Origin of the sequence: Streptomyces sp. NRRL F-5122, from assembly GCF_001507435.1 — a bacterium.
Lineage (GTDB): Bacteria > Actinomycetota > Actinomycetes > Streptomycetales > Streptomycetaceae > Streptomyces > Streptomyces lannensis.
The window spans coordinates 340,134-397,083 of sequence record NZ_LMWH01000228.1 but is presented as its reverse complement, the minus strand read 5'-3'; the positions used below and the strand labels follow the sequence as shown (position 1 = coordinate 397,083).

At 71.8% G+C, this 56,950-nt stretch carries 49 protein-coding genes (2 of these 49 only partly in view); 20 read left to right on the top strand and 29 right to left on the bottom strand.

Translation table 11 applies throughout. The features are described 5' to 3' along the window. The 11 genes from ADL25_RS22710 to ADL25_RS22665 form a co-directional block, all read right to left on the bottom strand. Positions 1-243: the beginning of a sulfate adenylyltransferase subunit 1 gene (locus ADL25_RS22710; protein WP_059129593.1), read on the bottom strand. 1,086 nt of this gene lie to the left of the window's left edge; 243 of the gene's 1,329 nt are visible here — the first part of the coding sequence; its start codon is at positions 241-243; its stop codon lies off the left edge, out of view. 2 nt (positions 244-245) lie between these two features. Then, a complete protein-coding gene (cysD, locus tag ADL25_RS22705; protein WP_059129592.1) occupies positions 246-1,181 on the bottom strand; it encodes a sulfate adenylyltransferase subunit CysD in 936 nt (311 codons plus the stop codon). Continuing rightward, on the bottom strand, positions 1,178-1,738 hold the full coding sequence (gene cysC / locus ADL25_RS22700) for an adenylyl-sulfate kinase (RefSeq protein WP_059129591.1): 561 nt from the start codon (positions 1,736-1,738) through the stop codon (positions 1,178-1,180). The genes cysD and cysC overlap by 4 nt, the downstream gene beginning before the upstream one ends. 2 nt (positions 1,739-1,740) lie before the next feature. After that, positions 1,741-2,451, bottom strand: a complete 711-nt coding sequence (locus tag ADL25_RS22695; RefSeq protein ID WP_059129590.1) for a phosphoadenylyl-sulfate reductase — start codon at positions 2,449-2,451, stop codon at positions 1,741-1,743. After that, positions 2,448-2,627 (bottom strand): hypothetical protein, encoded by a 180-nt coding sequence (locus tag ADL25_RS22690; RefSeq protein WP_059129589.1) that lies wholly within the window; start codon positions 2,625-2,627, stop codon positions 2,448-2,450. The genes ADL25_RS22695 and ADL25_RS22690 overlap by 4 nt, the downstream gene beginning before the upstream one ends. After that, a complete protein-coding gene (locus ADL25_RS22685) occupies positions 2,624-4,315 on the bottom strand; it encodes a nitrite/sulfite reductase (protein ID WP_059129588.1) in 1,692 nt (563 codons plus the stop codon). The genes ADL25_RS22690 and ADL25_RS22685 overlap by 4 nt, the downstream gene beginning before the upstream one ends. 125 nt (positions 4,316-4,440) lie before the next feature. Next, positions 4,441-4,524 carry a putative leader peptide gene (locus ADL25_RS51915; RefSeq protein ID WP_309486338.1) on the bottom strand — a complete coding sequence of 28 codons (84 nt, stop codon included), beginning with the start codon at positions 4,522-4,524 and terminating at the stop codon, positions 4,441-4,443. 126 nt (positions 4,525-4,650) lie between these two features. Then, a complete protein-coding gene (locus ADL25_RS22680; protein ID WP_059129587.1) occupies positions 4,651-5,223 on the bottom strand; it encodes a GNAT family N-acetyltransferase in 573 nt (190 codons plus the stop codon). 68 nt (positions 5,224-5,291) lie between these two features. Next, positions 5,292-6,680 (bottom strand): hypothetical protein, encoded by a 1,389-nt coding sequence (locus tag ADL25_RS22675; protein ID WP_059129586.1) that lies wholly within the window; start codon positions 6,678-6,680, stop codon positions 5,292-5,294. Positions 6,681-6,830: 150 nt separating this feature from the next. Beyond that, the gene (locus ADL25_RS22670; RefSeq protein WP_079050521.1) at positions 6,831-8,192 is read right to left on the bottom strand and encodes a GAF domain-containing protein; all 1,362 of its coding nucleotides are present in this window, start codon (positions 8,190-8,192) and stop codon (positions 6,831-6,833) included. A 394-nt stretch (positions 8,193-8,586) separates the two neighbouring features. Continuing rightward, a complete protein-coding gene (locus ADL25_RS22665; RefSeq protein ID WP_059129585.1) occupies positions 8,587-10,221 on the bottom strand; it encodes an acyl-CoA dehydrogenase family protein in 1,635 nt (544 codons plus the stop codon). A gap of 122 nt (positions 10,222-10,343) precedes the next feature. Here ADL25_RS22665 and ADL25_RS22660 point away from each other — a divergent pair, with 122 nt between their 5' ends. Further along, positions 10,344-11,522: a YihY/virulence factor BrkB family protein gene (locus ADL25_RS22660; RefSeq protein ID WP_079050520.1), complete on the top strand. Its 1,179-nt coding sequence runs from the start codon at positions 10,344-10,346 to the stop codon at positions 11,520-11,522. Positions 11,523-11,672: 150 nt separating this feature from the next. Here ADL25_RS22660 and ADL25_RS49070 read toward each other — a convergent pair whose 3' ends face one another. Next, a complete protein-coding gene (locus ADL25_RS49070) occupies positions 11,673-11,852 on the bottom strand; it encodes a hypothetical protein (protein ID WP_147318041.1) in 180 nt (59 codons plus the stop codon). Positions 11,853-12,039: 187 nt separating this feature from the next. Here ADL25_RS49070 and ADL25_RS22655 point away from each other — a divergent pair, with 187 nt between their 5' ends. The 3 genes from ADL25_RS22655 to ADL25_RS22645 all read left to right on the top strand — a co-directional run bounded on the left by ADL25_RS22655 (position 12,040) and on the right by ADL25_RS22645 (position 15,540). After that, positions 12,040-12,999, top strand: coding sequence for an amidohydrolase family protein (locus ADL25_RS22655; protein WP_234380997.1), 960 nt, complete (start codon positions 12,040-12,042; stop codon positions 12,997-12,999). A gap of 65 nt (positions 13,000-13,064) precedes the next feature. Continuing rightward, positions 13,065-13,721 carry a ThuA domain-containing protein gene (locus ADL25_RS22650; protein WP_059129582.1) on the top strand — a complete coding sequence of 219 codons (657 nt, stop codon included), beginning with the start codon at positions 13,065-13,067 and terminating at the stop codon, positions 13,719-13,721. Positions 13,722-13,914: 193 nt separating this feature from the next. After that, positions 13,915-15,540, top strand: coding sequence for a carboxylesterase/lipase family protein (locus tag ADL25_RS22645; RefSeq protein WP_199839193.1), 1,626 nt, complete (start codon positions 13,915-13,917; stop codon positions 15,538-15,540). A 31-nt stretch (positions 15,541-15,571) separates the two neighbouring features. On the opposite strand, the gene mmuM is transcribed toward ADL25_RS22645, so the two are convergent. After that, positions 15,572-16,510 carry a homocysteine S-methyltransferase gene (gene mmuM, locus ADL25_RS22640; RefSeq protein WP_059129581.1) on the bottom strand — a complete coding sequence of 313 codons (939 nt, stop codon included), beginning with the start codon at positions 16,508-16,510 and terminating at the stop codon, positions 15,572-15,574. A gap of 381 nt (positions 16,511-16,891) precedes the next feature. Here mmuM and ADL25_RS22635 point away from each other — a divergent pair, with 381 nt between their 5' ends. Then, entirely contained in the window at positions 16,892-17,701 is an 810-nt protein-coding gene (locus ADL25_RS22635; protein ID WP_059129580.1) for an isocitrate lyase/PEP mutase family protein, read from the top strand. A 30-nt stretch (positions 17,702-17,731) separates the two neighbouring features. Here ADL25_RS22635 and ADL25_RS22630 read toward each other — a convergent pair whose 3' ends face one another. From ADL25_RS22630 to ADL25_RS22620, 3 genes are read right to left on the bottom strand one after another with little or no spacing between them, the layout of a single operon-like run. Further along, the gene (locus ADL25_RS22630) at positions 17,732-18,319 is read right to left on the bottom strand and encodes a TetR/AcrR family transcriptional regulator (RefSeq protein WP_059129579.1); all 588 of its coding nucleotides are present in this window, start codon (positions 18,317-18,319) and stop codon (positions 17,732-17,734) included. A 41-nt stretch (positions 18,320-18,360) separates the two neighbouring features. Beyond that, positions 18,361-18,576, bottom strand: coding sequence for a DUF397 domain-containing protein (locus ADL25_RS22625; protein ID WP_059129578.1), 216 nt, complete (start codon positions 18,574-18,576; stop codon positions 18,361-18,363). Then, complete coding sequence (locus ADL25_RS22620) at positions 18,573-19,409, bottom strand: helix-turn-helix domain-containing protein (RefSeq protein WP_107116672.1); 837 nt, start codon at positions 19,407-19,409, stop codon at positions 18,573-18,575. Before ADL25_RS22620 ends, ADL25_RS22625 begins: the two co-directional genes overlap by 4 nt. Positions 19,410-19,563: 154 nt before the next feature. On the opposite strand from ADL25_RS22620, the gene ADL25_RS22615 reads away from it, so the two are divergent. Both ADL25_RS22615 and ADL25_RS22610 read left to right on the top strand, forming a co-directional pair. Beyond that, positions 19,564-20,022 (top strand): ATP-binding protein, encoded by a 459-nt coding sequence (locus tag ADL25_RS22615; protein WP_059129576.1) that lies wholly within the window; start codon positions 19,564-19,566, stop codon positions 20,020-20,022. A 159-nt stretch (positions 20,023-20,181) separates the two neighbouring features. Beyond that, entirely contained in the window at positions 20,182-21,405 is a 1,224-nt protein-coding gene (locus ADL25_RS22610) for an MFS transporter (RefSeq protein ID WP_059129575.1), read from the top strand. 18 nt (positions 21,406-21,423) lie between these two features. Here the strand turns inward: ADL25_RS22610 and ADL25_RS22605 are convergent, their stop codons facing one another. From ADL25_RS22605 to ADL25_RS22580, 6 genes are all read right to left on the bottom strand, one after another. Next, positions 21,424-22,218, bottom strand: coding sequence for an ABC transporter permease (locus tag ADL25_RS22605; RefSeq protein WP_059129667.1), 795 nt, complete (start codon positions 22,216-22,218; stop codon positions 21,424-21,426). Positions 22,219-22,225: 7 nt separating this feature from the next. Beyond that, positions 22,226-23,029: an ABC-2 family transporter protein gene (locus tag ADL25_RS22600; protein ID WP_059129574.1), complete on the bottom strand. Its 804-nt coding sequence runs from the start codon at positions 23,027-23,029 to the stop codon at positions 22,226-22,228. A 1-nt stretch (position 23,030) separates the two neighbouring features. Continuing rightward, positions 23,031-24,062 (bottom strand): ABC transporter ATP-binding protein, encoded by a 1,032-nt coding sequence (locus ADL25_RS22595; protein WP_107116671.1) that lies wholly within the window; start codon positions 24,060-24,062, stop codon positions 23,031-23,033. 178 nt (positions 24,063-24,240) lie between these two features. After that, positions 24,241-27,102 (bottom strand): glycoside hydrolase family 2 TIM barrel-domain containing protein, encoded by a 2,862-nt coding sequence (locus ADL25_RS22590; protein ID WP_059129573.1) that lies wholly within the window; start codon positions 27,100-27,102, stop codon positions 24,241-24,243. A 213-nt stretch (positions 27,103-27,315) separates the two neighbouring features. Next, on the bottom strand, positions 27,316-28,575 hold the full coding sequence (locus tag ADL25_RS22585; protein ID WP_059129572.1) for an ROK family transcriptional regulator: 1,260 nt from the start codon (positions 28,573-28,575) through the stop codon (positions 27,316-27,318). A 158-nt stretch (positions 28,576-28,733) separates the two neighbouring features. After that, entirely contained in the window at positions 28,734-29,981 is a 1,248-nt protein-coding gene (locus ADL25_RS22580) for a D-arabinono-1,4-lactone oxidase (protein ID WP_059129571.1), read from the bottom strand. A 363-nt stretch (positions 29,982-30,344) separates the two neighbouring features. Between ADL25_RS22580 and ADL25_RS22575 the strand changes: the two genes are divergently transcribed. The 6 genes from ADL25_RS22575 to ADL25_RS22550 all read left to right on the top strand — a co-directional run bounded on the left by ADL25_RS22575 (position 30,345) and on the right by ADL25_RS22550 (position 38,362). Continuing rightward, positions 30,345-31,676, top strand: a complete 1,332-nt coding sequence (locus tag ADL25_RS22575) for a radical SAM protein (RefSeq protein ID WP_059129570.1) — start codon at positions 30,345-30,347, stop codon at positions 31,674-31,676. A 217-nt stretch (positions 31,677-31,893) separates the two neighbouring features. Next, complete coding sequence (locus tag ADL25_RS22570) at positions 31,894-33,387, top strand: cellulose-binding domain-containing protein (protein WP_059129569.1); 1,494 nt, start codon at positions 31,894-31,896, stop codon at positions 33,385-33,387. A gap of 323 nt (positions 33,388-33,710) precedes the next feature. Beyond that, positions 33,711-34,820 carry a ribosome small subunit-dependent GTPase A gene (gene rsgA / locus ADL25_RS22565; RefSeq protein WP_059129568.1) on the top strand — a complete coding sequence of 370 codons (1,110 nt, stop codon included), beginning with the start codon at positions 33,711-33,713 and terminating at the stop codon, positions 34,818-34,820. A gap of 42 nt (positions 34,821-34,862) precedes the next feature. After that, complete coding sequence (locus tag ADL25_RS22560) at positions 34,863-36,347, top strand: DNA-3-methyladenine glycosylase 2 family protein (RefSeq protein ID WP_107116670.1); 1,485 nt, start codon at positions 34,863-34,865, stop codon at positions 36,345-36,347. Further along, on the top strand, positions 36,344-36,847 hold the full coding sequence (locus tag ADL25_RS22555) for a methylated-DNA--[protein]-cysteine S-methyltransferase (protein ID WP_059129566.1): 504 nt from the start codon (positions 36,344-36,346) through the stop codon (positions 36,845-36,847). Before ADL25_RS22560 ends, ADL25_RS22555 begins: the two co-directional genes overlap by 4 nt. 282 nt (positions 36,848-37,129) lie before the next feature. After that, positions 37,130-38,362 (top strand): SGNH/GDSL hydrolase family protein, encoded by a 1,233-nt coding sequence (locus ADL25_RS22550; protein WP_059129565.1) that lies wholly within the window; start codon positions 37,130-37,132, stop codon positions 38,360-38,362. Positions 38,363-38,369: 7 nt separating this feature from the next. Here the strand turns inward: ADL25_RS22550 and ADL25_RS22545 are convergent, their stop codons facing one another. Both ADL25_RS22545 and ADL25_RS22540 read right to left on the bottom strand, forming a co-directional pair. After that, positions 38,370-40,676 (bottom strand): glycosyl hydrolase family 95 catalytic domain-containing protein, encoded by a 2,307-nt coding sequence (locus ADL25_RS22545; protein WP_234380996.1) that lies wholly within the window; start codon positions 40,674-40,676, stop codon positions 38,370-38,372. 121 nt (positions 40,677-40,797) lie between these two features. After that, positions 40,798-41,778 (bottom strand): helix-turn-helix transcriptional regulator, encoded by a 981-nt coding sequence (locus ADL25_RS22540; protein ID WP_059129563.1) that lies wholly within the window; start codon positions 41,776-41,778, stop codon positions 40,798-40,800. Positions 41,779-42,191: 413 nt separating this feature from the next. Here ADL25_RS22540 and ADL25_RS22535 point away from each other — a divergent pair, with 413 nt between their 5' ends. After that, positions 42,192-43,766 (top strand): PP2C family serine/threonine-protein phosphatase, encoded by a 1,575-nt coding sequence (locus tag ADL25_RS22535; RefSeq protein WP_059129562.1) that lies wholly within the window; start codon positions 42,192-42,194, stop codon positions 43,764-43,766. Between the two features lie 55 nt (positions 43,767-43,821). Beyond that, on the top strand, positions 43,822-45,564 hold the full coding sequence (locus tag ADL25_RS22530) for a pyruvate dehydrogenase (protein WP_059129561.1): 1,743 nt from the start codon (positions 43,822-43,824) through the stop codon (positions 45,562-45,564). Between the two features lie 102 nt (positions 45,565-45,666). On the opposite strand, the gene ADL25_RS22525 is transcribed toward ADL25_RS22530, so the two are convergent. Further along, a complete protein-coding gene (locus ADL25_RS22525) occupies positions 45,667-46,452 on the bottom strand; it encodes a hypothetical protein (protein WP_063805699.1) in 786 nt (261 codons plus the stop codon). A 515-nt stretch (positions 46,453-46,967) separates the two neighbouring features. On the opposite strand from ADL25_RS22525, the gene ADL25_RS22520 reads away from it, so the two are divergent. Further along, positions 46,968-47,450, top strand: a complete 483-nt coding sequence (locus tag ADL25_RS22520) for an ATP-binding protein (RefSeq protein WP_079050519.1) — start codon at positions 46,968-46,970, stop codon at positions 47,448-47,450. Between the two features lie 62 nt (positions 47,451-47,512). On the opposite strand, the gene ADL25_RS22515 is transcribed toward ADL25_RS22520, so the two are convergent. Both ADL25_RS22515 and ADL25_RS22510 read right to left on the bottom strand, forming a co-directional pair. Further along, on the bottom strand, positions 47,513-48,550 hold the full coding sequence (locus tag ADL25_RS22515; RefSeq protein ID WP_059129560.1) for a DUF2637 domain-containing protein: 1,038 nt from the start codon (positions 48,548-48,550) through the stop codon (positions 47,513-47,515). A 312-nt stretch (positions 48,551-48,862) separates the two neighbouring features. Then, positions 48,863-49,705, bottom strand: a complete 843-nt coding sequence (locus ADL25_RS22510) for a (2Fe-2S)-binding protein (RefSeq protein WP_059129559.1) — start codon at positions 49,703-49,705, stop codon at positions 48,863-48,865. Positions 49,706-49,947: 242 nt separating this feature from the next. Here ADL25_RS22510 and ADL25_RS22505 point away from each other — a divergent pair, with 242 nt between their 5' ends. After that, complete coding sequence (locus ADL25_RS22505) at positions 49,948-50,763, top strand: GntR family transcriptional regulator (protein ID WP_079050526.1); 816 nt, start codon at positions 49,948-49,950, stop codon at positions 50,761-50,763. 83 nt (positions 50,764-50,846) lie between these two features. Here ADL25_RS22505 and ADL25_RS22500 read toward each other — a convergent pair whose 3' ends face one another. Next, complete coding sequence (locus ADL25_RS22500) at positions 50,847-51,635, bottom strand: hypothetical protein (RefSeq protein ID WP_059129557.1); 789 nt, start codon at positions 51,633-51,635, stop codon at positions 50,847-50,849. Between the two features lie 152 nt (positions 51,636-51,787). Beyond that, complete coding sequence (locus tag ADL25_RS22495) at positions 51,788-53,509, bottom strand: PucR family transcriptional regulator (protein WP_059129556.1); 1,722 nt, start codon at positions 53,507-53,509, stop codon at positions 51,788-51,790. Between the two features lie 330 nt (positions 53,510-53,839). On the opposite strand from ADL25_RS22495, the gene ADL25_RS22490 reads away from it, so the two are divergent. The 3 genes in view from ADL25_RS22490 to ADL25_RS22480 are tightly spaced (at most 2 nt apart) and all read left to right on the top strand, a layout consistent with a single transcriptional unit that may run on beyond the window. Continuing rightward, positions 53,840-54,739 carry an FAD binding domain-containing protein gene (locus ADL25_RS22490; protein WP_059129555.1) on the top strand — a complete coding sequence of 300 codons (900 nt, stop codon included), beginning with the start codon at positions 53,840-53,842 and terminating at the stop codon, positions 54,737-54,739. After that, positions 54,739-55,311, top strand: a complete 573-nt coding sequence (locus tag ADL25_RS22485; RefSeq protein WP_059129554.1) for a (2Fe-2S)-binding protein — start codon at positions 54,739-54,741, stop codon at positions 55,309-55,311. Before ADL25_RS22490 ends, ADL25_RS22485 begins: the two co-directional genes overlap by 1 nt. Before the next feature lie 2 nt (positions 55,312-55,313). Continuing rightward, positions 55,314-56,950, top strand: partial view of a xanthine dehydrogenase family protein molybdopterin-binding subunit gene (locus ADL25_RS22480; RefSeq protein WP_059129553.1) — the 5' portion only. The gene runs 742 nt beyond the window's last position; 1,637 of the gene's 2,379 nt are visible here — the first part of the coding sequence; the start codon lies at positions 55,314-55,316; its stop codon lies beyond the right edge, outside the window.

The following is a 56,950-nucleotide window of genomic DNA, read 5'->3' as shown; positions in this document are numbered from 1 at the left end:
CACGTCGATCGTGATCCCCTGCTCGCGCTCGGCCCGCAGGCCGTCGGTCAGCAGCGCGAGGTCCGGGGTGTCCTGGCCGCGGTTGCGCGAGGCGTGCTCCACGGCCTCCAGCTGGTCGGCGAGGACCGACTTGGAGTCGTGCAGCAGCCGGCCCACGAGCGTGGACTTGCCGTCGTCGACGGACCCGGCGGTGGCGAACCGCAGCAGGGTGGTGGCCGAGAGCTCCTCGGTCGTCGTGCTCATGGTTAGAAGTACCCCTCGCGCTTGCGGTCTTCCATCGCGGCCTCGGAGAGCTTGTCGTCGGCGCGGGTGGCGCCGCGCTCGGTCAGCCGGGACGCGGCGATCTCGGCGATGACGGCGTCCAGCGTGGTGGCGTCGGAGTCGACGGCACCCGTGCAGGACATGTCACCCACGGTCCGGTACCGGACAAGGCGCTTCTCGACGGTCTCGCCGTCCTTGGGGCCGCCCCACTCGCCCGCCGTCAGCCACATGCCCGCCCGCCGGAACACCTCGCGCTCGTGGGCGAAGTAGATCTGCGGCAGTTCGATGCCCTCGCGCGCGATGTACTGCCAGACGTCGAGCTCGGTCCAGTTGGACAGCGGGAACACACGGACGTGCTCGCCCGGCGCGTGCCGCCCGTTGTACAGGTTCCACAGCTCCGGCCGCTGGCGGCGCGGGTCCCACTGGGAGAACTCGTCGCGCAGCGAGAACACCCGCTCCTTGGCGCGGGCCTTCTCCTCGTCGCGCCGTCCGCCGCCGAAGACCGCGTCGAACCGTTCCTTCTGGATCTTCTCGGTCAGCGGCAGTGTCTGGAGCGGGTTGCGGGTGCCGTCCGGGCGCTCCTTGAGGAGACCGCGATCGATGTACTCCTGCACGGAGGCGATGTGCAGCCGCAGACCGTGCCGGGCCACCGTACGGTCGCGGTACTCCAGGACCTCGGGGAAGTTGTGCCCGGTGTCCACGTGCAGCAGCGTGAAGGGGACCGCTGCGGGGGCGAACGCCTTCACCGCCAGATGCAGCATGACGATGGAGTCCTTGCCACCGGAGAACAGGATCACCGGCCGCTCGAACTCCCCCGCCACCTCGCGGAAGATGTGCACCGCCTCCGACTCCAGCGCATCCAGGTGGCTCAGGGCGTACGGGCTGTCCGTGCCCTCCTCCGCCTTGGCGACCGTGGTCATGCCAGTCCCCTCTCGCTGAGCAGCGTGTACAACGCCGCCGCCGACTCCTGCACGGTCTGGTCCTGGGACTCGATCCGCAGATCGGGCGTCTCCGGCTCCTCGTACGGGTCGTCGACGCCCGTCAGCCCCCGGAGTTCGCCGGCGGCCTGCTTCGCGTACAGACCCTTCACATCGCGTACGGCGCACACCTCGACCGGAGTCGCCACGTGCACCTCGATGTACGGCGCCCCGCTCTCCTGGTGCCGCTTGCGTACGGCCTCACGGCTGTCCGCGTAGGGCGCGATCACCGGAACCAGGGTCTTGACGCCGTTGCGGGCGAGCAGATCGGCGAGGAAGCCGATGCGCTGCACGTTCGTGTGCCGGTCCGCACGGCTGAAGCCCAGGCCCGCCGAGATGAACTCGCGGATCTCGTCGCCGTCGAGGACCTCGACCCGGTGGCCCTCGGCACGCAGCCGGCCGGCCAGCTCGTGGGCGATGGTGGTCTTGCCGGCGCTCGGCAGACCCGTGAGCCAGACGGTGGCCCCGGTCGTCACGTATGTCTCCTGAATGTCCGTCATGGTCAGCCGTGCAGCCCGCACTCGGTCTTGGAGCGGCCCGCCCAGCGCCCGGCCCGCGCGTCCTCCCCCGCGAGGACCCGGCGGGTGCAGGGGGCGCAGCCCACCGAGGCGTAGCCGTCCATCAGCAGCGGGTTGGTCAGGACCCCGTGCTCGGCGACATAGGCGTCCACGTCGTCCTGGGTCCAGCGGGCGATCGGCGAGATCTTGACCTTCTGCCGCTTCGCGTCCCAGCCGACGACCGGCGTGTTCGCCCGGGTCGGGGACTCGTCGCGGCGCAGCCCGGTCGCCCAGGCGTCGTAGCTCGTCAGCCCCTCCTCCAGCGGCTGCACCTTGCGCAGCCTGCAGCACAGGTCGGGGTCGCGGTCGTGCAGTTTCGGGCCGTACTCGGCGTCCTGCTCGGCGACCGTCCGACGCGGCGTGAGGGTGATGACGTTGACGTCCATCACCGCCTCGACCGCGTCACGGGTGCCGATGGTCTCCGGGAAGTGGTAGCCGGTGTCGAGGAACACGACGTCGACACCGGGCCTGGCGCGCGACGCGAGGTGGGCGACCACCGCGTCCTCCATCGAGGAGGTCACGCAGAAGCGGGGGCCGAAGGTGTCGGCCGCCCACCCGAGGATCTCCAGCGCCGAGGCGTCCTCCAGATCGCGGCCCGCCTGCTCGGCGAGCGCCTCGAGTTCGTCGGTGCTCCGCTCTTCCCGCGTTGTCGTCATGTCCCGTCCCCTCCCCGATCGGTCTGCACGAGGCCCCGGGCCAGGAGCCCCAGAAACTTCAGCTGGAAGGCGCGATTGCACGCCCCGCACTCCCACGCACCGTGGCCCTGCTCACTGGGCCGCAGATCCTCGTCCCCGCAGTAGGGGCAGTAGAAGGGAGCCGCTCGTTCGCTCACGACAGAGCCTCCTCCGAGGCACGGGCCGCCCAGGTCGCGAACCGCTCGCCCTCCTCGCGCTCCGCCTGGAACCGCTTCAGGACGCGCTCGACATAGTCCGGAAGCTCGTCCGAGGTGACCTTCAGGCCGCGTACCTTGCGGCCGAACCCGGCCTCCAGGCCGAGTGCGCCGCCCAAGTGCACCTGGAAGCCCTCGACCTGCTCGCCCTTGTCGTTCAGGACCAGCTGGCCCTTGAGGCCGATGTCCGCCACCTGGATGCGCGCGCAGGCGTTCGGGCAGCCGTTGATGTTGATGGTGATCGGCTCGTCGAAGTCCGGGATGCGGCGCTCCAGTTCGTCGATCAGCGCGGAGCCGCGCGCCTTGGTCTCGACGATGGCCAGCTTGCAGTACTCGATGCCGGTGCACGCCATGGTGCCGCGCCGGAAGGGAGAGGGATGCACGGTGAGGTCGAGCGCCTCCAGACCCTCGACGAGCGAGTCGATCCGGTTCTCCTCGACGTCCAGCACGATCATCTTCTGCTCGACCGTGGTGCGGACTCGGCCGGAACCGTGCGCCTCGGCGAGTTCCGCGATCTTCGTCAGGGTGGCGCCGTCGACGCGGCCGACCCGCGGGGCGAAGCCGACGTAGAAGCGGCCGTCCTTCTGCCGGTGCACTCCGACGTGGTCGCGCCAGCGCTCCACGGGCTGGGCGGGCGCCGGTCCGTCGATCAGCTTGCGCCGGAGGTACTCCTCCTCCAGCACCTCGCGGAACTTCTCCGCGCCCCAGTCGGCCACGAGGAACTTCAGCCGGGCGCGGGTGCGCAGCCGCCGGTAGCCGTAGTCACGGAAGATCGAGATGACGCCCTCGTAGACGTCCGGGACCTCGTCCAGCGGGACCCAGGCGCCGAGGCGCTGCCCGATCTTCGGGTTGGTGGACAGACCGCCGCCGACCCACAGGTCGAAGCCGGGGCCGTGCTCGGGGTGGACGACACCGACGAAGGCGACGTCGTTGATCTCGTGCGCCACGTCGAGCAGTGGCGATCCCGAGATCGCGGTCTTGAACTTGCGCGGCAGGTTCGAGAACGCCGGGTTGCCGATGACCCTGCGGTGGATCTCGTCGACGGCCGGGGTGCCGTCGATGATCTCGTCCTCGGCGATGCCGGCGACGGGCGAACCGAGGATGACGCGGGGGGTGTCGCCGCAGGCCTCGGTCGTCGACAGCCCGACGGCTTCCAGACGGTTCCAGATCTCGGGCACGTCCTCGATCCGGATCCAGTGGTACTGGACGTTCTGCCGGTCGGTGATGTCGGCCGTGCCGCGCGCGAACTCCTGCGAGATCTCGCCGACGGTGCGCAGCTGGCGCGTGGTCAGGCGGCCGCCGTCGATGCGCACGCGCAGCATGAAGTAGGTGTCGTCCAGCTCCTCCGGCTCGAGGATCGCGGTCTTGCCGCCGTCGATCCCCGGCTTGCGCTGGGTGTACAGGCCCCACCAGCGCATTCGGCCGCGCAGGTCGTTGGGGTCGATGGAGTCGAAGCCCCGCTTGGAGTAGATCGTCTCAATACGTGTCCGTACGTTGAGACCGTCGTCGTCCTTCTTGAACTGCTCGTTGCCGTTGAGCGGGGTGAAGTGACCCACGGCCCACTGGCCCTCGCCACGGTGACGACTCACCTTGCGACGGGGCGTGGCGGGATTCTGCGGGGTGGCAGCCATGGTGGGTACGTCCTTCGGGACAGACGGAGGAGCGGCTCTGACCTGCGCATGCGGGTACGCGAGAAGCGCGCGCGTCGTTGCGCGAGGAGGGAGGGGAAAGAAGATCCGGTACTGGCTGGAGGCTGTCAGCTCGCCGGACAGATGGCGCTGGACATGCGGCCGAGATCGACGTGCCGTCGACTCACCAAGGCGATTCCAGTTCCAGACATGACGGAAGCGTGTCACGGCGCTCTGGACGCAGTCCAGCTTTGTCTGTCATGCGGACACCCTTGTCTCGAAATGCGAGACAAGGGTGCGTTCGGTCACATCGTCGCGATGTGGTGTGTCGACGCAGGTCAGGCGGGGTAGGCCCGAGGCCAGGGTCCCGGCGTGGGTGTCTCCGGCTCTTCCTCGACCTTGGTGTCGAAGAGCGTGAAGCCCCGGCGCAGGTAGTTGTCCATCGCGTGCTCGCCGTCCTTGCTGCAGGTGTGCAGCCACACCCGCTTCGTCGGCGACAGCGCCGGCCACCGGTCCGCCAGGTCCCAGGCGCGGGCGGCGCCGTGGGACAGCAGGTGCCCGCCGATCCGCCGGCCACGGAAGGCCGGGAGGAGGCCGAAGTAGACGATCTCCACGACACCCTCGTCCTGCGCCTCCAGCTCCACGTACCCGGCGGGCGTCCCCCGGTCGTGGGCGACCCAGGTCTCCACACCCCGACGGGTCAGGTGGTCCCGCCACTGCGCGTACGTCCAGCCGAGCCGGTCGATCCAGCGGATGTCCCCACCGACCGACGCGTACAGAAAGCGGCTGAACTCCGGTGACGGCACCTCCGCGCGGACGATGCGGACATCGCCCTCGGGAGCCGTCGCGGGCCGCATGTCCGCCGGGGACGTCTGCTCCAGGGACCAGGTGGTCACGGTGAGGGTGCTCATGCGGCCAGGGAATCATGGCGGCGAGCGGTACGACAAAAGGGTTCCGGTCCGCGGTCGGCGCCCGCGTCCTACTTCAGCGCGTCGTCCACGGAGGCCAGCGGCACCGCGTACAGCACCCGGCCCCCGGCCGGCCCGGGCACCGGTCCGTCACCGCCGCTCGTGGCGCCTGCCGTCAGGGTCCACACCTCGCCGGTCTCCGGCCAGTACGACAGGGACGCGGTATGGCGGCCCCAGCAGGCGCGGCTCTCGTCGGCCGAGCACGTGGCGGCCCCGGCGCCGGAGACGTCCTGCCGCCAGAGCGTGCCGTGCCGGCCGCCGACGGAGGGCGCGCGGTCGATGTACCAGTCGGCCCGCGCCGCACCGCCGTGCCGGTGCGAGAGCACGCCCTGCACACCGGACGCGTCCGTGCGGTACGCCTCGCTCGCCCGGACGTCGTGAAGCCCGTCCGCGGCGAGCAGGCCGGTGTGCCCGGGCGCGGTGCTGAACGGGTAGCGCCACACACGCGCGGGGGAGTCGGTGCTCCCGCGGCGGAACCGCTCGGCCGCCACCAGGCTGTCCGGGGTCGACGTGCGATCGAGCGAGAGGGCGGAGAAGCAGGGGACCCCGCGGTCGTCGGCCCTCGAGCAGGGGCCGCCGGTCAGACGGTAGGAGCCGATGCTGGGCAGCACGTACCGGTAGCCGTGCGCGGCGTAGCCGCCGTGGACCCGGCCGATCGCGGGGCCGTCGACATCGGCCTTCAGGATGCGGTGCAGGTCGAAGACCAGCAGGGAGCCGCGGTCGGTGACATAGAGTTTGTCCTGGTACCAGACCATGCCGGACAGTCCGGTGCGGACGGCGGAGAAGTCCTTGCCGTCGGAGCGCGGGGTGACGAGCAGTACCCACCGGTAGGCGAGTCGGGCCGGGTCGTTCGCGTCGATGAAGGCGATCCGGGCCAGGCCCCGGTCCCCGGCGCGCTCGATCGAGCCACCGCCGTCGTGCGTCCAGCCCGACAGGATGACGCGGTCGGCGCCCCAGCGGCCGTCGTCCTGGGCGTCCCCCGAGGTGGTGACGGACCGGGGCACCCAGTCGCCGGCCGTGGCGTCGTCGTCGGCCCAGCAGTACGCGCGTGTGGCGGCCGGTTTCACGGGCAGTGCGGAGGTCTCGGCGGCATCGCACGCGTTCCGCTCGCGCATGGTGCGGTCGGCGGAGGCGAGGACGTCGTGCACGCCGACGCCGCCCCCCGTCGCACGGCTCAGCCTGTCGAGCGTGGTGCGGCCGGTGAGTTCCTCGTGCAGGCTCAGCTTCGCCGTCTCCGTCGCGGCGGTGACGGGGGTCAGGCCGCCCGGGCTGTCCCCGCCCGCGGCCTGGGAGGTGCTGATCAGCGTGGCCGCGGCGGTCAGCGCCAGAGCGGCTCCGGCCAGGGTGGCCCGCAGGGCGCGACCTCGGCGTTTGCGGCGATGCCTGCCACGCTGTGTCATACAAACCTCCCGGCGTAGGCCAACTGCGCCTCGTGGTCCGGACATTGACATGAGGAGCGGGTGGGGTGGCCTGTGCAGGGGATGCTACGGCAGAGGGCCGCGCGGGCGGTCCAAGACCCGGGAAATGCAGGGTAATCCCCACCGACGGGGCTAAACGCCGGGGCGGGGCACGAGCGGGAGTGCGAGCCGGGAGGCTCGCGGCGGATCGGGGGGCGGCTCGCCGCCGGGGGCGCCGCCTCCCCGCGCACGTACCACCGCGGGCGCCACCGAGTGCGGCAGCAGGTCCAAGGGGTCGGCCGGGGGCAGCAACTCCACCTCCGCCGCATCGCAGAAACGATACGGCCGGTGTTCCAGGAACGCTCCCAGATATCTCCTCACCCGGGACATCTCCGCGCGGACCGTGACCGTCCGGGCCGGGTCCCCGAACATGTCGGCGGCCAGTTCCGCAGCCGTGCGGCCGGTGCGGTGCAGGGCCAACAGGTAGAGCAACTCCGCATGCCGGGCGCTGAGTTCGTGGGTCCAGGAGCTCGCGTCGCCCGACACCGTCACCGACCAGCGGCGCGGATGCGAGACGTCCACGACGACCCGTGTGGTACGTGCCGGTGCGGGCACGTCCGCGATCCGGATCAGCCAGCCGCCCGGCAGCGGCTCCACCGTGCAGGGCCCGAGTGCGGGCAGCAGCGTCCGGCCGGGCGGGAGCGATGCGGGAAGGGCGATGCGTCCGGTGTACGGCATCCCGGTCACCGCCGCCGTCCAGCCGTCCGTGTCGACGGCGAGCGCCTGGCCGCCGAGCTTGGCCAGCACCGGAGCGGCCACCGCGCGCAGCCGCTCCAGGGAGTTCAGATGCAGCTCCCGCAGCCGTGCCTCCGCAAGCTTGGCCACCGCGTCCACCCAGGCGAGCGTCGCCGGATGCATGGTCTCCAGCGGGCCGCTGATGTCCACGACCCCGATCAGCCGGCCGTCGCGCGGGTCCGTGATCGGTGCGCCCGTGCACGTCCAGGGGGCCAGGGCCCGCACGAAGTGCTCGGAGGCGAAGACCTGTACGGGACGCCGGGTCACCGCCGCGGTGCCCACGCCGTTGGTGCCGACGGCTCCCTCCCCCCAGTCCGCGCCGGGCTCGAAGCCCGTACCGTCCGCCTTGCGCAGCACCGGCGAGGAGCCCTCCCGCCACAGGACCCGCCCGTCCTCGTCCGCGACGACCATGATGTGCTGCGCGACGTCCGCGACCGACAACAGGCCCTCGCGCAGCACCGGCAGCACGTGCCGCAGGGGCGAGTCCTGACGGCGCCGCTCGATCTCGTCGCGTCCCAGCGGATCGGCCCGGACGTCGTGCTCCGGGTCGACGCCGCTGCGCAGCATTCGGCCCCACGAGGCCTCGATCACCGGGCGCGGCGGGACCGGTGCGCGCTGTCCCGAGAGCGTCGCGTTGCGTACGTCGTTGAGCACGCGGGCCGCCTGCGCGGCATCCCGAGCGGCGAGCCGTGCGACGTCGTTGCCGTCCGAGTGCGCCACTGGAACCGCCCCCAAGGCGTGGTCGTCCGATCTGGCTCGGTGCCGTCAGCCCTTTCCGGACACGCAAACTCCGGACCGGTGTTGACGGTTGTTCTCATTTTGCCGTCTGCCCGTCACGGAGGGGCGCACTCCGGCAACAGTGAGCAGCAAGTTGCAACCTCTTGCAACCCTGGCGGACGGCCCACGGGTCATTGAAACTTGTGCAACGCCGCTCCGGCGGCGTCCGTGCTCCTTGAGGGGGGCCAGAACAAGCGGGGGTGGTGCCGTGTCGGCGCAGCACCACCCCCGCGATGCGCGACCGGGGGGACGCGCGAGACGTCACGGGCTGGGGGGAGCCCGTGACGTACGGACCCGGAGCAGCCGCGACAGTCTTGCGGGACATGACCGGAAGACGTCAGGCGACGGGCCTCGCCCGCTGCACCACGGTGGCCAGATCCAGTCCGTGCGGCAGAGTGCCGAAGGCCGAGCCCCAGTCGCCGCCGAGCCGCGAGGCGCAGAAGGCGTCGGCCACCTCCGGCGGCGCGAAGCGCACGAGGAGCGATCCCTGGAGCACCAGCGCGATCCGCTCGACCACGCGGCGTGCCCGCACCTCGACGTTCTCCCGTTCGGCCAGTTCGCTGAGCAGGTTCTTGGTCGCGGCGTCCAGTCGGTGGTCCGCGCCGCGCGCCCGGCCCACCTCCTGGAGGTAGGCGTCGAGTGCCTGAGGCTCGCGCTGGAGCGCGCGTAGCACGTCGAGCGCCTGGACGTTGCCCGCCCCCTCCCAGACGGAGTTCAGCGGAGACTCGCGCAGCAGCCGGGGCATGCCCGACTCCTCGACGTACCCGTTGCCGCCGAGGCACTCCGACGCCTCCACCACCAACGGCGTGCACCGCTTGGTCACCCAGTACTTCGCCGCCGGCACCGCGAGCCTGAGGAAGGCGCGCTCCTGCTCGCTCCCCTCGTCGTACGCCGCCGCGAGCCGCAGTGCGAGCGTCGTCGCTGCCTCCGACTCCAGGGCCAGGTCGGCGAGCACATTGCGCATCAGGGGCTTGTCGACGAGCTTGCCGCCGAAGGCCTCCCGGTAGGTGCAGTGGTGGATCGCCTGGGCCACCGCCTGCCGCATCAGCGCGGCGGAGCCGAGCACGCAGTCGAGGCGGGTGGCCGCCACCATCTCGATGATGGTGCGCACCCCGCGGCCCTCGTCACCGACCCGGCGCGCCCAGGTGCCGTCGAACTCGACCTCGCTGGAGGCGTTGGACCGGTTGCCCAGCTTGTCCTTGAGCCGCTGGATCCGGAAGACGTTGCGGCTGCCGTCGTCCAGCACACGCGGGAGCAGGAAGCAGGTGAGCCCGCCCGGCGCCTGCGCCAGCACCAGGAACGCGTCCGACATGGGCGCCGAGCAGAACCATTTGTGACCGGTCAGCTCGTAGGTCCCGTCCTCGGCGAGCGGCCGTGCCGTGGTCGTGTTGGCGCGTACGTCGCTGCCGCCCTGCTTCTCGGTCATCCCCATGCCGAAGATGACGCCCGCCTTCTCCGCGGCGGGACGCAGAGCCCGGTCGTAGACCGTGGAGGTCAGTCGCGGCTCCCACTCGGCGGCCAGCGCCGGGTCCGTGCGCAGGGCGGGGACGGCGGCGTGCGTCATCGACAGCGGACAGCCGTTGCCCGCCTCGGCCTGTGTCCAGAGCACGAACGCGGCGGCCCTGCGCACATGACCGCCCGGCCGCGACCACGCCGCGGTCAGGCCCGCGGCGACGCCCTTGCCGAGCAGCCGGTGCCAGGAGGGATGGAACTCGACCTCGTCGATCCGGTTCCCATAGCGGTCGTGGGTCCGCAGCCGCGGTGGATACTCGTTGGCCTGCGCCCCCCACTCCTGCACCTGGGCGGAGCCGGCGCTCCGGCCGAGCCCCGAGAGCTCGTCGCGGGCCTCGTCGAGGAGTGCGGGGTCGAGATGCCGCTCCACGGCCGCCGCAAGGGCACGGTCGGCGGTGAAGACGTCGTATCCGACCAGCGGCGGAGCCTGGTTGGTCACGGTGTGCGTGGTCGCTGCCATGAGCCGAACCTACCCTTCGGTACGCTCCCGGTCACCCGTCGCGCCGGGGAGTGCGTCACATGCTGCGGGGCCCGCCCCACCAGGAGATGAGTGGGGACACCGGCGACGGATACCGTTGAGGCGTGCAGTCAGCAGCAAGAGAGAACCCCGAGCGACCTCCAGGACGTCTCCACCGGGCGCGTGTCCTCTACCGGAACGTCTCCAAGCGCAGGACGGCCTGGCTGTTGCTGAAGGACACGGTCAACTCCTGCATGGAGTACCGAATCCTCGGGCTCGCGGCCGAGGCGGCGTTCTTCACGCTGCTGTCCGTGCCGCCGCTGCTGCTGAGCCTCATCGGACTGCTGGGCTACGTCGACGCCTGGACCGGCGCCGACACCATCCAGAGTCTGGAGAACAACCTGCTGGAGGCCTCGCGCACGGTCCTGTCCGACAAGGGCGTCACGCAGATCGCCCAGCCGATCCTGCACGACGTGATGAAGGGCGGCCGTCCCGACGTCATCTCCATCGGCTTCCTGTTCGCCCTGTGGTCGGGATCCCGTGCCGTGAACGTCTTCATCGACACGATCACGGTGATGTACGGGCTCGACGGCACCCGGGGCATCGTCAAGACCCGGCTGCTCGCCTTCGTGCTCTTCATCGTCGCCCTGCTGATCGGCTCGGTCGCCCTGCCCCTGATGGTGGCGGGGCCCGACGCGGTGGTGAACGTCGTTCCCTGGTCGACGACGGTGGTGCAGGTCCTGTACTGGCCGGTGGTCATCGTCCTGTCGGTCGTGTTCCTGACGACGCTGTACCACGTGTCCGTGCCGGTCCGGTCCCCCTGGGTGGAGGACGTGCCCGGGGCCCTGGTGGCCCTGGCGATGTGGGTCCTCGGATCCTTTCTGCTGCGTATCTACCTGACCAACACCATCGAGGGACCGACGATCTACGGTTCGCTGGCCGCACCCGTGGCCGTGCTGCTGTGGATCGGCGTGTCCGCCTTCGCGGTGCTGGTGGGTGCGGCCGTCAACGCGGCGATCGACCGGGTGTGGCCCGCCGCGGCCACGGCGGCCGCCCGAGCGGCGAACGAACGGCTGCGTCAGGAGCAGGCCGCGGAATACGTGGCCCGGGCGACTGCCCGCGCCGAGGATCCGGAGGACCCCGATGACCCCGACATGCCGTCGGAGTTCCCGGAGCGGTGGTCGCGCTTCCTGCCGCCGGAAGACGTCACGTCCCGCCTGCGGACGCAGGCCCGCGGTCCGCACCCGTCGCCGCACGGCGGCCCGCACCCGTCGCCGCACAAGGGGAAGGACCAGGGCGAGTGAGAGACGGCCGCGCCGTCCCCGCCCCGGGCACCGCCTCTCGGTGACCGCCCGCCGGGACCTGTGCGCCCTCACCGGCCGGAGCCCGCACCCGACGGCCGGCGCGCCGCGCGCGGCCGCCTCCTCCGCCGGTCCGACGGGAGGCGGGGATCCTCAGCCCGGGCCGAGCCGCGACGCCTCACCATGACCGTCGTCGGGCTCCGCGCCCGGTGGGCGAAGCGCCTCCTCGGCCACCTTGCGCCGCGGCGGTTTGTCCCCCGCGACCAGCCCGGCGGCACGCGCCAGCTCGGCCCTCAGCTGGTCGAACGCCACCGCCCCTGACAGTTCTCGCAACCTGCGACTCCTGCTCATACAACCTCAACGCGCCGACGCGCCCGGCCGTCACCTGGATGCGGCCGAATGGAGTACGTCCTTGCGGCACCACCGGCCCCTTCGCAACTGCGCGCGGGCCGCGGCCCCCACGTCATGGCGCTCGGGCCGCCGACTGGCCCGCGCCGCGCCGGGGACGTTCCCTGGAAGAGTGACACCGTTGCGCATCGACGTGCACGCCCATCTGTGGACCACGGAGTACCTCGACCGCCTCGAACGGCTGGGGAGGAGCGACACGGGCTTGAGGCGCGGAATCGGTGCCGAGGCGACCGAGGCCGATCTGGACCACCGTTTCGCGTTGATGGACCGGGCGGGAGTCGACCTGCAGGTGCTCTCCGTGGCGCCGCTGTCCCCGCATCTGGCGGCGGAGTCCGATGCCGCGGCGTCGGCCGGGGCGGCGAACAACGCCTACGCGGAGCTGGTGGCCCGTTTCCCGGGACGCTTCCGTGCCTTTGCCGCGCTGCCCCTGCCGCATGTCGACGCGGCGCTGCGCGAGCTCGCCCGTGCCTTCGACGAACTCGGTGCCGTCGGTGTGGGAGTCACCACGACCGTACTGGGCCGCACGCTCGCCGATCCGCTCTTCCACCCCGTCTACGAGGAGCTGGACCGGCGCGGCGCCGTCCTGTACATCCACCCGGCCGGCGAGGGCGGCGCCAGCCCGCTGATCACCGGGTACGGGATGACATGGATGGTCGGGGCCCCGGTCGAGGACACGGTGGCCGTCATGCATCTGATCCTCGCGGGCATTCCCGCGCGCTTTCCGCGGATGCGGGTCCTGGCCCCGCACCTGGGCGGTGCGCTGCCCCTGCTGCTGTGCCGCCTCGACGATCATGTGACTTTCGAGTCCCCCGGGACCGCCGAGCCGCCCTCGGTGGCCGCCCGCCGACTCTGGTACGACACGGTCAGCTACGCGCACACGCCGGCACTGGTCGCCGCGGTGGCGTCCTTCGGGGCGGACCGCCTGGTACTCGGCACGGACTTCCCGTACGAGGACGGGGAGGTCTTCCTGAGGGCCGTCGACCACATCGCCGGCTCGGGGCTCACCGAGGAGGCGGCCAGGGCGATCCTCGACACCAACGCGGCGGACCTGCTCGACCTGTCGGGGTCCTGACCCGCCCTCCCGCCGGGTCCGGTGCACACTCCGGCCGGTCATCGCCGGAGGGCTACGCTCGGCCGGTGACCTTCCGCGTTCTGGTGTACACCCGCACCGCCGACTACCGGCACGACTCCATCCCCGACGCCGTCACGGCCGTACGCGGCCTCGGAGAGGCCCATGGGTTCGAGGTCGACGCCACCGAGGACCCCGACGTCCTCGAGTCGCCCCTGGACGCCTACGCGGTGGTCGTCTTCCTTTCCACCAGCGGCGAGGTGCTGACCCCCCGGGGCCGTACCCGGCTCGAGGCCCGGCTGCGCGCCGGCGGTGGTTTCGTCGGCGTGCACGCGGCGGCCTGCACCGAGTACGACTGGTCCTACTACGGCGGGATGCTGGGCGCCCGGTTCGCGCGGCACCCCGCGTACCAGCCGGGGAAGGCCGTCGTCGAGGACCGTGGCCATCCGGCGACCCGGCACCTGCCCGCCGTCTGGGAGTTCACGGACGAGTGGTACGACTTCCGGGCGAGTCCCCGTGGTTCGGTGCGTGTGCTCGCCTCCGCGGACGAATCCTCCTACGCGGGCGGCGGTATGGGCGACGACCATCCGCTGGTGTGGTGCCACGAACACGGTGGCGGACGCGTGTTCTACACGGCGCTCGGGCACGCGTCCGAGGCGTACGCGGACCCGGACTTCCGGGCCCATCTCCTCGGCGGCATCCGCTGGGCGGCCCGGGCGGAGTAGGGGGTCCCACCGCACGTGCCGCCGGCCCGGTCTGCGACACCTCCCGGCGTCCGCGCGAGCCCGTCACGGACGCCGCAGCTCACGGGCGTGAGGCCGGGACACGCGGGCGCCCGGCCGTTGGGCGGTCCGCCGGCCGGGGAAAGTGATGTGATGCGGTGAACCGGGCAGTCCCGGCATGGGAGGAGAGAGCCGTATGGAGCGTGCGGACGAAGTGGCCGCGAACCCGCGAAGCCCGTCGGATCCCGTGGTCCGCACTCCCTACGGAGCGGTGCGGGGCCGGTACGAGCAAGGGATCGCCGTCTTCCGTGGAATCCCCTTCGCCGCCCCGCCCTTCGGCCCCAACCGCTTCCGCCCGCCCGTCCCGCCCGAGCCCTGGGACGGCGTCCGGGACGCGGGTGTGTTCGGGCCGACGCCACCGAAGCCGCCGTACTCGGAGGCCTTCGCGCGCTATCTGTCCGACCCGGTGGTCGCCGGCGACGACTGCCTCAACCTCAACGTGTGGACCCCGGAGCCCGGGCCGGGCGCCCGGCTCCCGGTGATGGTCTGGATCCACGGCGGCGCACTGACCCGCGGCTCCTCCGCCGTCCCCGTCTATGACGGCAGCGCCTTCGCCCGCGACGGAGTCGTCCTGGTCTCCTTCAACTACCGGCTGGGCGTGGAGGGTTACGGCCTCTTCCCGGACGCGCCGCCCAATCCCGGGCTGCACGACCAGCTGGCCGCGCTGGAGTGGGTGCACGAGGCGGTCGCCGCGTTCGGCGGCGACCCGGACCGGGTGACCGTCTTCGGCGAGTCCGCGGGCGCCATCAGCATCGGCGCCCTGCTGGCGGCTCCGCGCGCCCGGGGGCTGTTCCGGCGGGCGGTGCTGCAGAGCGGGCCGCCGGAGTCCACGGACCGCGACAGAGTGCGCCGCCTGGTACGGCGCATGGCCACAAGACTGAAGGTGCCGGCCACGGCGGCCGCCTTCGCCGAGGTGGACCGCACCCTGCTGGCCGACGTCCAGGCGGAGGTGGGCCGCCGGGCCAGCCCGATCCTCGGGGGGGCCGCCTTCGGGATCGTCGTCGACGGTGATCTGGTGCCCCGTGACCCGCTGGAGGCGCTGCTCGACGGTGTCGCCGGGGACATTCCGCTGCTCGTTGGCTGGACCAGCGAGGAGCACCGGCTGTGGCTCGCGCCGACCGGGCTGGTCGAGCGCATCGACCGGCTGGGTGCGGTCGCCATGGCCGGTGCGATGGCCCGCTGCCACTGCGGCCCCGACGTCCCCCGCGGCTACCGCAACGCCCGGCCGGACGACCCCGTCTCCGACCTGGTGGGCCAGATGGTGACGGACTATCTGCTCCGCCGCCCGCTGCACCGTCTGGCCGAGTCCCGGGTGGGCGACGGCCACGCCGCCGTCCACGTCTACGAGTTCGCCTGGCGGTCGAATCTCCCGGGGCTCGGCGCCTGTCACGCCCTCGAACTGGGCTTCGTCTTCAACAGCGCGGGAGTGCCCGAGGCGGAGAAACTGGCCGGCCCCGACGCCCCCCGTGAACTCGCCCACGAGATGCACAGGGCGTGGGTGCGCTTCGCGACGGACGGCGAGCCGGGCTGGGCCGCCTGGGACGCCACCCACCCGGTGCGGATCTTCGGTGGTGACGGTGACCCCCTCGTACGCGGCCACCGCGACGCCGAGATGGACCTGTGGGGGGCCGCTGCCACCGCGCCGCAGACCGCTCCCGTCCCCGGCGCGGGGAACGGGCCGCGGCTGCGGGGTGCGGTACCGCTGGCCGCGGTACGGCGGCTGCGCAGACCCGGGGGTGTGCGCCGCAGCGACATGGAGTGAACAGCGGCACGACCCGCGCCGGCCGCTGCGCTCAGCCGGCCGCCGGGTCCGCTCCCAGTGTCCGCGCGACGGAGGCGATCGCCGCGGGACCCACCCGGCAGCATCCCCCGATCAGCCGGGCCCCGGCGGCGCGCCAGGCCGTCACCCGGCTCGTGGTGAACGTGGTGCGGCCGTCCCAGGCGCGGGCCCGCGCGTCCCAGGTCTCGCCGCTGTTCGGGTAGACCACCACCGGCTTGCCCGTCACGCGCGCGGCCGTCTCGATCGCGGCCTCCACGTCCTCGGGCGCGCAGCAGTTGACGCCCACCGCGATCACCTCGTCCGCGTCGGCGGCGGGTGCGAAGGCGTCCTCCAGCGGCTGTCCGGCGCGCGTACGGTCGCCGGAGACGGTGTACGAAAGCCAGGCGGGCACACCGAGCCCGCGCACCGCCCGCATCAGGGCCGCCGCCTCGTCCGCGTCGGGGACGGTCTCCAGGGCCAGCACATCGGGGCCGGCCGCCGCCAGCGCCTCCAGGCGAGGACGGTGGAAGGCCTCCAGCTCGGCGACGCTGAGGCCGTAGCGGCCCCGGTACTCGGAGCCGTCGGCGAGCATCGCCCCGTACGGGCCGACCGACGCCGCCACCCACAGCGGTCGCCCGGCGCCCCCCGCTTGCGCCCGCTCCGCCGCCTCACGGGCCAGATCCACGCTCAGTGCGAGCAGCCCCGCGGCCCGCTCGCGGTCGATGCCGCGCGCAGCGAATCCCTCGAACGTCGCCTGGTAGCTGGACGTGATCGCCACGTCCGCCCCCGCCTCGAAGTACGTGAGGTGCGCCGTTGTGACGGCTTCCGGCAGCTCCGCGAGCAGCCGCGCCGACCACAGCGCGTCGCTCAGATCGTGTCCCGCCGACTCGAGCTGGTTGGACATGCCACCGTCCAGGACGAGCGTTCCGGAGGCCAGGGCTTCGGCGAGAGGAGGGCGGATGCTGCTGGTCATGTGCCGACGCTAGCCGAAGGGCCGAGGCCGGCGCCCACCGTCGCACGGCCACCCGACCCGGCCCTGCCCGGCCGGACGTCCCCGGCCGGTCGGCCCGAAGGCCGCGACGCGCCTGCGTGACGGGAAGTGGGACACCACGCGTACCCCCGTCAACGGCGCGACGGTGTACATGGGTCTGGTGCGCGACGCGCTGGTGCCGCAAGATCTGATACCGGAGGGTCTTTCACGTCAGGGCGGCCCTCACCGTGCGGACTGCGGCCTCCGCCCAAAGTCCCTGGGGCGTCCCGACCGGAACCGGGGCGCCCCAGGCCCACGCCGCCCGCGGCGGCCGCCGTGACACTTCGGCGGGCACCGAAGCGGCGACCCGTTACGTTCTGCCGTATGACCCACTCCGCACCGCAAGGGCCTGCCGAGGCCGTCACCGACTTCGCGGATCTGCACCGCGCGGGAGAGCCCCTGCTGCTGTCCAACGCCTGGGACCACGCCAGTGCGGCGGCCCTCGCCGCGGCGGGGTTCGGGGCGATCGGCACCACGAGCCTCGGGGTGGCCGCTGCCGCCGGGTTTCCCGACGGGTCCGCGGCGACCCGCGAGGCGACCCTGGACCTCGCCCGTCGCCTGGGCGGCGGACGCTATCTCCTCTCCGTCGACGCGGAGGCGGGCTTCAGCGACGATCCGCAGCAGGTGGCGCAGCTGGCCCATGCGTTGCGCGCGGCCGGAGCGGTCGGCGTGAACCTGGAGGACGGACTCGGCCCCGTCGAACTGCACCGCGCGAAGATCGCCGCCGTCAAGTCCGCCGTGCCGGACCTCTTCGTGAACGCCCGCACGGACACCTACTGGCTGGGCGACGGGGACCCCGGGGACACCCTGCGCCGCCTCGACGCGTACCGACAGGCGGGTGCGGACGGCGTGTTCGTGCCGGGCCTCACCGATCCGGAGCGCATCGCCGGCCTCGTCCGCCGCTTGGACGTCCCGCTCAACATCCTGTACTCGCCCGCCGGACCGAGCCTCGAGCGGCTGGCCGGACTGGGCGTGAGCCGCGTCAGCCTGGGCTCCCTGCTCTACCGCCGGGCCCTCGGCGCGGCACTGACGGCCGCCGAGGCCGTCCGCTCGGGGCACCTGCCCGGCGGGTTCGCTCCGTCGTACGACGACGTGCAGGCCCTGGTCCGTGCACGCCCGGACGCGGGGGCCTGAAGGAGCGACGGCCCGTCGTCGCGGCACGGGTCAGCCGTCCTGCCGTTCCTTCTCGCGGGGCCAGTGCTCCAGCGCCCTGTGCAGGGCGTCTACGGCCTTGGCCCAGGACACCTCCACATCGCGGGGCGCGCCGAAGCCGCCGGCGGCCTCGAGCATGCAGAAGCCGTGGAACGTGCTGCGCAACAGGCGTACGGCGTCGGTGAGGTCGGGCTCGTCGAGTCCGTAGGCGCGCAGCATGCCGTAGGTGATTTCGGCGGTGCGGAGCATGGCGGGGGAGTCAGGGACCAGCGACCGGTCGATACGGATCTGCGTGGCCGCGTACCGGCCGGGGTGCCGGCGCGCATAGGCGCGGTAGGCGTCGGCGAAGGCCGTCAGCGCGTCCCTGCCCGCTCTCCCCGCGACCGCGACGGCGATGTGGTCGATCATCTCTCCACCGGCGAACAGGGCGAGCCTGGTGCGCAGATCCTGCATGTTCCTGATGTGCGAGTACAGGCTCGCGTCCTTGACCCCGAAACGCCGCGCCAGCGCGGACATGGTGACGTTGTCGTAGCCGACCTCGTCCGCCAGTTCGGCTGCCGCCGAGACCAGACGCTCCGCGCTCAGACCGGCACGGGCCATGGACCACCCTCCCCGTGAACCTGGAGCTCCTCGGAAAGAGGCTAGTACACGTAGCGCACGTCGGCGGCGGTGCGGCCCCGCGCGGCGAACCCGAGGAACTCCGACCAGGCGGCGGCGGAGAGGGTGAGCCGGGGGCCGCGGGTGTTCTTGGAGTCACGGACGCGGACGGTGGTGGGGCAGAGGGACACCTCGACGCAGTCGCCGTCACCGCTGCTGCTGTAGCTGCTCTTGAACCACGCCGGCTCGGTGGTGCTCATAGCGCTCCTCGCATCCGTTCCAGCAGACTCCGAGAGTCGCCTGGGGAAAGGGCCTGTGAGCGCAGTTTCGCATAGCGCATGTGGAGGACACTGATCGATTTCGGGTCCGTGAGGAACTGGCCGCTCCGTTGTCCTTCGCAGTAGCCGAACCATTCGTTCTCCGGGGTCTCCAGCAACTGGATGGGACCGGCCAGCCCGGCATGGGCGCCGAGCGTCATGGGCAGCAACTGCAGTTCCACATTGCGGGATTTCGTCAATTCCAGGAGATGATCGAGCAGTTCACGCGTTGCCGCCCTCCCGCCGGTCTCCCGTCGGACGACGTATTCCTCGACGATGAAACTGAACGCGGTGTTCGGACGTTCGGCGAGCAGACACTGACGTGCCTCGCGGGCGGCGAGTTGAGCCTCGATCTGCACATTGCTGAGCACCGGTACCTGCTCGTCGAAAAGGGTGCGCGCATACGCCTCCGTCTGCAACAACCCCGGCACCAACCGGTTCTCGAACGTGTAGAGGCCGATGGCCTGTTCCTCCAGTTCCGCCCACTGCCGGAACCAGGACGCCAGTCCCCTCTCCCGCCCCACGTGCTTGTACGCCCCCTTGAGCGCACCGAACGCGTCCAGGACGTGTTCGGCCCGTTCGACGAACACGCGGGGCGGGAAGCGCCGCCCCTGCTCGATCGACGCGACGGTCGACGGCTGGTACCGCACCAGCGGCGCGTACTCCTCCTGGGTGAGTCCCGCACGTTTGCGGAAGGCCTTGTGGACCTCCCCGAAGCCTTTCAGACTGTCGGACGGCTCCGGCTCGTTCGTGGTGCCGATGGTCCTGTCGGTCATGCCGGGAACCCCCGAGTGCCCTGGTGCCAACCCCGCCAAGTCCCCCATGGTCACGCACCGTTACCCACACTGTCCACGTCCTGAACCCGTACGGTGCGTCCCGTACGAGTGCCGTACCTGGTTAGACGCCCCTGACCTCGGGGAGCGTTGAGCCATGCACGCCGAACCGCGGCTCCAGGAGCCGGTCACAGTACGTACGTTCACCCAGCTTTTCAGCTGCACGCCACGAGGCGCCCGGCTCGCCCGCAGACTGGTCGCCCACCGCATGGATGTGTGGGGGTTCCCGTACGACGGGGATGCGGGGGAGAACGTGGAACTGGTCGTCGCCGAGCTCGCGGCCAACGCCGTGCGGCATGGACGGGTGCCTGGGCGCGACTTCCGTGTGCGGCTGGTTCTGCGTGACGGAGTCGTGCGCGTCGAGGTGGCCGACGGGCGCACGGAGCGGCTGCCGGTGCTGCCGGAGCGGGGAGGCGGGGAAGCGGGACACGGGCTGCTGCTCGTCTCCGCGGTCGCCGAGCGGTGGGGCGTCGAGCCCCGGCCGGGCTGCGCGTACAAGGTGGTCTGGGCCGAGGTGCGGGTGTGGCAGCCCCGCGTCCCCGCCACCCGGGCGTGACGCCGGGAGGTGCGGGCGGTCGTGGCGAGGAAGCAGATCATGGCGAGAACAGTCCGCAGACACGGGACCCCGACCGTGGTACGTCTTGATCGTCCATCCGGCCCGGGGTCCCGGGCCGCACGGTGACACGGGGATGCGGGGGAACAGCCGGTGGGCAGGATGCGACCGCGAAGGGCGGACCGGGACTTCCGGATCTTCTGGGCCGCGCAGACCCTCTCGGTCCTCGGGGACTCCTTCGCCCTGATCGCCCTGCCGCTGCTCGTGCTGGAGGCGACCGGGTCCGTGGCGCGGATGGGCCTGCTGACGGCGGTCGGCGGTGCGGCGTCCGTGGTGGCCGGGGTCTTCGCCGGAGTGGTGGTCGACCGGGTGGACCGCAGAAAGCTGCTGATCGCCTGCGATGTGGTCCGTATGCTGCTGTACGCGGTCGTCCCTCTCGTGTGGCTCGCCGGGCCGAGGGTCTGGCTGCTGTACGCGGTGCTGCCGCTGTGCGAGGCCGTCGGCATGGTGTTCTCGGTCGCCTATGTCACCGTCGTGCGCGGTCTGGTCGACACCGAGGCGATCACCGCCGCCAACGGCCGGCTGAACGCCACCGCTGCGGCGGCGGGCGTGGCCGGCCCGCTGGGCGCGGGCGTCGTGGCCGCGTGGGCGGGACCTGCGGCGGCCGTCGCGGTGAACGCGGCGAGCTTCGGGGTGTCGGCACTCTGCCTGGCCTTCGTACGGTTCGGGCAGGCCGTCCCGCCCGAACAGGCGCCGGGCCCCCAGGGGTTGTGGCGGGACCTGCTGGCCGGCGCGTCCTTCCTGCGGCGTCACCCCGTACTGCGGGCGCTGACCGTGCTGCTGGCCCTCTTCAGTTTTCTGGAGCTGGGCCTGAACGATCTGCTCATCTACCACCTCAAGCACGATCTCGGCCAGGGCGACGGCGCGGTGGGCACGGTGCTGGCGGTGGGCGCGCTCGGTTCGATCACCGGGGCGCTGCTGGTGGCCCGGATCCGGCGCAGGCTCGGTTTCGGCCCCACCTGGATCGGCGCGGTCGCCGTCTGCGGCTGTGCGCTGGCCGGCATCGGCTGGGCCCGTGACGTACCTGCCGTCGCCGTCCTGACGGCGGTCTTCCTCGGCGGTGTCGGCGTCGCGGGGACCTGCTCCATGTCCCTGCGGCAGCAGGTGACCCCCGAGCATCTGCTCGGCCGGGTCACCTCCGCGTTCTGGACGATCCACTACTCGGCGGCGCCGATCGGCGCCGCGGTGGTCACCTGGGCGGCCCAGCACCACGGCACGGCGGCGGTGGGCGCCGTGGCCGGGGCCTGCTGCGTGGGCGTCGCGGCACTGGCCCTTCCCACACCGGTACGGTCGCGCCGGCCGGAGAGGGCCACCGAGGCCGCCTGAGCCCGGCCCGCGGAGCCGTCAGCCGTTCACCCCCGTGTAGTGGCGAAGGCTCCACCGCCACAGCAGCCGCGCCCCCAGGTACGCGAGCACTCCCACCAGCGGCGATCCCGCCGCCAGCCAGTAAGGGGCGCCGGTGCCGTGGCCGGTCAGCACGGCCGCCGGGAAGTACGCGACGAACGCCAGCGGAAGCCCGTACGTCAGCAGACCCCCCACCGCCTTGGGCAGCACGTTCAGCGGGTAGCTGCCGAAGGTGCCGAGCAGTTCCTCCAGCCAGTTGCCCCAGTAGTCCGCCGCCGGGAACCGCAGCGAGGCACTGGCGACCGCCGTGAACAGCGCGGCCTCCAGCAACATGCCGCCGAGGATCGCGGCGATCAGGTACGTGACCCTGCCCGCCGTCCAGTCGAGGTGGCTGCGGCCGAGGGCGCCCGCCAGCAGGCCCGCCGCGACCGCCAGGTCACCGATCGCGTTGGTGGGGAAGGAGTCGAGCTGGACCTGGCGGTGGACCGGGAGGGGGCGGAGCAGATACGCGTCGATCTTCCCCTCCTGGATGTGCCGGCCGAGGCCGTGCACCCGGCCGAGGAGGAGCACGAACAGACCGTGCGCCATCATCCTGGTGGCGGGGATGAGGAGCACGTCCGAGCTGTCCCAGCCGCCCATCCCGCTGAACCGGGTCAGCAGCACCGTCGCGAACACGATCACCGAGACCTGCCAGACCGCGCCGATCGCGATCATCATCAGGAACTCGGCGCGGTACTCCAACTGGGCACGGAAGTTGAGCCGTGTGATCCGCCAGACGACACGCAGGGCGTTCATCGACATCTCAGCCCCCCTGCGAGATCACGCGCCGGGCGGCCCGCCGCCACAGCAACCGGGTGAACAGGGCCAGAGCCACCACCCAGGCGGCCTGCACGGCCAGTTGGACGCCCGCCTCGGACAGCGGGATCCTTCCCACGTACAGGGACAGCGGGACGCTCAACGTCGCCTGGAACGGCAGGAAACCGCTCATCGTGACGAACCAGTGGGGGAAGAACCACAGGGGCGCGTACACCCCGGACAGCAGGTTCTGGGCGAAGACGAGGATCAGCAGCGCGGCGCCGTTGCGCAGGGTCCAGAAGCACAACTGGTCGATGACGAGCATGACGTAGTGCAGGACCCACTGGCCGAGCAGCAGACTGAGCGCGAACACCCCGGCCACCGCGGCCGATCCGGGCGGCTCCACCACACCGGCCGGGAGGCAGACGGCGTACCCGGCCAGCGCCCAGGCCAGACCGTAGAGCCGTTCGCCGAGTGAACGCAGGGCGTAGTAGCGCTGGGGCGGCAGCGGCCGCAGATACCAGTAGACGATCGTGCCGTAGTGCATGTGCTGCATGACGGTGTCCCGGCCCGTGTACTGGTCCAGTTCGCGCAGCCGGGAGGCGAGCACGGCAAGCACCGCGTAGGTGACCGTCTGGTCGCGGCCGAGTCCGCCGGTCGTGCCGGTCGCCGCGTACAGGCCGCGCCACAGCGACGCGACCAGCACGACCTGTACGGTCAGCCGCAGCAGGGCCGCGGTGACACGGGGTGGGCTGTGCAGTTCGCCGAGCGGGGTGACGCGGGCGGCGCGCCAGGCGTGCAGGACTGCCATCTCAGACCTCGTCCGCCCCGGGCCCGGCCTGGACGTACGCCGCGCGCATCACGTCCTCCAGGTCGGCCTCGTCGATCGCGAGATCCGTCAGTTCGTACCGCTCCACGATCTGCTTCAGGGCCTGGTGGACCGTCGGGGCCCCGGGACCCTCGGGGCCGAAGACGGCCTGGGGCCCCTCTCGCCGCAGCAGCGCGATGCCCGGCAGGGGTGCGACCTCGGTGTGCGGATCGGCCGGCGTCACCCGCACCTGCCACGTCGAGCCGAACGTGCGGCGGATCTCGTCCAGGGTGCCGTCCAGGACCAGCCGTCCGTGATTGATCAGGACCACCCGCTCGGCGAGCCGCTCGACCTCGGTCATGTCGTGCGTCGTCAGCAGCACTGTCCGGCCGCGCTCCTCCACCTGGTGCCGCAGGAACTCGCGCACCTGTTCCTTGACCACCACGTCCATGCCGATCGTCGGCTCGTCGAGGAAGACCACCTGTGGGTCGTGGAGCAGCGCCGCGGCCAGGTCGCAGCGCACCCGCTGGCCGAGGGAGAGATGGCGAACGCGGGTGTCCCAGAAGGAGGAGAGCTCCAGCAGGTCGTCGAACTCCTTGAGCCGCGTGGCGTGTTCGGCTCTCGGCACCTCGTAGATGTCGCGCAGGATCGAGAAGGACTCGCGCACCGGCAGGTCCCACCACAGCTGGGTGCGCTGGCCGAACACCGCGCCGATGTTGCGGGCGTTGCGCTGCCGGTCCTCGTACGGCACCACGCCCGCGACCCGCGCCACGCCGGAGGTGGGGGTGAGGATCCCGGTGAGCATCTTGATGGTGGTCGACTTCCCGGCGCCGTTCGGTCCGAGCAGGGCGAGGAGCTCACCCGGGGCGACATCGAAGGTGATGCCCGAGACGGCGTGCTTGGCCACTCGCTCGGGGTTGACCAGAGACCGGAGCGCACCCCCGAACCCGGGGCGGCGCACGGTGGTTCGGAACGTCCGCGAAAGGCCGCGGACCTCGATGTGGTGCGCGACCGGCCTCGCGCCACTGCGGGTCACTGGACGAACCTCCGGGGGACAGCGGGTGCTGGGTTCATGCTGCGGGCCTCCTGGTCCGTCGGATCAGCGGATATCGGTCCGGACGTGACCGCGGCCGGCCGGCCGAAGACTTCCCCGGAACGTGCCCGGAGGGAGCTCTTCTGCCGGACGGCCGCGAACGGCATCCGGACCCTGTCGGTCAACCGGCTTCGGAGAACACGAAGGAGAACTCCGCCGGCTCGGCCGCAAGGAAGTACTGCGGCAACGGGCCCGGGCCGCACGACTGCGAGCCGATGCCGTGCTGCCCGTGGTCGAGGTTGACCCAGACCGTGTCGCCGGGCACGAGATCGGTGAGATGACGGGCGGCGTCGAGTCGCTCGTTCGTCCAGCGCCGTGCGCTGAACCAGAACTCCGGGTCGCCCTCGATCCTGAGGCCGCCCAGCTCCGCCCAGCGGACGTCGGCGCGGGCGCCGTTCTCCTGGGGGCGGACGTACGGGGTCTGCAACCCGTCGACCGTGGACTCCCAACGGCGCAGTTCGCAGGCCGCCCTGGTGTCCGGGTACGCCTCGCCGGGTCCGCCGCCGAACCACCGCACACGGTCCGCGGCGCCGGACAGTCCGAACCGCACTCCGAGCCGTGGCAGCGGCACCGTCCAGTCGCCCTCCGGAGCCACGGACACGGTCAGCCGCAGCCGGTCGCCGTCGGACGTCCAGCGGTACACCGTGGCGAGGCCCACCTCCCGGGCGGCGGGCGCCACCCGGGTCCGTACGGTCAGCGCGTCGCCGGTCGGCTCCACCGCGTCCAGCCGGTGCCGCATCCGATGCATACCGAGCTTGCGCCAGGCCGGACCGTGCCGGACGTCGGACTGCCAGGGCGCGCCGTCGTCGTTGTCCGTGGTCGCCCGCCACACGTCCAGGCGCAGGCCGGTCACGTCGACCGTCCCGATGGACATGAGCGCCCCGGTGCGGGCGTCGAACGAGGCCGGACCGAGGGTGATCCGGCCGTCGCCCGAGCGCGGGGCACCGCTCGGCACCACGCGGACCGGCGGCCGTGCGGAGACGGGAAACTGACCCCATGCCACCTGGTGGCCCGCCGATCCCCACGCGGTGTCGGACGCCAGCAGCGCCCGTACCGTCCATTGCGTCTCGCCACCCCCGGCGTCGGGCGGCTGGGGCAGCTTCACATCGGCGGACTCGCCCGGTCCGAGTGGGGGTACCGGCAGCCTCCCCGACTCGACGTCCAAGCCGTCGACCTGGAAGGACCAGACGAAAGCGAGTGCGGACAGGTCCGCGAAGTCGTACGCGTTGCGGACCCGCACGGTTCCGTCCGCTGCGTCGCCCTCGAACCGGATCGGTTCGATCACTTTTTTGTACTCGACCAGCCCCGGTGACGGCTTCCGGTCGGGGAAGAGCAGCCCGTCGCAGACGAAGTTGCCGTCGTGCAACTCCTCACCGAAGTCGCCGCCGTAGGCGAAGCCGTACCGCTCGTCCTTGATGCCGTGGTCGATCCACTCCCAGATGAAGCCGCCCTGGAGCCTGTCGTACGTCTCGAAGAGCCGCTGGTAGTCGGCGATGCCACCGGGGCCGTTGCCCATGGCGTGCCCGAACTCGCACAGGACCAAGGGAAGTTCGCGACGTTTTCCGGTGCCGCCGTCCAGTCCCTGCCCGATCCGCTCGACCTCCTCGTGGAAGGCGTACATCCGCGAGTACATGTCGGTGTCACGGCAGTCGATGTCGCCCTCGTAGTGCACGAGCCGCGAGGCGTCCCGGTGGTGGATCCACTCGGCCATCGCCGTCAGACCGCGGCCGGTCCCGGCCTCGTTGCCCAGGGACCAGATGACGACCGAGGGATGGTTCTTGTCGCGCTCGACCATGCGGGCGGCCCGGTCGAGCAGCGCCGGGGTCCAGCGGTCGTCGTCGACCGGGTTGTCCCGCCAGGCCTGCTCCACGAAGCCGTGGGTCTCCAGATCGCACTCGTCGATCACCCAGAGTCCGTAGGTGTCGCACAGCTCCAGGAAGGCGGGGTGCGGCGGATAGTGCGAGGTGCGCACGGCGTTGATGTTGTGCCGCTTCATCAGGAGCACGTCCTCGCGCATGGTCTCCGGGTCGAGGGCGCGGCCCTTCTCCGGATGCCATTCGTGCCGGTTGACGCCCTTGAAGAGAAGGGGCGTTCCGTTGACCTTGATCAGCCCGTCCTCGAGGACGACCGTGCGGAAACCGATGCGCAGCGGCACCCGTTCGCCCTCGGTCGCCAGCACCCCGTCGTACAGTCTCGGGGTCTCCGCGGTCCACGGCTCCACGGGGACGGTCACGGACTCGCCGGTCGCGACATCGATGTCGAGGGCGGGCACCGTGACCCGGCCGTCCACGTCCGACTCGACCTTCAGCGTGCCCTCGCCCGTCGTGTGGTCGTAGGAGGCGCGCACGAAGAAGTCGACGACGCAGCCCGCGGGGCGGTGCAGCAGCGTGACGTCCCGGAAGACACCGGGCAGCCACCACTGGTCCTGGTCCTCGAGGTAGGAGCCCGCGGACCACTGGTGCACCCGGACCGCGAGCACGTTCCCGCCAGGCTGGAGCAGATGTCCCACGGCGAACTCGTGCGGCAGCCGGGAACCCTTGAACTCGCCGAGGTCCGTCCCGTTCAGCCAGACGCGGGCGCAGGACTCGACCCCGTCGAAGCGCAGCACGGCGCCGCCGTCCGAGGGCCAGTCGGACGGCAGGTCGAAGACGCGCAGATGGTCACCGGTCGGGTTCTCGGTCGGTACCCGCGGCGGGTCGACCGGGAAGGGGTACAGGTGGTTGGTGTAGATCGGGGAGCCATGGCCCTGGAGGGCCCAGTGGCCGGGGACCGCGATCTGCGCCCAGTGCCCCGCGTCGAACCCGGGCTCGGCGAAGGAGTCGTCCTCCGCGTCGGCGGTCCGCGACAGTCGGAAGCGCCAACTGCCGTTCAGGGAGAGGGACGCGGCGTCCGAGGACGCGTACCAGGCACGCGGTGGCAGGGCACCGGTGCCCGGCGAGACGTCCTCGACGTAGTCGACGGCTGTCGTGGTGCGGATGGACATCGGTCTCCTCCTTCAGCTCGTGATGCCGGTCGGTGCGACCTGGACGTCCGGGCACCGGAGTCCTGGCCTGTGGTGAGGGCCGCGGGTGCGACGGCGCCGCCGTGGCGGGCGGCGGGGGCCGCGGAGCGCCGGTGACGGTCGTGCGGTGGCGGCCGGGTGGGGACTCTGCGGGTGGTCGTGCCTGCGGGTCTCAACGGTGCATCCCTTCCGTCGTCATGAGGACGGTGCGGTGCGGCTCCTTGGCGTGGCGGGTCGTCCGACGGTTTTGACGTGTCCTCTGCGCGGCGATCCGAGCGCCCCTTCGAGGGCGAAGGCCGCGGCTCCGAGGCACACCGGGTCGGTTTGGACGGGGGAAAGGACGATCTCGGTGACGGCGAAGGGCCGGCTGAGCGCATGCCTGCCGACGGCGGCGCGCACCTCGTTCAGCAACGGCGTACCGAGTGCGGCCGCGACCCAGCTGCTGAGCACGACCACCTCGGGGTTGAGGAGATTGACCAGGTCGGCGATCCCCGCGCCGAGGTAGCGGGCAGTGGTCCTCAGGACCTCGAGCGCGACCGGTTCCCCGGCGGTGACACCTTGGGCGAGCGCCTCGATCGTGGCGGTCTGGTCCTCGGGGTGCAGCAGCGGGCTGTGCGGGCTGAGTTCCCGCAGGTTCGTCATGATGCCGGGAGCCCCGACGTAGGTCTCGACGCAGCCGTGGTTGCCGCAGTGGCACGGGCGCCCGTCCAGGACCAGTGTTGTATGGCCCCACTCCCCGGCGCTGTTGCTGACGCCCCGGTGCAGTCCGCCGCCCAGTGCGAGCCCGGCTCCGACGCCGGTGCCCAGATTGACGACCACCGTGTCCCCACGCCCGCGGGCCGCCCCGAACCACAGCTCGGCGATCGTGCACGCGCGCAGCGGGTTGTCCAGGTACAGAGGGTGGGCGATGTGCCGGGCGAGCAGTCCGAGCAGCTGTACCTCGTGCCAGTCCCAGTTGGCGGCGTACACGCAGACGCCGCGGTCGCGGTCGACCTGGCCCGGCACGCTGACGCCCACGCCCAGGACCCGGTCGCTTCCCACGCCGGCCCGGGAGACCACCGTGCCGACGGCAGCGGCCACATGGGCGGCGACCTGTTCCGGGCGCTTGCCGCCGGGCTCCATCTCCTCGCCGGCGCGGGCCAGCATGCCGAGCGCCAGATCGAACAGCTCGACGCGGACATAGGTCTCCGCGATGTCGACGCCGATCAGCGCGCCGCCCGAGGGGTTCACGGCGATCAGTCCGCGTGGTCTGCCGCCCGCCGAGTCCTCGAAGCCGACCTCGGTCAGCATGCCGAGGTCGAGCAACTCGCCGACGAGGGTGGCGACCGTGGCCAGGCTGAGTCCGGTGGCGGCCGCCAGCTCCTGCCGGGAGGTGGGGGAGCGGGCGATGATCTGGCGCAGCACCTCGTACCGGTTCGCGGTGCGGATGTCGCGTGACGTGGACTTGGCGGACACGTCCCCTCGGTCCCCCCTCGGGTCATGCCGGGTCCCGGTGCCTCGGCGCGGCGCGAGCCTATGTCCGGGCAGCGCTTTCTACAAGGGGTTAGGAAAGGGGGTGTACGAAGTCTGCCGGCCGCCGGTGACTCACCTCGGCCGGCTCACCCCGGCCGCCCTCAGCGCAGCCCCAGGGCGTCGCGGACGAAGGCGTTGCGGAACTTGCCCGCCGGGTCCAGCTCCGCGGCCAGTGCCGTGAAGTCGCCGATCCGCGGGTAACGTCCCCGGAGCGCCGCGGCGGGCACGGTGAAGACCTTGCCCCAGTGCGGGCGCGCGTCGAAGGCCTCCAGCACCTCCTCCACCCGCCGCACCACCGGCAGGACGGCAGCGGTGTCCTCGACCCAGGTGAAGTGCACGGCGACCGTGTCCCGCCCGTAGGCAGGGCTCAGCCACTGCGCGTCCGCGGCGACCGTGCGGACCTCGCAGGTCTGCAGCACGGGCGCGACCGTCGCGCGGATCGCGTCCAGGGCGCGCAGCGCGTCCAGGGCGTACGGGCGCGGCAGCAGGTACTCCGACTGCAGTTCGGCGCCGCTGCTCGGTGTGAAGTCCGCGCGGAAGTGGGGGAGCCGTTCGTGCCACGGCCCGGGGACGCCGAACTGCTCGGTGCAGTTGACCGCGGGCATGCCGGGCACCGGGTGCAGCGCCTCGGTGGCGGGCGTGGCCCAGGGGAAGTCGGGCAGCGGCCGGTCGGTCCGCCGCTTCAGCCACACCTGCCTGAAGCCGGGCGCCCGCCAGTCGGTGAACAGGCTCACGCTGTACGCGCTCGCCGCCACGGTGTCGAAGTCCGGTCCCTCCAGGGGGAGCTCCGTGAAGACGTACTGCTCGACCTCGTAGTCCGGCTCCAGGTCCAGGGTGAGCGCGGTGACCACACCGAGTGCGCCGAGCGAGGTCACGGCGCCGTCGAAACGGTCGTCCCCCCGGCCGATCCGTACGCTCGACCCGTCCGCCGTGATCAGCTCCACCTCGCGTACGGCCGAGGCGAGCGAGCCGTTGGCGACGCCCGAGCCGTGCGTGCCGGTCGCCACCGAGCCCGCCACCGAGATGTGGGGCAGAGAGGCCATGTTGTGCAGGGCGAGACCGTGTTCGTGCACCACGCGAGCGAGTTCCGCGTAGCGGACGCCGCCGCCGACGCGTACGGTGCGGGCCGCCGTGTCGACGTCGACCTCGGCCGGCAGCGCGGCCAGCGAGAGCAGGACCCCGTCGGCGCCGGGCTCGGCGATCTCGTTGAAGGAGTGCCCGCTGCCCAGCACCCGTACATGGGTGCCGTCCGCGACGAGAGAACGCAGCGCGTCGATCGAGCGCGGGCGGTGCAGCTCCTTGGCGGCGTAGGTGATGTTGCCCGCCCAGTTGGTCACGGTCCCGGTCATGGCCCTCGTCCCTCCCCGTGGCCCGGAGAGCCACGAATCCACCCGGAACCTACCTCGCCCCCGCCCTGTGCTGCGAATTCCGTCGTATCGAGCCGGGTCTGAAAGTGGTCCGGCAGGTATCCGGTTCGTGTTTCCGCGAAATCGGCAACCCCCGGCTCCGCGGCCTCCTAGTCCTCGGCTCGGACCGGTCCGGCCTGCGAAGAACTCCGGCCGGAGGTATGGAATGTATCGCCTCGATTCGTATATTCACTTCCAAAAGGAGCAATCGGCCCATCGGGTCATGGCCGGGGCCCCGGCAAGGCCGGCGGTCGGGCGGGGGCATACCGTGAGGAGTCGAACGCCTGAGCCGGGAGGAGACACGGGATGGGCAGCCGCACCGCACTGGTCGAGGATCTGATGGAGCGATTCCCGCACGTTCCGCGGGAAGCCGTCTTCAAGGAAGACCTGCTCCGCGGGGGTGTGGCCTTCGACGCGTCCGCCCTGTCCGACAACGAGGGCGGCGAGGTCAAACCGAAGTCCTACTTCATCTTCTCCTTCGACCACGGCACCCTGCCCGAGCTCGGCGAGGCCGCGCTGCGGCGCCCGCCCGAGGAGATCATCCTCACCGGCGGCCCGTACGACCTGCGGCGCACCGTCGTCTCGGTCAGGGTCAATCCGGCCTCGCCGTACCGCGTGGCCGCCGACGAGGAAGGGATGCTCGGCCTCTACCTCGACGGGCGACGGATCGCGGACGTCGGGGTGCCGCCGATGCCGGAGTACTACCGGCACACCCTCTCCAACGGGAAGTCCGTGATGGAGGTGGCCCCGACGATCCAGTGGGGCTACCTGATCTACCTCACCGTGTTCCGTGTGTGCCAGTACTTCGGCGCCAAGGAGGAGTGCCAGTACTGCGACATCAACCACAACTGGCGCCAGCACAAGGCGGCCGGGCGGCCCTACACCGGCGTCAAGGACGTCGAGGAGGTGCTCGAGGCGCTGGAGATCATCGACCGGTACGACACCCAGAATGCCTCCACCGCCTACACGCTCACCGGCGGCGCGATCACCAAGACGGTCGCCGGCCGGGACGAGGCGGACTTCTACGGGCACTACGCCAAGGCCATCGAGGAGCGCTTCCCGGGCCGCTGGATCGGCAAGGTCGTGGCGCAGGCGCTGCCGAAGGCCGATGTGCAGCGGTTCAAGGACTACGGCGTGCAGATCTACCACCCCAACTTCGAGGTGTGGGACCGGCGCCTGTTCGAGCTGTACTGCCCGGGCAAGGAGCGATACGTCGGCCGTGACGAGTGGCACCGGCGCATCCTCGACTCGGCGGACGTCTTCGGCGCCCGCAATGTGATCCCCAACTTCGTGGCGGGTGTGGAGATGGCCGAGCCCTTCGGCTTCGCCACGGTCGACGAGGCGATCGCCTCGACCACGGAGGGTCTGCGCTTCTTCATGTCGCACGGCATCACCCCCCGTTTCACCACCTGGTGCCCGGAGCCGACGACGCCGCTCGGCAAGGCCAATCCACAGGGAGCGCCGCTCGAGTACCACATCCGCCTGCTGGAGGCCTACCGCGCCACCATGGACGACTTCGGGCTCTCCTCGCCCCCCGGCTACGGCCCGCCCGGACCCGGCCGCGCGGTGTTCTCCGTCAGTTCCTTCATGGACAGCCTTCCGGCGCGGGAGGGTGCCGAGGAGCCGTCCCACGCGTGACGACGCGATCGTGTGCCCCGCACGCCGAGTCGCCGCGGGGTCGCGATCCGTACAACTGAACAGCGCGCACGGACCGCCCGGCGGCAATTGAATACGCCGCTTGTCAGTTGTGTGAGAACCGTGAAAGGCTCTGGGCCTGCCGTGAGGCGATCTCAACTCCCTTGTATGTCAGGTGAGTTGAATTTGCTTGTGGAAGCAGCGGAAGCAGGAGCACGCCATGCCCGACCTGCCGACCCCTCAGGACGCCACCGAGGCCGCGCTGTTCTCGGAAAGCTGGGACGCGGTGCTGTCGTACGCGGACCTGTGCACGTCCGGCTCGGCCGCGGGCAGACAACTGGCCACGGAGGCGTTCTCCCGCGGCGTGCGGGAGGCCCGCGCCGATGAGCCCCCGGCGAGGGGTGGGCGCCGCACTGCCCGGCTGCCCGGGATTCCGCTGCTGCTCACCGCCGTGCGTACCACCGCCGAGGCGTGGGAGGCACAGGGAACCGGGCATCGGCTCGACCCCGAACTGCGGCTGTGGCTCCACTCCGGGCAGGCCGCGCGGTACACCGGGCCGCCCCTCCAGCGGCCGTTGGCGCTGCGGGCGCTCAAGGACATGCACGAGGCGGACGCCGCGCTGCTGTGGCTGGTGGAGGTCGAGGCGCTGCCGCTGCCCGACGCGGCACGAAGGCTCGGTCTGGACCCGGTGGCCGCCTCCGTCGAACTCACCGAAGTCCGGGGGCTGTTCAGGGACCGCTGCCGGCGCAACCACCTCGACACACCCATGGACGCCGAGTGCCGCAGCTATGCGCGGCTCCTCGACGCGGTCACCCGCTCGTCGGGCGCCGAGACGCCCGAGGACCTCTCGCGGCACCTCGCCACCTGCGTGGAGTGCGCGGAGGCCGCGGCGTGTCTGCGGCTGCACGGCGGGGAGACGGCCGCGGCGCTGGCGAGTGGTGTGATCGGCTGGGGCGGGCTCGCCTATCTGGAACGGCGGCGCCGGGCGGCGGAGGCCGGGCTCAGCGGGGGACGCACGGACGCGGGCACGGACCGGGGCGTCGCGGTCGGCACCGAGGCACGGCCCCGGATCGGCCGCGCCGGGATCCTGGCGGCCGCGGTGATCGTGTCCGGCCTGGCACTGACGGTCTCGCTCATGCAGCTGGGGGACTCGGGCGGCCGGACGACCGCGGGCGGCGACGTGGGCGACAACCGGCGGGCCGCCGACCCGAGGCCGGCGGTGCCGTCCCTCGGCCCGGTCACCGGCGAGACCACGGTCGGCGCCTCACCGACCACGCGTCCGTCCCGCTCGGCCGCCGTCACGAAGAGTCCGGACTCCGACGCGGAACCGCAGGGGAAGTCCACGAGCCCGGTCGCCGACCCGCCCGGCGCGCCCGAACCGGACAAGGCCACCCCGGCGCCCTGCCGCGTCCGCTACCACGTGGACAGCGAGTGGTCGAACGGCTTCCAGGCCACTGTCACGGTCACCACGGCGGGGGCGCTGGACGGCTGGAGCGTCGGCTGGACGTTCGAGAACGGCCAGCGCATCACCCAGATGTGGGACGGGACGTTCGCACAGGTCGGCTCGCGGGTCACGGCGAAGGCCGCCGCATACAACAAGGAGGTCGCCGCGAACGGCACGTTCGCGTTCGGCTTCCTGTCGTCGTGGCACGACAGCAACGCGGTGCCGAGCCGCTTCACGGTGAACGGGCTTCGCTGCTCGACGGCGGGCTGACCCCGGCGCAAGGGGTCGGCGCCCTGCCGGCCCCGCAGGCACACCCGCCGACGAGGCGGTCGCGACACGGTGACCGTCCGGGCGGAAATTCGCTGGCACCCGGGAGCGGCACCCTCTAAGGTGAGCGTGTTTTCGAGCGGCGTCCGTCGGCGGCCGCCGACGGACGAGTGGAGAACGGGAGGTGTTGACCGATGACTGTCCTTGCGACGAGCGCTGCCCGCGTTCAGACGATCATCAAGTCCACCTCCGTGGTCACCGGCTGACACTCCGATCGAAGCGCGTGTCCGCGCGCCCGCCGGGACCACCCTTGTGAAGGGTCTCCCTTGACTTCCAGCTCTGCTTTCTCCCCGTCTTCCGCGTTCTCCGCTCTCTCCGCCTACGGCTGGGACGACGGGTGGGCGGAGGCGTTCGCGCCGTACGGCGCCGAAGGTCTGGTCGCCGGCCGGGTCGTCCGGGTCGACCGCGGTCAGTGCGACGTGGTCACCGCCGGCGGCGTGCTGCGTGCCGACACCGCCTTCGTCACCCCGCACGACCCCCTGCGGGTCGTGTGCACCGGCGACTGGGTCGCCGTCGAACCCGCGGGCAGCCCCCGCTATGTGCGGGCGTATCTGCCGCGTCGCACCGCCTTCGTGCGCTCCACCTCCTCCAAGCGGTCCGAGGGACAGATCCTCGCGGCCAACGTCGACCACGCCGTCGTCGCCGTCTCGCTCGCCCTCGAACTGGACCTCGGCCGGGTCGAGCGTTTCCTCGCGCTGGCCTGGGAGTCCGGTGCCCAGCCCGTCGTGGTGCTGACCAAGGCCGATCTGGTGCCGGACGTGACGACGCTGTCGCATCTCGTCCAGGACGTGGAGACCACGGCCCCCGGGGTGCAGGTGCTCGCCGTCAGTTCACAGCGGGGCGAAGGGCTGGACGTCCTCGCCGAGACCCTCTCCGGTGGCACCTCCGTGCTGCTCGGCCAGTCCGGTGCGGGCAAGTCCACGCTGGCCAACGCGTTGCTGGGAGAGGAGATCATGGAGGTGCAGGCCACGCGGGACATGGACGGCAAGGGCCGGCACACCACGACCACCCGAAATCTGCTCGCCCTGCCGGGCGGCGGAGTCCTCATCGACACTCCGGGACTGCGCGGGGTGGGGCTGTGGGACGCCGAGACCGGCGTGGGTCAGGTGTTCTCCGAGATCGAGGACCTGGCCGCGAAGTGCCGCTTCCAGGACTGCGCGCACGACGCGGAACCGGGGTGCGCGGTGCGGGCGGCGGTGGAGGACGGCGAACTGCCGCAGCGGCGGCTGGAGAGCTACCGCAAGTTGCTGCGCGAGAACCAGTGGATCGTCGCCAAGACGGACGCCCGGGTGCGGGCGGAGCTGCGCCGGGAGTGGAAGCGCAAGGGGGCCCAGGGCAAGGCGGCGATGGAGGCGAAGCGGGGGCGGTTGCGGTAGGACCACGGATGCCGCCCTCGCCGGTGCGGGGGCGGCACCGTCATGTCCGATTTCCGCCGGTCCCACCCCGCCCGGTGGTGGAGACTGGAAGGCGTGATCGACGAGGACACCAGGTACGAGGCGGTGCGCAGCCGGGACGCGCGGTTCGACGGCGAGTTCTTCTTCGCCGTCGAGACCACCGGTATCTACTGTCGGCCCAGTTGCCCCGCCGTGACGCCCAGGCGCCGGAATGTGCGCTTCTATCCGACGGCCGCCGCCGCGCAGAGTGCCGGGTTCCGGGCCTGCCGGCGCTGCCGTCCGGACGCCGCGCCCGGCTCCGCGGAGTGGAACGTGCGGGCGGACGTCGTGGGTCGCGCCATGCGCATGATCAAGGACGGCGTCGTCGACCGCGAGGGCGTGGACGGACTCGCCGTGCGGCTCGGCTACAGCGCCCGCCAGGTGCAGCGCCAGCTGACCGCCGAGGTCGGCGCCGGACCCGTCGCGCTCGCCCGGGCCCAGCGCGCCCACACCGCCCGCGTCCTTCTGCAGACCACCACGCTCCCGGTCACGGAGATCGCCTTCGCGGCCGGATTCGCGAGCGTACGCCAGTTCAACGACACGATCAGGGCGGTGTACGCCGCGACCCCGAGCGAACTGCGTGCGGCCGCGCCACGCGGCGTACCGGCGGTCCGCCGCGTGGCCGCGCCCTCGGCGGGGATCCCGCTGCGACTCGCCCACCGCGGCCCCTACCAGTCCACCGCCGTCTTCGACCAGTTCGCCCGCGAGGCGATCCGGGGTGTCGAGGAGGTGGAGGGCGCGCGCGGACGCCGTACCTACCGCCGCACGCTCCGGCTGCCGTACGGCACGGCCGTCGTGGCCGTCGACGAACGCCCCGGCCGCGCCGCGTCGAGGCCGTCCACGCACGGTCATCGGGGCGGCTGGCTGGATGCCCGGCTCCATCTCACCGACCCCCGCGACCTCCCGAGCGCCGTCCAGCGGCTGCGACGGCTGTTCGACCTCGATGCGGACCCGTACGCCGTCGACGAGCGTCTTGCCGCCGATCCCCGGCTCGCCCCACTGGTTGCCGCGCGTCCGGGCCTGCGCTCGCCGGGTGCGGCCGATCCGGAGGAGTTCGCCGTGCGTGCTCTTGTCGGGCGGGGCCGTGCCGAGGAACTGGTCCACCGCTACGGGAAGGTCCTCGACTCCCCGTACGGCACGCTCACCCATGTTTTTCCCGAACCGGCCGTGCTCGTCGAGGCCGAGCCCCACGGGACGCCCGGGGCCCTGGCCACCGCCCTTGCCGACGGCACGCTCCGCCTCGACGCCGGGGCCGACCGCGACGACGCGTACGACGCACTGCTCGCGCTGCCGGGCATGGAGCCGCGCGTCGCCGCCGTCATCCGCACCCGCGCCCTGGGCGACCCCGACGTGGCGCCGCCCGGACAGGACGTCCCCGACGTCTGGCGCCCATGGCGCTCGTACGCCCTTCAGCACCTCCGGACGGCGGGCGAGCCGGTTCCGGGCGAACAGGAAGATCACCGATCATGAACTCGCGCGACGCCGTCCACTACACCACGCTCGACAGCCCGGTCGGCGAGCTCCTGCTCACCGCCGACGCGACCGGCGCCCTGACCTCCCTCTCCGTGCCCGGCCAGAAGGGCGGCCGCACCCTCGGGCCGGAATGGCGGTACGAGCCCGGGCTCTTCCGCGCGGCCGAGCAGCAGCTCGCCGCCTACTTCGCGGGCGAACTCGACGAGTTCAGACTGGAGTTGCGTACGGACGGAACCGCGTTCCGTGAGCGGGTGTGGGCGGCGCTCGACTCCGTCCCGTACGGAACGACCACGACGTACGGGGCGATCGCCACCCGGATCGGCGCGTCGCGTGCCGCCGTCCGCGCCATCGGCGGGGCGATCGGCGCCAACCCCCTGCTCATCGTCCGCCCCTGCCACCGTGTGATCGGCGCGGACGGCTCCCTCACCGGCTATGCCGGCGGCCTCGACCGCAAGACGCGCCTGCTGGCCCTGGAGGGCGTGGGCCGTCGGCCATAGAGCAGTTCCTCCGGACCCCGGCTGCGGTTCAGCCGCGGCCGTCCACGACCGGCCCCGCTCCGGAATTCCTCCGCCGGCTCCGCCACTTCTCGGTGGTGCCGTCGGCCCCGGGGAGTGCGACCGCCGCGGCGGAACACCGCGGAGCGGTCACCGTGCGGGAGCCGACTGCCATGGGCCCGAAGGTGTGACGATGCGTTAGCTCCTCGGCGTGTCCTGGGAAGTCATCGAAGGCTTCCCGGTTCCGTGTCCCCGGGACCGCCGGTGAGGAGAGGGCGCGTCCATATGATCAACCTGGCCCGTGCGACGGTAACCCTGAGTCGCTGCCTGGCCGTTCTGGCCCTCACGCTTGTCTCGACCGCGGCCACCCTTCCGGGTACGGCCGACCGGGCCGAGACTGCCCCGCAGTGGGCCGGTACTTGGGAGGCGGCCCCGTCGGGCACCACGTCATCCCTGCCCGGCGCGTCGATCCGCAACGTCGTGCACATCAGCGTCGGCGGCGTCGCCACTCGCGTCCGGCTGTCCAACCGCCTCGGCAGCGCCCCGCTCCGACTCGACGCCGTCACCGTCGCGTTGCGGCTGCCCGACGGGCCCACGGGGGCGGATGCCGTACCGGGATCCCTGCGCGCCGCCACCTTCGACGGCGCCACCTCGGTGACCGTGCCCGCGGGCCAGGACCGCGTCACCGACCTCGTGCCCCTCGCTGTCCCGGCGGACTGCGACCTCCTCGTCACCGTGCACACGCCCGCCGACTCGGGACCGGCGACCTTCCACCACACCGCCCTGCAGACCAACTACGTGGCCAAGGAGGGCAACCGGGCCGCCGACACCGGCGGCGCCGCGTACACCTCCACCGTCTCCAGTTGGTACTACGTGACCGGGGTCGACGTCCTGCGCCCGGCGGGTGCCGCAAGTCTGGTGGCCTTCGGGGACTCCCTCACCGACGGCACCGGATCCTCGTACGGCGCCAACCACCGCTGGCCCGACCTGCTGTCGGAGCGCCTGCGCACCCTGCCCGCGAGCCGCAGGCCCGGCGTCCTGAACGCGGGCATCGCCGGCAACCGCCTCCTTCTCGACGGTGCAGGACCGAGCGCCCTCGCACGCCTGGACGCGGATGTCGTCAGCCGTGCCGCGGTCCGCACGCTGGTCGTCCTGGAGGGCGTCAACGACATCAAGGGCAAGCCGTCCCAGACCGATCCGGGTGCCTATGCGAGCGCGTACCGCCGGATCGTGGACCGTGCGCACGCCCACGGCATCCGTGTCATCGGCGCCACTCTCACCCCGTTCGGAGGCCACCCGAGCTGGTCGCCGGCCCGTGAGGAACTGCGGCTCGAGATCAACGCCCTCATCCGGAACGGCCTCTTCGACGAGGTCGCGGACTTCGACGCCGCCGTCCGCGACCCGGCCCGCCCCGAACGGATCAGACCGGCCTACGACCCCGGCGACCACCTTCACTTCAACGACGCGGGCATGCGGGCGCTCGCCGCCGCGATCGACCTGACGTCCCTGCTGCGCTGATGCCCTGTCAGGCGGGCAGACCCCAGCGGGGGGCCTGCCCGTTCGGCGCGACCGGCGCGATCGTGAAGTCGGGGCGGTCGCCCTTCGCCGTGATCAATGCCGACTCGCCCCTGCGCAGCGCTATGCGAACGGTGCCCTCGTCCACGGTCTCGTAGTGCAGCCTCCGCCCGCGGCCGTCCCGCACCTCGATCGCACCCGGGACGGAGTGCCGTACGACGCACGGTGCGCCCGCCTCGCTGACGAGCCGCACCCAGCTTGTCACCCCGCCGCGGCGGACGGCGGAGAGCAGGAAGGCTCCCTGAGTGCGGAAGTCGTGCACCGTCAGGTCCGCCCACGCGGCGGGCAGCGCGGGGAACACACGGACGACCCCGCCCCAGGACTGGCAGACCATGTCGTGCAGGGACTGGGACGCCGAGAGAGGGGTCTCGATGACCGGCCCGGACTCCTTGTACATGGTGTTGGGCTGGATGAATCGGGTCATCAGCTCGCCCAGGTACTTCAGCGCGTCCTCGCCCTTGCCGAGCAGCGCGGACATCGAGGCGGCGCCCGTGAACGTGTATCCCTGGAGGGCGCCCTCGAAGCCGACCCAGTGCGCCAGCGACTTCTCGATGAGGGCGCGCTCGTCAGCGGTGCGACCCGTAAGCTCGTACAGCGGATAGACCGAGAGCAGATGCGAGTAGTGGCGGTGGGACTTGGCGAACGGGATGTCCGCGCCGATCATGAAGCCGTTCTCGTCGGTGGGGTAGGGCACCCGCTTGGCCAGCACCTCACGCCAGCGCGGGGCCAGTTCGTCTTTCACCCCGAGCAGGTCCGCCGACTCCAGCAGGGTCCGGCAGCCCCAGGTGAGCAGCATGAGGTCGTAGTTGCAGTCGCGCGTGTCACCGCCGTACTCCGGCGAGAAGGTGGCCGGCAGGTGCAGCTTGCCGTCCGGACCCAGCTCCAGGAAGTGCAGGTAGTAGGTGACGGCCTTGCGGAGCAGCGGATAGAGGACGTCGCGGAGGATCGACTCGTCCATGGTGTGGCGGTAGCTGAGCCAGACGTTGTGCAGCGCCCAGGTGAGGTTGCCGACCTCGGGGGTCGGCGGATCCTGGCCGGGGATGCCGACGCCGTAGCCGGTGAGGGTGCCCGCCGCACCGTTTATGAGGTGCGGGTCCGTGGTGCGCGGGATACCGAGCGAGTCGGCCCGGTACGCGGGCGCCATCTCGTTGGACAGATTGTCGCGGAACTCGCCGAGCGCCCGTGTCACAGCGTCCAGTTCGAGGTGGTTGGATCCGTGGATCAGCCAGTACTCCAGCTGGACGTTGAGGTTCCACCAGGTGTTGGGCCACGGCGTGGACTCGAGCCAGGGACCGCTCGTCGCCATCACGGGTGCGTCGCGCCGGGCCGCGGAGGCGACCTTGTAGAGCTGGATCCAGTAGAAGCGCTGGATGCGTGCGTCGGGCAGGGAGAGAAAGCTCCTGCGGTAGTAGGCGTGCCACCAGGCGCGGTGGGTCGCCGCCAGGGCGTCGTACGGCAGCAAGGACCCGCCGCGGATGGTGGAGAGCGCTCGCCGCAGTGCCGTGGACTTCGGGTACGAGTGCGCGACGTGGACGTACAGGGTGCGTCGCCCACCCCGGTCGGTCTCCCGCCAGGCCGTCACGTGCTGGCCGCCCGAGAGCAGCGGCTGCACTGAGGCGGACACGCCGTCGTGGTCGCCGACCTCGGCGGGAGGGTTGCCGCGGTAGCCGTCCGGCAGCGGTTTGAAGTCGGCGCGCGGGCTGATCGCGTCGGCCGGGTGGAAGACCCAGCGGAAATCGCGCTCGCCCTCGGACGGTGCGACCTCCACGGCGAGCAGCGAGCGGGAGGTGTGCACCAGGGCCCGTATCGCGAGCCTGCCGCGGTCCGTGGCGAGGGCGCCGGTGAGTTCGGCGTCGTGGAGCCCCAGCCGCCAGTCCACGGCGGTGATCGTGCCCACCGGCTCCAGGGTGAAGTAGCCGATCGGCAGCCGCGCGAGCCCGAACAACGATCCGTACTCGGGGCGGTGGTCCTGCACCTCGGAGTGCTGGACGTTGAAGCGGACGGCGGCCTGCTCGCGGCCGGGCTCGGCGTAGATGCCCGATCCGAGGAAGCCGTTGCCCAGGTACGGTCCCTCGTACCAAGTGGCCGGCATCCGCTGCCAGACGAGGTCGGCGTCATCGAGGACGGCTCGCCAGGGGTCGGAGGCGCTGCCGGTGCGATCGGCCGCCGAAGCCTGCGCGGGCAGGCCTCCCGTGAGCAGCGCACCGCCGAGGGCGGATCCGGTGGCGATGACGGTTCGTCTGGTCGGACTGGACACGGTGCCTCCAGGCGGCTCGGTATTCATCGGAGCTATCCCGCGAGGCAACGTATGGATGGGGTTTCAGATCGTCAATAGGGCGAGATAGATCCGATGTGTCGCCTGTCCGGTTAATGCCGGGTCAGTGCCGTGCCACCCAGCCGCGCTCGTACGCGTGCCAGCCCAGCTGGAGCCGGGTCGTCACACCCGTCAGCTCCATCAGCCGTTTCACCCGGCGCTGCACCGTCCTCAGGCCCAGGTCGAGCTGCTTGGCGACGCTGGCGTCCGTCAGCCCCGCGAGGAGCAGGGACAGGACCTCGAGGTCGGTGCTGTCGGGGCCGTCGGGCCCCTGCTCGATGACGCCGGACAGTCCGAGCCGCAGCGGAAGCGCCTCCCGCCACACCGACTCGAACAGGCCCGACAGGAGCTCCAGCAGCCCGCTCGCATGCACCACCAGGGCCGCCGGTTCGGTGCCCCGCGAGGTCAGCGGCACCATCGCCAGCGACCGGTCGGCGACCACCAGCTTGGTCGGCACCGTGTCGACGACACGCACCTGTTCGTCGCGGCCGAGGGCGGCCGTCAGCTCGGTGATGCCGTCGGGCCGGTCGAGCACCGCTCGCTCCACCACCACCCGGTAGCGCACACCGCGGCCCGCGGCCTGCTCCTCCGCGTCGTTCTCCATTCCCGACACGGCGACCGGATTTCCGGTGACCAGCGCGCAGACCTCCTCGGCCGCACCGAGCTGGAGTTGGAGGAACCGCTGTCCGACCCCGGCCGCGCCGCTCACCACCTCGACGAGGTCGTGCACGGCGGGCTCGGCCGCCGCCGCGCGGTACTCCTCGGCGAGCAGCGCGGCCGCCAGCTCCGCCTTGTCCAACTCGTGCCGCTGCTGGGTCAGCAGCGCGCCGAGCGCGACCCCCGGTGGCGCCGCGACCCATCGGCCGGGCCGGGCCGTCGACTGGGCCGCGAGTCCGTGCCGTTCCAGCCGGCGCAGGGCGTGCTCGGTGTCGTGCTCGCCGAGCGACAGCCGCCGTGCGAGATCGGGCACCTCGGCGGCGCCTACGGACACCAGTGCCCGGTACGCCGACTCGTGCGTCTCGTCCAGACCTATCGCAGCCAGCATCAACCGTCGTCCTCCCGAAGAGCAGTCCCGCGCTGTGTGCGGTGGCGGAAAACAGCCACGGCACAAACCCGCCTCAGGACATCATCGCCGTACCCCCGGTCTCTCTGCCAAGGTGACGCCACCGCAGTCGCGACTGCCGCCCGCGATACCGACCGCGGGTTGTTCGGCCTGCGCCGACGCGGGCGGCGGCCCCAAGGTCGTGACGGGGTGCCGGAGGCGTGCCGGGCCCTGTCACCGCGGTGCCACCGGACGATCCCCCTGTGGGGGGTGGGATCGTCCGGTGGGCCGCCCCCCATGGCCGGCTCGCACCGTCGTTCGAGGCGTCGTCCTCCGTGTGGACCGGGCGCGGTCGTGTGGCCGGAATTTCCGGATGCCTCGTTTTCCCGGGCCCCGTGCGGTGGACAATCGGAGGTATGAGCCAGCAGGGGGAGAGGCCCACCGGTCATGAGGACGACTGGTGGGGGCAGTTGTACGACGACTCCACCGGGGACACGGGACCGGCCGTCGCGGGCGACAGTCTCGACGACCGCTTCGCCTCCGCCGCGGGAACGGTGGGGGAGGGCAACGACGGGCACGGAACCGGGGCGCAGCTCCCTCCCGCGACCGCGCCGGTGGTGCCGGAGCAGCGCCCGGCGGGACCGGAGCCCGGCGACTTCGCGCCGGGAGCGGACGCCACCTGGCCGGCCGGCTCCACTCCGATGCGGCGGGGCGAGCGCGGTACCGGGGCTCCGGCCCGCGGTCCGGCGCCGTGGGATCCTCCATCCACCCGGCCGACGGGCCCCGTGACCTTCCCGTCCGGGCCCCGGCCACCGCGATTTCCGGCCCCGCCGCCGGACGCCGCCGCCCCGGCGGAGCCCGCGGCGGTCCCGGGCTCCCGTCGGCCCACCGACGTGCCCGCCCGGCCGACCGAGGCGCCACCGCCCTTGGTCCCCCCGTTCGAGGCCGCTGCGTCCGACGGCGCGCCCCCGCCCCCGCCGGGGACGGTTGATGTCGCGTCCCCGGCCGCCCGGACCCGCACCTCGCCCGCGGTCGACTACGTCGGCTCCGGGCCGCCCACCTACGACGCCGAGCCCACCGCGCTTCCGCTCGCCGACCCGGACGACCTCGACGACCTGGTCGCCGACACGGTGCTGGACGGGGCGCGGTACGGGACCTGCGCCCTGCGCGCCGTTTCGGCGCGCGGGGACTCCGCGCGCTTCCGCGGCGAACCGCGCCGGGACGCCCTGCTGACCGCGCGTTTCGGCACCGGCGACCAGGCGCTCGTCCTCGTCGCCATGGCGACCGGCGCGCGGGCCACTCCTGGGGCGCACCGGGCCGCCACCGAGGTGTGCCACTGGATCGGCCGCGCCGTCGGGCGCAGTTACCTCCGCCTGGGCGAGGACATCCGGGCCGCACGCCGCGGCGACCTCAAGTCGGGGCTGCAGCGGCTCACCGACCGCAGCCTCGGCAAACTCCGGGCCGGCGCAGCCGAGCAGGGCGTCGACCCCGACGACTACACCGCCACCCTGCGCTGTCTGCTGCTGCCGGCCGACTTCGACTGCCGTACGCGGGTCTTCTTCGGCGTCGGCGCGGGCGGTCTGTTCCGGCTGCGGGACGGTGAGTGGCAGGACATCGAGCCGCGTGCCGCCGAGGCGGTGGGCGAGGCGGTGGTCGGGTTCGGCTCACTGCCGTCCGAGACCCCCGAGGGTGACCGGCTCACCATGGATCTGGGGATCACGACGCCGCCGAGCCCGTACGAACCGGCTCCGGAACCGCCCCGCGATCCCTTCCGCTTCCGCGCGTCGATCGCCCGGCCGGGTGACATTCTGCTGCTGTGCACGGGTGGTCTCGCCGATCCGCTGCGCGGCGAGCCCCGGCTCGCCGAGCTCCTCACCGAGCGCTGGGCGGCCGGGGAACCGCCGGGTCTCGCCGCCTTCCTCGCCGACACGCTGATCAGGGTCAAGGGCTATGCCGACGACCGTACGGCTGCGGCCGTTTGGGAGGCGTGATGGGCGTCCCTGTGGATTGATGGACCCTAGGCAACCGAAAGGGTGCGTGGGTTCCATGGCCAAGCAGAACGTCGCGGACCAGTTCGTGGACATACTCGCCCGGGCAGGCGTCAAACGTCTGTACGGAGTGGTCGGAGACAGCCTCAATCCGATCGTGGACGCCGTCCGCCGCAATGCAGCCCTCGACTGGGTGCATGTGCGGCACGAAGAGACCGCGGCCTTCGCGGCGGGCGCCGAGGCCCAGATAACCGGGAGGCTGGCGGCCTGCGCAGGTTCCTGCGGTCCCGGCAACCTCCACCTCGTCAACGGCCTCTACGACGCCCATCGCTCCATGGCCCCCGTGCTCGCGCTCGCCTCGCACATACCGTCCAGCGAGATAGGTCTCGGCTACTTCCAGGAGACCCATCCGGACCGGTTGTTCCAGGAGTGCTCGCACTACTGCGAACTGATATCCAACCCGAAGCAGATGCCACGGCTGCTCCAGACGGCCATCCAGAACGCGATCGGCCGCAGCGGTGTGAGCGTCGTCGCACTTCCCGGCGACATCGCCGACCAGCCCGCGCCCGACAAGCCCGTCCAGACCGCCCTCGTCACCGCCCGGCCCACGGTCCGCCCGAGTGACGCCGAGATCGACAAGCTCGTGGCGATGATCGACGAGGCGGAGCGGGTCACCCTCTTCTGCGGCAGCGGCACCGCGGGCGCCCACGCCGAGGTCATGGAGCTCGCCGGGAAGATCAAGTCCCCGGTGGGCCACGCCCTGCGGGGCAAGGAATGGATCCAGTACGACAACCCGTTTGATGTAGGCATGAGCGGCCTTCTGGGCTACGGCGCCGCGTACGAGGCCACCCACGAGTGCGATCTGCTGATCCTCCTGGGCACCGACTTCCCCTACAACGCCTTTCTTCCGGACGATGTGACGATCGCCCAGGTCGACGTGCGCCCGGAGAACCTGGGCCGTCGCTCCAAGCTCGACCTCGCGGTGTGGGGCGATGTCAAGGAGACCCTGCGGTGTCTGACTCCGCGGCTGCGGCCCAAGCAGAACCGGCGCTTCCTAGACAAGATGCTGAAGAAGCACGCGGACGCGCTCGAGGGCGTGGTCAAGGCGTACACCCGCAAGGTGGACAAGCACGTCCCGATCCACCCCGAGTACGTGGCGTCGGTGCTCGACGAGCTGGCCCATCCCGAGGCGGTCTTCACCGTCGACACGGGGATGTGCAACGTCTGGGCGGCCCGATACATATCCCCCAACGGTCGCCGGCGGATCATCGGCTCCTTCTCCCACGGTTCGATGGCGAACGCGCTGCCGATGGCGATCGGCGCGCAGTTCACCGACCGGAACCGCCAGGTCGTGTCGATCTCGGGCGACGGCGGGTTCTCCATGCTGATGGGGGACTTCCTCACCCTGGTGCAGCTCGACCTTCCGGTGAAGGTCGTCCTGTTCAACAACTCCTCCCTGGGCATGGTGGAGCTGGAGATGATGGTGGCGGGACTGCCCTCCTACGGCACCGCCAACCAGAATCCCGATTTCGCGGCCGTGGCCCGTGCGTGCGGGGCGTACGGCATACGGGTCGAAAAACCCAAGCAGCTTCCGGGCGCGCTCAAGGACGCCTTCCGGCACAAGGGACCCGCCCTGGTCGACATCGTCACCGACCCGAACGCACTGTCGATCCCACCCAGGATCAGCCGGGAGATGGTGACGGGCTTCGCGCTCTCCGCCTCGAAGGTCGTGCTGGACGGGGGAGTCGGCCGTATGGTCCAGATGGCACGCTCCAACCTGCGCAACGTGCCCAGGCCCTAGCGGGGGGAGAGAGCCCCGCGCAAAAGACCGGGAACCCCGGCCCGATTCCGGCGGGCCGGGGTTCTCGTTCTCTACCTTCAGAGGGACCTTTGATCCTCAGGATCACCTGCCCCCGTTGTTACCTCCGTAGTTTCCGTTGTCGTTTCCTTCGTCTCCCTTCCCGTAGCTGTTGCCGCCGCCACCGCCGCCACCGCTGTGCTCTTCCTTCTCCTCCACGAAGCGCTCGACGTGGCGCTTGATCACGCGGAAGCTGGCCACCACGCCGTGCTTGACCTTCACACCGCCCTTGAAGTGGCGGGGGAACAGCCCGTTCGAGGAGCTGTGGGGGCCGACGGTGGCGAGAGGAGCACCGTTGTCGCAGGTAGCGCCGTTGAAGACCTCGACGACGTTCCTGCTCTCGTTGCGGACGTTGATGGTCTTGGCGCCGAGGCCACTGACCACGGTGATGCAGCCGTCGGGCACTCCGGCGAACTCGCGCTCGTTGACGGAGATCCGGCCGAACCGGCGACCATCGTCGTCGCCACGGCCGCAGCGGCGGCCGCCGCCACCACCGTCGCCGAAGTCGTCGTCGTCGAAGTTGCCGAAGCCCTCGTCCTCCTCGCACCGGGTGACCTTGCGGTAGCTCTTGCCGCCGCCGCCGCCGCCCCCGCCGCCGTTGCCGTAGGAGTTGTCGTTGTTGTTGTTGCCGTTGTTGTTGTTGTTGTTGCCGTTGCCGCCATTGCTGCCGTCCGGCACTGCGGCCGGGGCAGCGGCCGGCGCTGCGGCGGCACGCTGGGCCATCGGGGCCGCCTGCGGCTCGGAAGCCGCGGAGGCGTACGTGATACCCGTGGCCACCAGGGCCGCGGCGGCCGCGGCTGCGGCCGTTACAGCGGTGGAACGCGTTGCCATGTCACTTCTCCTGTCTCTGAGACGCCGGCTTCACGCCGACGAGATTGAACGTACTAATGATCTCCTTATCCGTCATGTCGGACATGCGGACAATATTAAGAACAACACGTTTGGAGTAAGTTGGGCGCTGACGCCCTGTCACCCCGGTCCGCGTGCCCTGTCTACATGTCGACCCGACCGGGGGCGACCGCTGACGGCGTACGGCCGTATCGGCAGCCCGGAGTCGGCTGAAGGGCTTCAGCGGCAGCGGTTCCGTGGCCCTGACAGCGACCGGCGGCGACCGGGCGCACAGCCGTGTGTGCCTGAGGAGCCGGGCGTGTCGTGCGACGGGACCAGGTTCCTACGGTGGGTGGGAGCCGGCTCAAGGGCGCTCGGGGCGCACTCGCGCCGGGCTCATATGACCCAGTGCGTACGGTAGTTGACGATTCGACATGACTGCCGACCCGCCGGTGGGGCATGGATCCCCGTGGACGTGTTCGAGCGGGGGATTCGACATCCACGTACCGGCGGGGGTCATGGACAGGCGAACGCGAGACGGCGGTCCCGTGGTGATCGGGTCGTCGTCGGTGAAGCAGGCTGAGGAAGCGACCGACACGACGACGGACCGATCAGTGAGTCCACAGCTCAGACGTTGTCTGGGACGGGCCGACCTTCGGGCGGTGCCCGAGGCGCGCAGGGCGTTGCGGGAGATGCTGGTGCGCTGGGGGAGGCCGGGACGATCCGAGACGGCCGAACTGCTGACCAGCGAGCTGGTGACCAACGCGCTCATTCACACCGACCGCGACGCGGTCCTGACGGCGACCGTTTCTCCGGGCCGACTCCGTGTGGAGGTAAGGGACTTCGTGGGGCGCAGACCGAGGCCGCGACGGCCGGACGACGGCGACGGCACACACGGCCGGGGTCTGATCCTCGTGCAGTCCCTCTCGGACGCGTGGGGAGTGCGGGCGCACGGGGTGGGCAAGGCGGTGTGGTTCGAACTGGACGGCGAGGCGTCCTGACGCACTGATGGGGGGCCCGGCAGCGTGCCGCGCCCCCCATCCAGTGGGTGATACGCCCGGACTCAGCCGAACTGCTGCTCGAGGTCCTTGAGCTTGCGCTCAAGGGAGTCGAGCCGGGGCAGGGCCATGGTGTCGTCCTCGGCGGTGAGGTCGACCGTGATCGGGTCGGCGGAGGAGCTTCGGACGGGCTCGAGCGAGGGGCGGGTGCGGGAGGGCAGTTCACCGGATATGGCAGGCTCCGAAGTGGCCGGTGCGGTCGCCCGCTCGACGGTCGGCATCTCGACCTGGCGTCCGCCGTTGCCGCCCGTCAGCGCGCGGTGGCCGCGGCTGAGCGCCTTGAGCTGTGCGCGCTCGACCCGCTGCTGTTCGCGTCGCCGCGCCTTGTTGTGCTCCTTCTGGCGCCGGTCCTCGCGGACCTCCTCGACGGCCTCGTCCAGGCTGCGCACACCCTCCAGGAGCATCAGCGACCAGGCCTTGTACGTCTCGATAGGCGCCCGCATCCAGCGGACGATACGGATCTGCGGCAGCGGGCGCGGCACGAGTCCCTGCTCGCGCAGGGCGGCGCGGCGGGTCTGCTTCAGTGCGCGGTCGAAGAGCACCGCCGCCGACAGCGACATGCCGGCGAAGAACTGCGGGGCACCCGCGTGGTCGATGCCCCGGGGTGCGTGCACCCAGTTGAACCAGGCGGAGGCACCGGCGAACGTCCACACCAGGATTCGGGAACCGAGCGCCGCGTCGCCGTGGCTGGCCTCGCGCACCGCGAGCACCGAACAGAACATGGCGGCGCCGTCCAGGCCGAAGGGGACCAGATACTCCCAGCCGTCGGTCAGGCCGAGGTTCTGCTGGCCGAAGCCGACCAGGCCGTGGAAGGAAAGCGCCGCGGCGACCGCCGCACAGCAGAAGAGAAGGACGTAGGAGGCCGTGGCGTACATGGTCTCCTTGCGCCTGCGGCGCTCCTCGCTGCGCTCCCACGAGTCGTCCGAACTCGTGCTCTCCTTGGACCGCTTGCCGCGCGCGAGCACCGCAACCGCCGCCAGCACGCCCAGGAGCAGTACGGCGCCCGGAAGCAGCCAGTTCAGCGATATGTCGGTCAGTCTCATCAGGGGTCCCTTGCATTGGGATAGGGCGTATCGCCCGCCATAGTGGCCCAATCCCGTCGGCCCTCAGGGGGTTTCGGGGCAAGAGGCCGCCAAGGAGGTGCAAGGGGGATGCCCGGGGCGGCGTTCTGCTCGAACTGCCGCTTGAGGGGCGGGAGTTGAGTTCGAATAAGACTACCCGGACGGATGGATCCACGGAAAGTTCCCGCGACGCGTGAGGAAGTTGTGAAACAACCGTGATCCGGGTGGGTCCCATTCGGTGTGGATCTTACGGCACGGGTTACGCGCCCCGTCGCCGCCTCCCCTGAGCGGACGTCAACCCGCCGCGTCCGCGGTCAGTTTGACCACCCGCTCGGCGTCGCAGATGCGCGGGCAGGTGTCGCAGGTGTCCTCGGGGCGCAGCGTGTAGAACATGCAGCAGCTCACCCGGTCCCTGGTGGACAGCGACTCACCGTTCGGGCCCGTCAGTTCGCGGAACCCGGCCGAGCCCGCGTAGGGCATCGTGCCGCCCGGCATGAGCAACTCCAGTTCGCGCCGCGCCCGCGGCTCCTCGCCGAGCAGTTGGGCCACGTACAGGAGTCCGTCGACGACCTCGTCCGTCGCCGTGCCCCACAGTGCACGCCCCCGCCGCCGCATGCGCGGCCCGAATCCGGCGAGCACCGGGCCCAGGTGCTCGGCCACGGCATCCCGGACCTCGGCCCGCAACGCCTCCTCGTCCGCCACGACCCGGGCACGGGGCAGATCCGCGGCGGGATCGCCCGGAAGGCAGGTGAAAGCGCCGGTGCGCACCGCCATGCGGCCCAGGGTGCGCTGGAACGTGACGTGGTCCACGGGGAAGCGCGGCACGCGCCGCTGGAGGAACCAGGGGAGGGTGATCAGCAGACAGGCCGGCCATGCGTACCGGTGCAGCCCGAAGCTCGCGACGACATCGGGGCGGGCCCGCTGTCCGTAGTCGCGCACTACCTGGTCCTCGTCCCAGGCCAGGAACGCGTCCAGCACGGCACCGCCCGCCGCGAGCCCGGCGACGGGTGCCCAGCCGTCGCCCTCCGGAGCGGGCTCCTCGCGTCCGAGTTCCGTCACGGTCAGCATCGGGAGCACCTCGGTGAGCCGGGTGTACGCCGCCGTGACGACGGACGCGGGCGAGGCGGAGAGAGGCATGCGGGCACCGCCGTTCCGGACGCGTTGATAGGTAAGGCTCACCTTAGCGGAGGCGGTCGGGACTTGAACCGGAGCGTAAGGTGCCTAAGGTGCTTTACGAGCGGTGAACGGTCCCGAGGACAGTTCCGCACCCGTCCAGCACCACCGGAACCGGAGGAGGAGCCGTGGAACAGGCCCGTTCCCGCCGTGCGGAGGGCTCGGCCGAGACGGGGACCGCGGACGTCCGTGCACAGGCCACTCCCATGCCTTCCCGGATCCGGTCGGCGGACGAGGTGCGTGAGCGGTGCGAGAGCGCCGACCGGGCCCGGGGTGAGCACACTCACAGTGAGGTGCCGATCCCGAGGCCGCGCGTGGCCGACCACCCGCACGGCGACGAGGGGTCCCGAGCGGGTGAGGAAGCGCTCCGCGATGCGCCGGCCGGGAGCGGGCGGCATGTCGTGCAGCGGGCCTCGGTGCGCCGGCAGATCCTCGACGCCCTGCGCACCGCGCTGGTGACGGGGGAGCTGACACCCGGAGAGGTCTACTCGGCGCCCGTGCTCGGCGAGCGCTTCGGGGTGTCCGCCACCCCCGTGCGCGAGGCGATGCAGCAACTCGCCCTCGAGGGTGCCGTCGAGGTCGTGCCCAACCGCGGTTTCCGCGTCGTCGTGCGCGGTGCCCGTGAGCTCGCCGAGCTCGCCGAGATCCGGGCGCTGATCGAGGTTCCGGTCGTGCTGCGGCTCGCCCGCACGGTCCCCGGGGAACGCTGGGCGGAGCTGCGCCCGCTCGCCGAGGCGAGCGGGCGGGCCGCGTCGTCCGGGTGCCGGGCGACGTACGCCGAGTCCGACCGGGCCTTCCATCGCGCGGTGCTCGCCCTCGCCGGCAACGAACAGCTGCTGCGGATCGCGGAGGACCTGCACCGCCGCGCGCAGTGGCCGCTCCTCGGCGGATCCGCCGCGCGCGGCCGCGCCGACCTGATCGCCGACGCCGCCGAGCACTCGACGCTGCTGGACGCGCTGATCGCGCAGGACCTGACGGTGGTGCAGACCCTGGTGCGGGGGCACTTCACAGGGACGCCCTGACCCGCACGGCGTGCGCGACGGTGCGCCGCAGCGGCGACCGCGACGCCGGCCACGGGCGGGGACGGCGCCGCTCGCATCGGGTCCTAGTCGACGTCCGGTCCGGTTCCCGGCTTCACCGACGCCAGCTGCCGGGCGAGCCAGGTCGGTACGCCGCCCAGCAGCCGGAACAGCCGGCCCGCCTCGGCCCGCAGCCGGGAGGCCTCCGGCTCGCTCTCGGTGTCCGCGAGCGAGGCCAGCGCCGGCGCCGTGCCCACCAGGTAGCCCAGCTCCTCGCGGATCCGCAGCGATTCGGCGAAGCCGTGCCGGGCCTCGGCCACCTCGCCGTCGCGCAGGGCGAGTCCCGCCAGATGACGCCAGGTGAAGGAGAGCAGCAGCGGGTCGCCGTACGCCGAGGCGCTCGCATGGGCGCGGCGGTAGGCGGCCTGTGCCGCCTGCGGGGAGCGGGCGAGGTTCTCGGCGATGAGGCCGCGCCGGAAGTCCAGCAGCGCCCGGCCCGGGGCGCCCGGCGGGATCAGCGCGGCGGCCCGGCCCAGAGCGGCACGTGCCTCGTCCGCCCGGTCCCGGACGCCGTGCAGCGTGGCCGCGTAGGCCAGTTGGCCGCGCTCGCACGCGGCGGCGCCCCGTTCCTCGTCGCTGTGGGCCTGCGCCTCGGCCGTGCGCAGCGCGTCCTCGGCGTCCTCCCAGCCCTGCTCCGTGTACAGGCACCGTTCGACGAGCAACGAGGCCCGCTGGAGCGAGGCCTGTGCCGTCTGCGCCTGCAGAAGGGCTGCCGCGTCGGCCCAGCAGGCGCGTGAGCGCAGCCGCCATACCGCGGTCTGGAGTGGATCGTCACCAGCGGTCGTTCCGGTACCAGACATGGCGGTGTGCGCCACGTTGCCCTCCCCGAGCGCGCCATCGAGCTGTTGAGTGGTGGCGGCATTCCAGCACCAATCGCGGCGCCGGGCCAAGGGGGCGGGTGAAGGATTTCACAAAGTCGTGGGACAGAGCGGCACTCCGGACCGCCTTCCGCACCGCCGCGATGACCTCAACTCATGCGCAGTGCCAGGAAGAAATCGAGCTTGTCCTCGAGGCGCGAGAGGTCACGACTCGTCAACTGCTCGATACGCCCGACCCGATAGCGCAGCGTGTTGACGTGCAGGTGCAGCCGGGTCGCGCAGCGGGTCCAGGAGCCGTCGCACTCCAGGAACGCCTCCAGGGTGGGGATCAGCTCGGCGCGGTGCCTGCGGTCGTAGTCGCGCAGCGGGTCCAGAAGGCGAGCGGTGAAGGCACGGCGCACGTCGTCCGGGACGAACGGCAGCAGGAGCACGTGCGAGGCCAGCTCCTGGTGCCCTGCGGCGCTGACCCGGCCCGTCCGGGCCGCGGCGACCCGGCGGGCGTGCCTCGCCTCCTCCAGGGCGCCGCGCAGCCCCTCGGCGGAATGCACGGTCGCGCTGACGCCCAGCGTGAGCCGGCCGTCACCGTCGAGACCGGCGGACAGCGGGTCCCGTACGGCCTCCAGGAGGGCGTCGGCGAGGATGCCCGGCTCGGCGCCCTCGTGCTCGGAGGAGACCGCCGGCAGGGGGACGAGCGCGATGGCCTCGTCACCCGTGTGGGCCACCGCGATGCGGTCGACCTGCTCGGGAGTGTTCGCCTGGAGGTGCTCCCGGCCCGAAATGCCGGCGGGGAGGTCGACCAGGATCTCCTCGAGCAGCGCCTGAGCGACCGGGCCGCTCTCGACGTCCCCCTCGTTCCACTCGACCCGGGCGACGACCACCTGCCAGTGCGGGGCCGTTCCGAGGCCGGGCAGGAGCACGGGTGCGGCGACCCGGAGCCTGGCCGCGATCTCGGCGGGCGCGGCCCCCGTCTGCACCAGCTCGAGGACCTCCTGGGCGAGCCGCCGCCGCACCGTGCGCGCCGCGTCCCGCCGGTCCCGTTCGACCGCGATCAGCTGGGTGACGCCCTGCAGCAGGTCGAGCCGTTCCTCGGCCCATTCGGCGGCGTCCGCCTCGACGGCGAGCAGCCAGTCGGAGAGCACCGTCTCGCGCACGTCCCGTGCCGCCTGGCCGATCCGTTCCGTTTCGGCCACCGCGGGGCGGTGGCCCCAGTTGCGGATCGGGAAGAGCGAGTACGTCGTCGTGCCGACCGTCACCCGGTGCGGTCCGCGGCGGCCGGTGCGCACCGCCGCCAGATGCTCGGCCGCCAGCCGGGCTCTCACGTCCGCCGCGAGCCCAGGGGTCGGGCCGGCGACCGGGCGGCCGGTGGGGGAGAGCACCCAGGCGCGCAGGTCCAGGTCGGAGCCGAGCAAGTCAAGCACGACGTCCGGGCCGCCGCCCGCAGGGCCCGAGGTCATCATCCGCCGGTGCCGGTCCACCACGGCCGCCAGGTCCCCGGCCCGCTCACCGGAGACCTGGCGCACGACGTGCTCGGTGATGGTGGCGAACGCCACCGACTCGTGGACGGCGAACAGCGGCAGCCGGTGCCGGCGGCAGGCCACGACCAGGTCTTCCGGGATGTCGCCCAGCTCGGCCTCGCCGGCGGCGAGGCCGGCGACGCCCGCACCTGCGAGGATGCGGACGAACGGCTCGGAGTCGGCGGCATCGTGCCGCCACGCCAGACCCGTGAGGACCAGCTCGCCACCGGAGAGATAGCGGCTCGGGTCCTTGAGATCCGTGGTCATCACACCACGCACGGTGCGCTCCAGCTCGTCCTCGCCACCCAGCAGCCGCAGGCCCAGCGCGTCGGTGTTCAGCAGTGCGCGCAGCCGCATGTCTCGTCGCCGCCGTTCTTGTCCGGGAATCCACGTTCGATCGGCCGGGGCGCCGGCCCCGGGGTCCCGGAAGCCGGGCTCGCGGTCCCTCCGGCTGTGCGCGGTGTTTCCGGGGGGAACCGGAGAGGTTACTGATGGCCTCCGTTCATATGAATCTACAAGATGGGTTCCCTGGCCAGCCAACTCCTTCATGGTTTCGGTGACTGACCCCGGCGCGGCACGAGCGGTGTACTGGCCTCATTCCGGGTTGACAGCAGCAGACGAGCCGGGCCCGCCGCACCGATCCCGGCTCGATCCGTACGACCCACGAGACGAAGAAGAGAGCCGGTCATGGACTTCCTTCGCCCCGCAAGCTGGGAGGAGGCGCTCGCCGCCAAGGCGGAGCACCCCACCGCCGTGCCCATCGCGGGCGGCACCGATGTGATGGTCGAGATCAACTTCGACCACCGCAGGCCCGAGTACCTGATGGACCTCAACCGCATCGGCGAACTGTACGAGTGGGAGGTCGGCGAGGACAGCGTGCGGCTCGGGGCCTCGGTGCCGTACACCAGGATCATGGAGCATCTGCGGGCAGAGCTGCCGGGCCTGGCCCTCGCCTCCCACACGGTCGCCTCCCCACAGATCCGCAACCGTGGCGGAGTCGGCGGCAACCTGGGCACCGCGTCCCCGGCCGGTGACGCCCACCCCGCGCTTCTCGCGGCGGGCGCCGAGGTCGAGGCCGAGTCGGTGCGCGGCTGTCGCCGCATCCCGATCGACGCGTTCTACACCGGTGTGAAGCGCAATGCGCTGGCGCCCGACGAACTGATCCGCGCCGTCCACGTCAAGAAGGCCGACGGTCCGCAGCAGTACTCGAAGGTCGGCACCCGCAACGCGATGGTCATCGCGGTGTGCGCCTTCGGGCTCGCCCTGCACCCCACGACCCGCACCGTGCGCACCGGCATCGGCTCCGCCGCACCGACGCCCGTCCGGGCGAAGGCCGCGGAGGACTTCCTGAACGCGGCGCTCGAGGAAGGCGGCTTCTGGGACAACGGCCGGATCATCGCTCCGTCGGTCGCCAAGCAGTTCGCGGACCTGTGCTCCGCCGCCTGCAACCCGATCGACGACGTCCGGGGCACCGCGAGTTACCGCCGGCATGCGGTGGGTGTCATGGCGCGCCGGACCCTCACATGGACCTGGGAGTCCTACCGCGGCACCGAAGGCGCCGCTTTCCGGAAGGGAGGAGCCGCGTAATGCGGGTCAACTTCACCGTCAACGGACGCCCGCAGGAAGCGGACGACGTCTGGGAGGGCGAGTCGCTGCTCTACGTGCTGCGCGAACGCCTCGGGCTTCCGGGCTCCAAGAACGCCTGCGAGCAGGGCGAGTGCGGTTCCTGCACGGTGCGCCTGGACGGACTGCCGGTGTGTTCCTGTCTGGTCGCCGCCGGGCAGGTGGAGGGCCGCGAGGTCGTCACCGTCGAAGGGCTCGCGGACCACGCTGGGCAGCGGGCCTGCGGATCGGACGCGGGCGGTACCTCGCTGGACGAGGCGAAGCAGTGGCAGGCCGAGGGCGCCGACTCGCAGGCCGGTGAGGGCGTGGAACTCTCCCCGATCCAGCAGGCGTTCATCGACGCCGGTGCCGTCCAGTGCGGCTTCTGCACCCCGGGTCTGCTCGTGGCGGCCGACGAGATGCTGGAGCACAACCCCGACCCGAGCGACGCGGACATCCGTGAGGCGCTGTCGGGCAATCTGTGCCGCTGCACCGGATACGAGAAGATCATGGACGCCGTCCGCCTGGCGGCGGCCCGGCAGTCCGAGGGGGTCTGAGCATGCCCAACGGCGTTCCCACAAAGATCACGCAGGGCTCCCGGACGAAGGGCGGCATCGGCGAGTCCACGCTGCGTCCCGACGGCATCCTCAAGGTCACCGGGGAGTTCGCCTACTCCTCCGACATGTGGCACGAGGACATGCTGTGGGGGCAGATCCTGCGCTCCACGGTCGCGCACGCCGAAATCGTCTCGATCGACACGGGCGAGGCTCTCGCCACACCCGGCGTGTACGCCGTCATGACCTACGACGACCTGCCGACCGAGGTGAAGAACTACGGCCTGGAGATCCAGGACACGCCCGTCCTGGCCCACGGCAAGGTCCGCCACCACGGCGAGCCGGTCGCGATCGTCGCCGCCGACCATCCGGAGACCGCGCGGCGCGCCGCCGCGAGGATCCGGGTGGAGTACCGCGAGCTGCCGGTCATCACGGACGAGGCGTCCGCGACGGCCCCGGAAGCGCCCCTCGTCCACGAGAACCGCACCGACCACCACATCGGCCATGTGCCGCACCCCAACATCGTCCACCGCCAGCCGATCGTCCGCGGGGACGTGGCCGAGGCCCGCGGGCGGGCCGACGTGATCGTCCGGGGCGAGTACCACTTCGGCATGCAGGACCAGGCCTTCCTGGGCCCCGAGTCGGGACTCGCGGTCCCGGCGGAGGACGGGGGCGTGGACCTGTACGTCGCCACCCAGTGGCTCCATTCCGACCTGCGCCAGATCGCACCCGTCCTCGGCCTGCCGCCGGAGAAGGTGCGGATGACGCTGTCCGGTGTCGGCGGCGCCTTCGGGGGCCGCGAGGACCTGTCGATGCAGATCCACGCCTGTCTGCTCGCACTGCGCACCGGCAAGCCGGTCAAGATCGTCTACAACCGGTTCGAGTCGTTCTTCGGCCATGTCCACCGCCATCCCGCGAAGCTGTACTACGAGCACGGGGCCACCCGTGAGGGGAAGCTGACCCACGTCAAGTGCCGGATCGTGCTCGACGGCGGCGCCTACGCCTCCGCGTCCCCGGCGGTCGTCGGCAACGCCTCCTCGCTGGGCGTCGGGCCGTACGTCGTGGACGACGTCGACATCGAGGCCGTCGCCCTCTACACCAACAACCCGCCCTGCGGCGCCATGCGCGGTTTCGGCGCGGTCCAGGCGTGCTTCGCCTACGAGGCGCAGATGGACAAGGTGGCCAAGGAACTCGGCATGGACCCGGTCGAGTTCAGGCAGCTCAACGCCATGGAGCAGGGCACCCTCATGCCGACCGGACAGCCGGTCGACTCCCCGGCCCCGGTCGCCGAACTCCTGCGCCGTGTCAAGGCGATGCCGATGCCGCCGGAGCGCCAGTGGGAGAGCTCCGAGGGCCCGGACGTACGGCAGCTGCCCGGTGGCCTGTCGAACACCACGCACGGCGAAGGCGTCGTCCGCGGTGTCGGCTACGCGGTCGGCATCAAGAACGTCGGTTTCTCCGAGGGCTTCGACGACTACTCCACCGCCAAGGTGCGCATGGAGGTGATCGCGGGCGAGCCCGTCGCCACCGTGCACACCGCCATGGCGGAGGTCGGCCAGGGCGGCGTCACCGTGCACGCGCAGATCGCCCGCACCGAACTGGGGGTCGGCCGGGTGACCATCCAGCCGGCCGACACGCAGGT

Excerpts from the sequence above, each read along its gene's own strand:
- ADL25_RS22525 (WP_063805699.1), bottom strand. The coding sequence starts at position 46,452 with ATGGCAACGCGTTCCACCGCTGTAACGGCCGCAGCCGCGGCCGCCGCG.
- ADL25_RS22605 (WP_059129667.1), bottom strand. The coding sequence starts at position 22,218 with ATGAACGCCCTGCGTGTCGTCTGGCGGATCACACGGCTCAACTTCCGT.
- ADL25_RS22665 (WP_059129585.1), bottom strand. The coding sequence starts at position 10,221 with ATGGCAGCGACCACGCACACCGTGACCAACCAGGCTCCGCCGCTGGTC.
- ADL25_RS22570 (WP_059129569.1), top strand. The coding sequence starts at position 31,894 with ATGCCCGACCTGCCGACCCCTCAGGACGCCACCGAGGCCGCGCTGTTC.
- cysC (WP_059129591.1), bottom strand. The coding sequence starts at position 1,738 with ATGACGGACATTCAGGAGACATACGTGACGACCGGGGCCACCGTCTGG.
- ADL25_RS22530 (WP_059129561.1), top strand. The coding sequence starts at position 43,822 with ATGGCCAAGCAGAACGTCGCGGACCAGTTCGTGGACATACTCGCCCGG.
- ADL25_RS22600 (WP_059129574.1), bottom strand. The coding sequence starts at position 23,029 with ATGGCAGTCCTGCACGCCTGGCGCGCCGCCCGCGTCACCCCGCTCGGC.
- ADL25_RS22645 (WP_199839193.1), top strand. The coding sequence starts at position 13,915 with ATGGAGCGTGCGGACGAAGTGGCCGCGAACCCGCGAAGCCCGTCGGAT.
- ADL25_RS22555 (WP_059129566.1), top strand. The coding sequence starts at position 36,344 with ATGAACTCGCGCGACGCCGTCCACTACACCACGCTCGACAGCCCGGTC.
- ADL25_RS22515 (WP_059129560.1), bottom strand. The coding sequence starts at position 48,550 with ATGAGACTGACCGACATATCGCTGAACTGGCTGCTTCCGGGCGCCGTA.
- ADL25_RS22535 (WP_059129562.1), top strand. The coding sequence starts at position 42,192 with ATGAGCCAGCAGGGGGAGAGGCCCACCGGTCATGAGGACGACTGGTGG.
- ADL25_RS22520 (WP_079050519.1), top strand. The coding sequence starts at position 46,968 with ATGGACAGGCGAACGCGAGACGGCGGTCCCGTGGTGATCGGGTCGTCG.
- ADL25_RS22510 (WP_059129559.1), bottom strand. The coding sequence starts at position 49,705 with ATGCCTCTCTCCGCCTCGCCCGCGTCCGTCGTCACGGCGGCGTACACC.
- ADL25_RS22580 (WP_059129571.1), bottom strand. The coding sequence starts at position 29,981 with ATGACCGGGACCGTGACCAACTGGGCGGGCAACATCACCTACGCCGCC.
- ADL25_RS22610 (WP_059129575.1), top strand. The coding sequence starts at position 20,182 with ATGCGACCGCGAAGGGCGGACCGGGACTTCCGGATCTTCTGGGCCGCG.
- ADL25_RS22550 (WP_059129565.1), top strand. The coding sequence starts at position 37,130 with ATGATCAACCTGGCCCGTGCGACGGTAACCCTGAGTCGCTGCCTGGCC.
- ADL25_RS51915 (WP_309486338.1), bottom strand. The coding sequence starts at position 4,524 with ATGTCTGGAACTGGAATCGCCTTGGTGAGTCGACGGCACGTCGATCTC.
- ADL25_RS22490 (WP_059129555.1), top strand. The coding sequence starts at position 53,840 with ATGGACTTCCTTCGCCCCGCAAGCTGGGAGGAGGCGCTCGCCGCCAAG.
- ADL25_RS22540 (WP_059129563.1), bottom strand. The coding sequence starts at position 41,778 with ATGCTGGCTGCGATAGGTCTGGACGAGACGCACGAGTCGGCGTACCGG.
- ADL25_RS22485 (WP_059129554.1), top strand. The coding sequence starts at position 54,739 with ATGCGGGTCAACTTCACCGTCAACGGACGCCCGCAGGAAGCGGACGAC.
- ADL25_RS22685 (WP_059129588.1), bottom strand. The coding sequence starts at position 4,315 with ATGGCTGCCACCCCGCAGAATCCCGCCACGCCCCGTCGCAAGGTGAGT.
- ADL25_RS22695 (WP_059129590.1), bottom strand. The coding sequence starts at position 2,451 with ATGACGACAACGCGGGAAGAGCGGAGCACCGACGAACTCGAGGCGCTC.
- ADL25_RS22560 (WP_107116670.1), top strand. The coding sequence starts at position 34,863 with ATGTCCGATTTCCGCCGGTCCCACCCCGCCCGGTGGTGGAGACTGGAA.
- ADL25_RS22495 (WP_059129556.1), bottom strand. The coding sequence starts at position 53,509 with ATGCGGCTGCGCGCACTGCTGAACACCGACGCGCTGGGCCTGCGGCTG.
- ADL25_RS22575 (WP_059129570.1), top strand. The coding sequence starts at position 30,345 with ATGGGCAGCCGCACCGCACTGGTCGAGGATCTGATGGAGCGATTCCCG.
- mmuM (WP_059129581.1), bottom strand. The coding sequence starts at position 16,510 with ATGACCAGCAGCATCCGCCCTCCTCTCGCCGAAGCCCTGGCCTCCGGA.
- ADL25_RS22675 (WP_059129586.1), bottom strand. The coding sequence starts at position 6,680 with ATGACACAGCGTGGCAGGCATCGCCGCAAACGCCGAGGTCGCGCCCTG.
- ADL25_RS22620 (WP_107116672.1), bottom strand. The coding sequence starts at position 19,409 with ATGACCGACAGGACCATCGGCACCACGAACGAGCCGGAGCCGTCCGAC.
- ADL25_RS22635 (WP_059129580.1), top strand. The coding sequence starts at position 16,892 with ATGACCCACTCCGCACCGCAAGGGCCTGCCGAGGCCGTCACCGACTTC.
- ADL25_RS22680 (WP_059129587.1), bottom strand. The coding sequence starts at position 5,223 with ATGAGCACCCTCACCGTGACCACCTGGTCCCTGGAGCAGACGTCCCCG.
- ADL25_RS22615 (WP_059129576.1), top strand. The coding sequence starts at position 19,564 with ATGCACGCCGAACCGCGGCTCCAGGAGCCGGTCACAGTACGTACGTTC.
- cysD (WP_059129592.1), bottom strand. The coding sequence starts at position 1,181 with ATGACCACGGTCGCCAAGGCGGAGGAGGGCACGGACAGCCCGTACGCC.
- ADL25_RS22630 (WP_059129579.1), bottom strand. The coding sequence starts at position 18,319 with ATGGCCCGTGCCGGTCTGAGCGCGGAGCGTCTGGTCTCGGCGGCAGCC.
- ADL25_RS22590 (WP_059129573.1), bottom strand. The coding sequence starts at position 27,102 with ATGTCCATCCGCACCACGACAGCCGTCGACTACGTCGAGGACGTCTCG.
- ADL25_RS22505 (WP_079050526.1), top strand. The coding sequence starts at position 49,948 with ATGCCTTCCCGGATCCGGTCGGCGGACGAGGTGCGTGAGCGGTGCGAG.
- ADL25_RS22625 (WP_059129578.1), bottom strand. The coding sequence starts at position 18,576 with ATGAGCACCACCGAGCCGGCGTGGTTCAAGAGCAGCTACAGCAGCAGC.